The following is a 56,760-nucleotide window of genomic DNA, read 5'->3' on the forward strand; positions in this document are numbered from 1 at the left end:
CCGCCGCCCACGTTTCTCTTTCTTCTCATCTTCAATTGTCAAATAACTGACGACACCAAGCCGTCACAAAATCAATCGCTCCAAACTTCCGCTCGAAGCCCAAACCAGCAAAACAGCCAATCCGCTTGATTTTCTCTAGAACGAAGCCATCCGTCGCCAGCAGCGCCGCCGCCCTCGTTCAGTGACGCGGCTTATACGGCTATCCCTCCCAAACAGTCAACAGCGCAAATCCAAGTTTTTTGACATTTTTGTAACAGGTTGATTTTGCAAAGGGATTTGCAGACTTCGGTCCTACCACGAACTTATGCCTCCAGGGACCGCTGGAGAATGCCGGGAGCGAAGCAGTTTCAGGCATTATCGGGGCGGGCTTTCCGCCTGCCGTTTATATAGGAAGCGCATCCGGGACTTGCCACAGCGGCTTGCGCAATGGCATCCGATCGCTAATTTCGCGCCAATAGTCCTGCGCGCCGCAGCCTTGCGCCGCGCCTGAAACGATCGCTGGAGAGAATGGATATCGCTTCCCTGCCGGTACTGCCGGTTTCCCATGTGCTTGCCGATATCGGGGCGGCGCTCGAAAGCCAGCGGCGTGCAGTGCTGTCTGCCCCGCCGGGCGCGGGCAAGACGACGCTGGTGCCGCTTTTCCTGCTCGCGCAGTCCTGGCGTGGCGACGGCAAGATTATCCTGCTCGAACCGCGCCGGCTTGCAGCCCGCGCTGCGGCGACCCGGATGGCCTCGCTGCTCGGCGAAAGCGTCGGCCAGACCGTCGGCTACCGCATGCGTCTCGACAACCGCGTCTCGGCCGCGACGCGGATCGAGGTGGTGACCGAGGGCGTGTTTGCCCGGATGATTCTCGACGATCCCGAACTCTCGGGCGTCTCGACCGTCATTTTCGACGAATTCCACGAGCGGTCGCTGGATGCCGATTTCGGGCTGGCGCTGTCGATCGACGTGCAGGGCGCATTGCGCGACGATCTGCGGATTCTTGTGATGTCCGCGACGCTCGATGTCGAGAGGGTCGCCACGCTGCTCGATAATCCTCCCATTATCGAAAGCATGGGGCGGAGTTTTCCAATCGATATCCGCTATCAGGACCGGCCGGGCGGCGAACGGATCGAGGACGCGGTGACCAAGGCGATCCTCGATTATCATGCCACCGAGACCGGCTCGATCCTCGCATTCCTGCCGGGGCAGGCGGAAATCCTGCGGACGGCCGAGCGGCTGGAGGGACGGCTTGGCGCCTCGACCCTGATTGCGCCGCTCTATGGCAATCTCAGCCAGAAGGAACAGGACGCCGCGATCAGGCCGGCGGCGGCAGGAACGCGCAAGGTGGTGCTGGCGACTTCGATCGCCGAGACCTCGATTACCATCGACGGTGTGCGGATGGTGATCGACAGCGGGCTGCAGCGGCTGCCCGTCTTCGAGCCATCGACCGGGATCACCCGGCTGGAGACGGTGCGGGTATCGCGTGCCTCGGCCGATCAGCGCGCCGGACGCGCCGGGCGAACCGAGCCCGGCATTGCGCTGCGCCTCTGGCATCAGGGTCAGACGGCCGCCCTCCCCGCCTTCACCCCGCCGCAAATCCTCTCCAGCGACCTTTCCGGACTGGTGCTCGATCTGGCGCATTGGGGTGTGCAGGATCCGAAGACACTTGTCTTCGTCGATCAGCCGCCGGCGGCGACACTTGCCGAGGCACGGTCGCTGCTGATCGATCTCGGGGCGCTCGCCGCCGACGGCAGCCTGACCGAGCGTGGGCGGACCATGCGCGAGATGGCACTGCCGCCGCGGCTGGCGGCGATGGTGGTTTCGGCCGGTGAACACGGCGATGCCAGGGAAGCCGCGATGCTTGCCGTACTGATGACCGAACAGGGGCTGGGCGGCGCCAGCATCGATCTCGAAGAGCGGCTGAGGCGGTTCAAGACGGAGAAGGGCGAACGGGCGGAATCGGCACGACGGCTGGCGCAGCGGCTGGCAGGCGGGCTCGACAAGGTGAAATCGACGGCCTCGCCAACGGCCGGACAGCTGCTGATGCATGCCTTTCCCGATCGCATCGCCCTGCAGCGCGGCGCGCGGGGCCGCTATGTGATGGCAAATGGCCGCGGCGGCGAGCTTGCGGAAACCGAGCGGCTGGCGGGGAGCCAGATGCTTGTGATCGCCGACCTGACGGGGCGGGCGGCGCAGGCTCGCATTCTCGCTGCGGCCGAGATTTCACGCGGCGATGTCGAGGCGGAGCTGCCCGGGGCGATCAAGACGGGCGAGCAGACCTATTTCGATCTGCCAAGTCGGCAGGTGCGGGCGCGCAAGGCGACACGGCTCGGCGCCATCGTCTTCGAGGAGACGCCCCTTCCCCGGCCAAGCGGCGCGGCGACAGCCAAAGCGCTCGCCGACGGCATCCGGCAGCTCGGGCTTGCGACCCTCCCCCTCTCCAAGGAAGCGGCACAGCTTCGCGAGCGGATCGGCTTTCTCTATAGAACGATCGGCGAGCCCTGGCCCGACATGAGCGACGAAGCGCTGCTCGAGCGGCTCGACGACTGGTTCGTGCCGTTCCAGGCGGATGTGCGCGGTATTGCCGATATCAGCGCCGGATCGCTGTCGAACGGGCTGATCAGCCTCGTTCCCCATGCGCTGCAGCGCGACCTAGCAAAACTGGCGCCGACGCATTTCGAGGCGCCGACCGGGCAGCGCCATCCGATCCAATATGACGGTGAAGAGCCGTTGCTGACGATCCGGGTGCAGGAGCTGTTCGGGCTGAAGGATCATCCGGCGATCGGCGGCGGGCGATTGCCGCTGCTGCTCGAACTCACCTCTCCCGCCCACCGGCCGATCCAGACTACGCGCGACCTGCCGGGCTTCTGGGCGGGCTCCTGGAAGGACGTGCGCGCCGAGATGCGCGGACGCTATCCTCGACATCCCTGGCCGGAGCGGCCGGAAGAGGCACTGCCGACGACACGCGCCAAGCCGCGTGGTACATAAGGACATGACGATGGTAGACGACGCCGACAGCAAGACGCAGGAAGACAGACACAGCAGCCGGCGGCTTCGCCTGCAGACGATCGTGAGGCTGCGCTGGCTGGCGGTCGCCGGTCAGGCGGTGACTGTTTTCATCGTTGCCTTCTGGCTGAAATTTCCCCTGCCGCTGATTGCCAGCTGCTCGCTGATTGCAGCACTTGCCTGGGTCAACTTCTACCTGACGATCCGCTACCCGCCGACGCACCGGCTGGAGGCGCCGGCTGCCTTTGCGCTGCTGGGGCTCGATCTGCTGCAGCTATCGGCACTGCTCTTCATTACCGGCGGACTGGCGAACCCGTTTGCGGCGCTGGTCTGCGTGCCGGTCATCATTTCCTTTGCCTCGCAGCCGATCCGCTACAGCACGGCGCTGATCCTGTTTGCGATGGTCTGCATCACCATCCTCGCCTTCTCGCCCTTCCCGCTTCCGTGGTTCGATGGCGTGGAGATCAATGTGCATAATGTCATGCAGTTCGGCGTCTGGTGCTCGATCGCCTCGACCATGGCCTTTGCCGCCTTCTATGCCTATCGCGTATCGATGGAAGCGAGTCAGCTGGCCGACGCACTTGCCGCCACCGAGCTGGTGTTGCAGCGGGAGAAGCATCTGTCGCAGCTGGATGGTCTTGCTGCGGCCGCCGCCCACGAGCTCGGCACGCCGCTCGCGACGATCAGCGTCGTTGCCAAGGAGATGGAGCGCGAACTGAAGGATGACGACCGGTTCCGCGAGGACGTGCAGCTGTTGCGCAGCCAGAGCGAACGGTGCCGCGACATCCTGAAACGGCTGACCAGCATGTCGACCGAGGGTGACGCGCATATGCGCCGCCTGCCGCTGTCGTCGATGATCGAGGAGATCCTCGAGCCCTATCGCGAATCCCAGATCGCGCTGGAGCTGATCGAGAAAAGCCCGCGCAAGGGCGAGCCGGTGACCGAACGCAATGCCGGCATCCTTTATGGCCTCGGAAACCTGATCGAGAACGCCGTCGACTATGCTCGCGAGAAAGTGACCATAACCGTCGAACATGACCATCGTCGTGTCCTGATTGTCATAGAAGACGATGGCAACGGCTATGCGCCGGACATTCTGACACGGATCGGCGAACCCTACGTGACCAAGCGGCAGAAGGAAGATACAGCGGGAGGCCTGGGACTTGGGCTATTCATCGCCAAGACACTGCTGGAGCGCTCCGGCGCGGCACTGGTCTTCGAGAACCGCGAACCGGAAGGCGCGGGCGCCCGTATCCGCGTCGAGTGGCCGCGCATGCTGATTGACGCGCATTCGACAAAGTGACTTTATCGGCCTAATGAAGTTTTGAGCAATCGACCGATATTCAGGGCGGGGAACCGCCGGGATCAGAGACAATGACGGAACAAGACAGCGAAACCCTTGCCATCGGCGAACACGACATCGGCCCGGATGCGAGCCTGCTTATCGTCGATGACGACGGCCCGTTCCTGCGCCGCCTGGCGCGGGCGATGGAGACGCGGGGCTTTCATGTGGAGACGGCGGAATCGGTTGCCGAGGGCGTGGCCAAGTCCAAGGCCCATCCGCCGAAATATGCGGTCGTCGACCTGCGGCTCGGCGATGGAAATGGCCTGGACGTGATCGAGGCGATCCGCCAGCGCCGCGACGATACCCGCATCATCGTTCTGACCGGCTACGGCAATATCGCAACGGCGGTGACGGCCGTTAAGCTTGGTGCCGTCGATTACCTGGCTAAGCCTGCCGACGCCGACGACGTGTTTGCGGCGCTGACGCAGCGGCCGGGCGAAAAGGCCGAACTGCCTGACAATCCAATGTCGGCGGACCGCGTTCGCTGGGAGCATATCCAGCGGGTCTACGAGATGTGCGAGCGCAATGTTTCGGAGACCGCTCGCCGGCTCAACATGCATCGCCGTACCCTGCAGCGCATCCTCGCCAAGCGCGCCCCGAAGTAAGCTCAGACGTCGTCGATGGCGAGCGGCTTGCCGTTCGCCCATTCGGCCATCATCAGCCGCTGGGCGGCAGCGCGCGAGAAATTCAGCATGACCGATTTGCGGGTGGCGGGCGCGAGCTTGTGTTCGGGCGCTTCGCGGATCATGTGCGCGCCGTAACCATCCGAAAGAAACAGGCCGCAGTCCTCAGGGAAGATATCGAGCGGCACATCCTTGTGTGTGGCGAAGAACAGCCGGTCGCAATGGGCGCGATATTCCGGCCACTTGCGATCGACGCGAAAGTCCTCGATCGACGTCTTGATCTCGATGATCCAGATTTCGCCCTTGTCCGATATCGTGATCAGGTCAGCGCGCCGGCCGCTTGCCAAGGGCAACTCGGGAAGCAAGGCATGGCGCATCTCGTGAAGTAAAATCTGAGTCCCGCGGCGCACGAGCATAGCTCTGTCCGATTGCCGGCCATCTATTAACGGATTGTTATTGTAAACACTCAAAATCGTCATGGATAACCGTGGGGAGAGGGTGCTTGTTGTTGCAAAAAAGCCATGCGCTTTTAATTTGCCGCTGCGGGTAACTTTTGTCGCGATGCAGCATCTTGCAAAGCCGAAGTTAATCGAAAATAAACCATAATCAAAGATGGTTCGAAGCATCCTCCCACATTGCCCAAAACTTAAGAGACATCCATGCGCATCCGCAATGCATTCCCTGTATTCGGCCTGATGGCAACACTCGCCCTGGCCGGTTGCTCTACCAGCACCGAAAGCGCTTCCGTCGAAGACAAGGCTGCTGCTGGCCCGACTGTTCAGACGGCACAGATTTTCGATGACGCCTACGGCGTTACCTCGGATGCCGGATACTCGCTCCCCGCAATCCCGATCCAGCGCGTGAAGCCGGAATTCCGCCGCCAGATCGTCAGCTACCAGACGGATGAGCGTCCCGGCACGATCATCGTCAACACGCGCGAGCGCCACCTCTATTACATCCTGCCGGGCGGCAAGGCGATGCGCTACGGCATCGGCGTCGGCAAGGCCGGCTTCGCATGGGCCGGCACCGCATACGTTGCCTGGAAGCAGGAATGGCCGAACTGGCACCCGCCGAAGGAAATGGCCGTCCGCCGTCCTGAAATCGCCAAGTATGTCGAGAACGGCATGGAGCCGGGCCTGACCAATCCGCTCGGTGCCCGCGCCATGTACCTCTTCAACGACAAGGGCCAGGACACGCTGTTCCGCCTGCACGGCACGCCGGAATGGGCTTCGATCGGTACCGCCGCTTCTTCGGGCTGCATCCGCCTGATGAACCAGGACGTCATCGACCTCTACAGCCGCGTCCGTCCGGGCCGTTCGACGTCGAAGGTCATCGTTATCCAGTAAGCTATTTGCCCTATACGGCATGAAAAAGGCCGCCGGAGAGCTCCTCCGGCGGCCTTTTTGTTTTGGGCGGTTAAAGCTGAGGCCGGTTAACCGGCCTTCAGCTCCAGGCGGCGGCGGTGCAGGACCGGCTCGGTATAGCCGTTCGGCTGCTCGCGGCCCTTGAGCACGAGATCGACGGCAGCCTGGAAAGCGATGGACCTGTCGAAATTACCGGCCATTGGTGTGTAGGCGGCATCGCCGGCATTTTGCTGATCGACGACGGCGGCCATGCGCTTCATCGTTTCGATGATCTGCGGCTCGGTGACCACCTTGTGATGCAGCCAGTTTGCCATGTGCTGGGCGGAGATGCGCAGCGTCGCGCGGTCTTCCATCAGGCCGACATTGTTGATGTCGGGAACCTTGGAGCAGCCGACGCCCTGATCGACCCAGCGCACGACGTAGCCAAGGATACCCTGAGCATTGTTGTCGAGCTCGCGCTGGATTTCTTCCGGCGTCCAGTTGGGGCGCGGAGCGACCGGCACCGAGAGGATGTCGGAGAGCTTGGCGCGCGGGCGATCCTTCAGGCCGCGCTGAACGTCGGCGACGTTGATCTTGTGATAATGCGTCGCGTGCAGGGTCGCAGCCGTCGGCGACGGCACCCAGGCGGTGTTGGCGCCGGCCTTCGGATGGGCGATCTTCTGCTCCAGCATCGCCGCCATCAGGTCCGGCATGGCCCACATGCCCTTGCCGATCTGGGCGTGGCCGGAGAGGCCGCATTCGAGACCGATATCGACATTCCAGTTTTCGTAGGCCGAGATCCAGGCCGCCTGTTTCATGTCGCCCTTGCGGATCATCGGGCCGGCTTCCATCGAGGTATGGATTTCGTCACCCGTGCGATCGAGGAAGCCGGTATTGATGAAGACGACGCGCTCTGCCGCAGCGCGGATGCATTCCTTGAGATTGACCGTCGTGCGGCGCTCTTCGTCCATGATGCCCATTTTCATGGTGTTCCTGGGCATGCCGAGCAGCTCTTCGACACGGCCGAATATCTCGACGGCGAAAGCAACTTCTTCCGGTCCGTGCATCTTCGGCTTGACGACATACATCGAACCTTCGCGCGAGTTCTTGCGGCGGCCCTTCGGGCCGACGTCATAGAGCGCAATCAGGCCGGTGATGACCGCATCCATGATGCCTTCAGGCACTTCGTTGCCATCGCGATCGAGAATGGCGGGATTGGTCATGAGGTGGCCGACATTGCGCACCAGCATCAGCGAGCGGCGGTGCAGCTCGAAGGTCGATCCATTCGGCGCGGTGATATCGGTGTCGGGATTGAGCTTGCGGATGAAGGAGGAGCCGCCCTTGGTGACTTCCTCCTGCAGGTCGCCCTTCATCAGGCCCAGCCAGTTCCTGTAGACGACGACCTTGTCTTCGGCGTCGACAGCGGCGACAGAATCCTCGCAGTCCATGATCGTGGTGATCGCCGATTCCAGCCAGACGTCGGAGATATTCGCGGGATCGGCCTTGCCGATCGCTGTTCCAGCATCGATGACGATTTCGATATGGATGCCGTTGTTCTTGAGAAGGACATGCGTCGGGGCGGTTGCGCTGCCACGGTAGCCGGCGAAATGTGCGGCATCCTTCAGCGGCAGGTCCTCACCGTCGACATCGGCGATCGCAAGCTTGGCGCCGTCGATCTTCAAGCTTCCGACATCCTTCCAGGAACCACCGTCGAGAGGAACCGCGCCGTCGAGGAAGTCGCGAACCCAGGCGATGACCTTTTCGCCGCGCTTCGGATTGTAGCCCCTGCCCTTTTCGGCGCCATCGGTTTCCGGAATGGCATCCGTGCCGTAGAGTGCGTCGTAAAGCGAACCCCAGCGCGCATTGGCGGCGTTCAGCGCATAGCGGGCGTTCATGACGGGAACGACGAGCTGCGGGCCGGCGACCGAGGCGATCTCGGCATCGACGTTGGTGGTCGAGACCTTGAAGTCCGATCCCTCCGGCAGCAGGTAGCCGATCTGCTTCAGAAAGGCCTGGTAAGCGTCGAGATCGGCAGGCGCGCCGTTCTCGCGATACCAGCCGTCGATCTCGGCCTGGAGCCTGTCACGCTTGGCAAGCAGCTCGCGGTTCTTCGGTGCCAGATCGTGGACGATCTTCGAGAAGCCGGCGAAGAAGGTTTCGCCATCCACCTGAAGGCCCGGAAGTGCCTCCTTGACCAGGAAGTCGTGAAGGACGGCTTCGATCTGGAGACCCTGCTTTTCAACTCTACTCATGTGATGTTCCTCCGGCGGACGGCATACGTTTCATGCTGCCACTTTGCGCGGCTTTCATTCATAGTCAATTCTGCAATAGTTAGAAAGATTTATGCCTGACCGGAAAGAGTGCGGGGCGTGACCCGCATCGGCAGGCCATTCTGCGGCTGCGTCGTCAGTTTCTGCACCGGCCAGGGATTGGTTTTCTCGGTAATATCGAAGCGGAAGCGCCTCATCAGCACCGCGAGCGCAATAACCGCCTCCTGCAACGCGAAGGTGGCGCCGATGCAGACGCGTGGACCGGCGCCGAACGGCAGGAACTGGAAGCGGCCGATCTTGCCGCGGTTTTCGGGCAGAAAACGCTCGGGCATATAGGCCCGCGGCTTTTCCCAATAGAGTTCGTGGCGATGCAGCGTCCACGGCATGATCAAGACCATCATGCCGGCATGGATATCGACGCGCTCTCCCTTGGCATCGGCCCAGCTGTCATCGGCGATTGCGGCACGGTTGATCGAGGGTGCGGGCGGATAGAGCCGGAGCGCTTCCTCGAAAGCAGCCCTCGTCACCGGCATCAGATCGAGCCATTCGACCGGTTCCGCACCGCCGGCAAGAACGCGGTCGATCTCTTCTTCCATCGCGTCGCGGATATGTGGGCTGTTGGCGATGCAATAGAGCGTCCAGGCGAGCGCGCGGGCCGTCGTCTCATGCCCGGCGCCGATGAAGGTCAGGATATTGTCCTCGATCTCCTCATTCGTCAGGCCATCGGGACCCGCCTGCTGCAGCAAAAGCGTTAGGAAATCTTCTGGGACGGCGGCGCGGTCGGCGCGCATCTGCTCGAGGCGCAGGTCCATGGTCTTGTGGACCATGTTGCGGAACTGATCGAGGATCTTCTGGCCGCCGATGCGGGTCACGCGCGGCACCCAGGACGGCGCGCGCATCAGATCCATCGGATCGACGCGGCCCATGCGATGCAGCAGCGCATTGACGTCATCGGCGAAATTGTCCGACGACGAGGCGATCTCGCCGGAGAAGAGCGTATCGGCAAGAATGGCGAAGGTGAGCTCGGTCATATCAGTCGCGATATCGAAGCTGCCGCCGCCGTCGTATTTTTCGGCATAGAGCTCGGACTGGCGCAGCATCTGCCCGGCAAAACCCTTGGCGTGCCGCGGCGTGAAGACCGGTGCGACCGCCTTGCGCGAGCGCTTCCAGACCTGGCCTTCGGCAGTCAGCAGACCATCGCGCAGGATCGGCCGCAGCACCAGCTGGCGGATATCGGACATCCGGTAGTTCGAAGCATTGTCGACCAGCACATACTTGATGAGGCCGGGATCATTGACGATGATCGTGCTGTCGCGGAAGAAACGTGTCTTGATCCAGGGCAGCGTGTAGGACGGCTCGCCCCACAGCTCCAGCGGATTGCGCAGGATGGTCCGGATGATTTCCAGCCGCGACGGCCGCACGGTGCGCGGCACCGGCGCGGGTGGAACGAAGGGATCAGGACGCATGTCCATGATATTGCAGCCTTTCGTGGAAGATTTACGCCTTCCCGGCAAGGCAGAAGATTAGTTGAGGGCCTTCAACTCGTCCAGCTTGTCGTTGATCAGCCAGCCGTAATAGTTCTCTTCCGGCCAAACTGTCGCACCGCCGTGGTTCTTCGCTGCAAGGGCTGCGGCGCGCTGGCGCGAGTTGCCGACATTGTAGAGGGTCGCGGTCAGGCCCGGATTATCCGAGATATCCATGCCGGCAATCCGCTTGTAGTCGTCGATCGAGGTTCTGACCGATGCAGCGACGAAGGCCAGCGAAATATCCGGCTGCATGATCGCCTTGTAGACGCCGCTCGCATCCTTCTCGCTGAGCTTCGGATAGCCCGAAACGCGGGTGACGAGATCAGACAGCATCAGCGCCGTCAGCGGATTGATCTGGCCAAGACCGAAGGTCTGCCCGGCATAGAAGGGCTGAAAGAATACAGCGCTGAAGCGATTGTCGGGAAATTTCTTGCCGCCGACCGTCTTGCCGCGGAAGTCGGTTTCCCAGACATCCTCTCGGCAGCTCCAGAGCTGGTAGGAATCGCTCTTGCCGTTGCATCCGGCAAATTCCGGCCGGTCGATGAAGGTGTCGACATCCTCGCCGTCATAGGCAAAGCGGAAGCTTTCGCCGGCATAGGATGCGGCCTTGACGTAGTAAGACTGCAGGCGGTCATAGGCGTCGACATTGTAGGTGTGCTCGCCGACCAGCGCGCCGATGATATGGATCGGCTCGATGCCGTAGGCGGCCGCCGTCTTGCGGATCTTGCCCATCAGCTCGTGATCGCTCGACAGGAGTTCGTAGACCTTCTCGTACTTGCGGTCGAAGGTGGTCTTGGTACCCTTGGTACGGCGGACGGAAGCGCCCGGGATCGGCGGCTGCTCGACGTTGCGGTTGCCCGGCGGCACCGTCTGCATGGCATAGGCCGGTGCCGAAGTGAAAGCCGCAACGGCAATGAGAAGGCATGTCAAAAGGCGTCGCACGATCCGCTATCCTGTCGAGTTCATGGTCCCTGGCTGCGAGCGCGTGACTGGACCACAATCTTGTCCGAATAAAGCCCGCGCCAGCAAAGAAAACGGGCCTTTCACTAGAAAGTAAAAGGCCCGCTGTCGAGGGTTTGATCATCAAAATCTCTTGCGCGGAACGCAAAGCATTTCGCGCGTTGAGAAATTTAAAGGATGAAGCGCGAGAGGTCGGTGTTGTTGGCGAGATCGCCGACATGCTCCCGGACGTAATTCGCGTCGATCGTCACCGCACTGCCGCCGCGATCCGGCGCGTTGAACGAGATTTCGTCCAGAACGCGCTCCATCACCGTCTGCAGGCGGCGGGCACCGATATTCTCGACCGTCGAGTTCAGATGAACCGCGACATCGGCGAGCGCATCGATCGCATCGTCGGTGAAGTCGAGGCTCAGTTCTTCGGTCTGCATCAGCGCGCGGTACTGGCGGATGAGGCTGGCCTCGGTTTCCGTCAGGATACGGCGGAAGTCCTCCTTGCTGAGCGGACGAAGCTCGACGCGGATCGGCAGGCGGCCCTGCAATTCCGGCAGAAGATCCGACGGCTTGGCGACGTGGAAGGCGCCCGAGGCGATGAACAGGATATGGTCGGTTTTAACCGGACCATATTTCGTGGAGACCGTCGTTCCTTCGACGAGCGGCAACAGGTCGCGCTGCACGCCTTCGCGCGAGACGCCGGCGCCCATGCCGCCATCGCGGGCTGCGATCTTGTCGATTTCGTCGAGGAAGACGATGCCGTCGTTCTCGACCGAGCGAACAGCCTCGCGCTGGATGACTTCATTGTCGATCAGCTTGTCGGATTCATCGCGGATCAGATCGGTGTAGGAGGCCTTGACGGTCGTGCGGACCTTCTTGGTGCGGCCGCCCATGGCCTTGCCGAACATATCGGAGAGGTTCAGCACGCCGATATTGGCCCCCGGCATGCCGGGAATTTCGAAACCGCCCATGCCCGAACCGGTATCGGCAACCTCAATGTCGATTTCCTTGTCGTCGAGCTCGCCGTTACGCAGCTTCTTGCGGAAGCTGTCGCGGGTGGCGGGCGATGCCGTGGCGCCGACCAGCGCATCGAGCACGCGCTCTTCGGCGCTCATATGCGCCTTGGATTCGACTTCGGCGCGCTTCTTGTCGCGCACCAGGCCGATACCGATCTCGACGAGATCGCGGATGATCTGCTCCACATCACGGCCGACATAACCGACTTCGGTGAATTTGGTGGCTTCGACCTTGATGAAGGGCGCACCGGCGAGCTTGGCGAGACGGCGGGAGATTTCGGTCTTGCCGACCCCGGTCGGGCCGATCATCAGGATGTTCTTCGGCATGACTTCGTCGCGCAGGCTCTCATCGAGCTGCTGGCGGCGCCAGCGATTGCGCAGCGCAATTGCCACCGCGCGCTTGGCGTCGTGCTGGCCGATAATATGACGATCGAGTTCGGATACGATCTCACGGGGAGAAAAGTTGGTCATTGCAAATCCGTTTCCTGGTTTGCGTCCAGCACCATGAAATGGGCGGGACCATAGATGGATGTTCTTGTGTCGAGATAGCGAAAGCCGGCTTTCTCATAGGCGCGGATAGCCGCGTGATTTTCCGGATGCGGATCGATGACGATCCTTTTCGTGCCTCCGGCGAAAAGCTCAGACGCGATCTGGCGAATGATCGCGCTGCCGTGACCCTTGCCGATCAGCGCCGGGATGCCGATGGAAATATCGAGCCCGAGCGTGCCTTTCGGCTGATCCTGATAAGGATGGCCGTCTTCGAGATGCGGATCGTAATGCTGGAGATAGGCGATCGGCCGCCCTTCCAGCTCGACGATCATCGGCCGCGTCTCGATGCTCTCGACCGCCTCTAGGATCTCCTGTGCACTCGCCTGCGGATCCCCGTCCCACCATTTCGCGACATGCGGCTCGGCGAGCCACTGTCCCAGCAGGGAAAGGTCGCTGCCCTCGACGTCTCGAAAATGGTAACGGGTTCCGTCCTCAGGCATCGGCATCAAGTGTTTCGACGATGATATTGTGATTGGTGTAGACGCAGATATCGGCGGCGATATCGAGCGCCTTGCGGGCCACCTCTTCCGCCGACTTGTCGGAATCGAGCAGGGCAAGCGAGGCTGCGAGCGCAAAATTGCCGCCCGAGCCGATCGCCATCGTGCCGTGTTCCGGCTCCAGGACGTCGCCATTGCCGGTGACGGCAAGTGTCACGGTCTTGTCGGCGACGAGCATCATGGCTTCGAGATTGCGCAGGTACTTGTCTGTGCGCCAGTCCTTGGCGAGCTCGACGGCTGCGCGCATCAGCTGACCGGGATACTGTTCCAGCTTCTTCTCCAGGCGCTCGAGCAGCGTGAAGGCATCGGCGGTGGCACCGGCGAAACCGGCGATGACTTCGCCGCCCTTGCCGATGCGGCGAACCTTGCGGGCATTGCCCTTCATGACGGTCTGGCCAAGGCTCACCTGGCCGTCGCCAGCCATGACCACCTTGCCGCCTTTTCGAACTGTAATAATCGTTGTCATAAAACATCCTTGCCCGGGGGCCGGGCCGTTTTGCGCGGGCCGCTCACCGGCCCTGTTGAGCCCTATGTAAGTGGGCTTCCGCCGATTGCAAATGGTGCCGTTTTTCTGCGGCCGCGCTTCTGGATATTTTAGGGAACGCCTGATAAGGAACCGGCGTCATTCCCGATGGAGCAGCCAGATGGCCGAGACCGCAGCAAGCCGCACGGGCGCCGTTTCCCGCAAGACCAACGAGACTTCGGTTTCGGTTTCGGTCAATCTCGACGGCACCGGCAAGTCGAAGATTTCGACGGGCGTCGGCTTCTTCGACCATATGCTCGACCAGCTGTCACGACATTCGCTCATCGATATGGAGATCGAGACCAAGGGCGACCTGCATGTCGACGATCATCATGCCGTCGAAGACACCGGGATCGCGATCGGCCAGGCCATTGCGAAAGCGCTCGGCGATCGCCGCGGCATCACCCGCTACGCCTCGATCGACCTGGCGATGGACGAGACGATGACGAAGGCTGCACTCGATCTTTCCGGCCGTCCCTTCCTCGTGTGGAACGTCTCCTTCAGCGCGCCGAAGATCGGCACATTCGATACCGAGCTGGTCCGCGAATTCTTCCAGGCGCTTGCGCAGAACGCCGGCATCACCTTGCATGTGCTCAACCATTATGGTGCCAACAATCACCATATTGCAGAGACCTGCTTCAAGGCCGTTGCCCGCGCGCTGCGCACGGCGACAGAGATCGATCCGAGACAGGCGGGCCGTGTTCCCTCGACCAAGGGCACGCTCGTCTGAGCCCCTTCAGGGAGCTTGACGACATTGACTTCCAGCTATCTGTTTCTGACTGCCCCTGACGGAGCGGATGCCAGCCACGAAAAGACGCGCGTCATTCGCGACGGCTTCACGTTTCTGGGTTTCTTCTTTCCATGGCTCTGGCTGCTGGTGCATCGCCTTTGGCTGCATGCGATCGTGGCCTTTCTGGCGCAGGCCGTCGGCGGCGTGCTGATGGAGCGCCAGGGTTTGTGGCCCGCGGGCTTTGCGCTTTCTCTTGCCGCCAGCCTGATCGTTGCGCTCGAGGGGCAGAATTTCCGCATTCGCAGCCTTGCTGCCAAGGGCTGGAGCGAAGACGCGGTCATCTCGGCCGATTCCGTCGACGAGGCGGAAGACATCTACTTTTCCGATATCGAGACCATCTCGCAAGAAGATGGCGTGCCGGCACCGGAATGGGAGCGACATCAACGCTCCACCGGCCGCCACGGCAACACCACCTCGCTTGGTCTCTTTGGTTTTGATGGAGGACGCTGATGCGCGTCGCAATTATCGACTACGGTTCCGGCAATCTGCGCTCGGCGACGAAGGCGTTTGAACGCGCTGCTCGCGAGGCAGGCATCGACGCCCATATCGACCTGACAGACAAGGCAGAAGCCGTTGCCTCGGCGGACCGGATCGTCCTGCCCGGCGTCGGCGCCTATGCCGATTGCCGCCGCGGTCTCGATGCCGTGTCCGGCATGGCAGAAGTGCTGATCGAAGCGGTGGAGAAGAAGGCAAAGCCCTTTCTCGGCATCTGCGTCGGCATGCAGCTGATGTCGTCGCGCGGCCTTGAAAAGACCGTGACGCAGGGCTTCGGCTGGATCCCCGGCGACGTCAAGGAAATGACCCCTGACGACGCATCGCTGAAGATCCCGCAGATCGGCTGGAATACACTCGATCTCAGGCATCCGCATCCGCTCTTCGACGGCATCCCGACGGGTGCCGACGGACTGCACGCCTATTTCGTCCATTCCTACCATCTCGATGCCGAAAACGCTTCGGATGTGATCGCGACGACCGACTACGGCGGCCCGATGACCGCCTTCGTCGGCCGCGACAACATGGCCGGCGCGCAGTTCCATCCGGAAAAGAGCCAGAAACTCGGCCTCGCCCTGATCACCAATTTCCTGCGCTGGAAGCCATAAGGCTCGCGCGAAGCAAGGACAGACATCATGATCCTCTTTCCCGCCATCGACCTGAAGGACGGCCAGTGCGTACGCCTGAAGCTCGGCGATATGGACCAGGCAACGGTCTACAATCCGGACCCGGCAGCGCAGGCCAAGGCCTTCGAAGACCAGGGTTTCGAATGGCTGCATGTCGTCGATCTCAACGGCGCCTTTGCCGGTGAAAGCGTCAACGGCGCTGCCGTCGATGCCATCCTCAAGGCGACGAAGAACCCGGTGCAGCTCGGCGGCGGTATCCGCACGCTCGATCATATCGAGAGCTGGCTATCGCGCGGTTTGGCCCGCGTTATTCTCGGCACGGTCGCGGTTCGCGATCCGGCGCTGGTCATCGAGGCCTGCAAGGCCTTTCCTGGCCGCGTTGCGGTCGGCATCGATGCCAAGGGGGGCAAGGTTGCTGTCGAGGGCTGGGCCGAGGCCTCGGAGCTCGGCATCATCGAGCTTGCCAAGAAGTTCGAAGGCGCCGGTGTTGCCGCCATCATCTATACCGATATCGATCGCGACGGCATCCTTGCCGGCATCAACTGGGCCTCGACGCTGGAGCTTGCCGAAGCCGTATCCATCCCGGTGATCGCTTCGGGTGGCCTCGCCTCTATCGCCGATATCGAGCGCATGCTGCAGCTGGATGCGCGCAAGCTGGAAGGCGCGATTTCCGGCCGCGCGCTCTACGATGGCCGTATCGATCCGGCGGAAGCGCTGTCGCTGATCAAGGCTGCCCGCGCCAAGGAGATTGCACAATGACGCTGAAAGCCCGTGTTATCCCCTGCCTCGATGTCAAGGACGGCCGCGTCGTCAAGGGCGTCAACTTCACCAATCTGATCGATGCCGGCGACCCTGTGGAAGCGGCGAAGGCCTATGATGCGGCCGGTGCCGACGAGCTCTGCTTCCTCGACATCACCGCTTCCTCCGACAATCGCGACACGATCTTCGACGTCGTCTCGCGCACTGCCGAACAGTGCTTCATGCCGCTGACCGTTGGCGGCGGTGTGCGCACCATCGCCGATATCCGCAAGCTGCTGCTCTGCGGCGCCGACAAGGTTTCGATCAATTCGGCAGCCGTCAACAATCCTGATTTCGTCGCCGAAGCCGCCGACAAGTTCGGCGACCAGTGCATCGTCGTTTCGATCGATGCCAAGCGACGCCGCACGCAGGCTGTCGGCCAGGATAATCTCAGCGCCTGGGAGATCTACACGCATGGCGGCCGCAACGCGACCGGCATCGATGCGGTCGAATTCGCGCAGAAGATGGTTGCCCGCGGCGCCGGTGAACTGCTGGTGACCTCGATGGACCGCGACGGCACGAAGATCGGCTACGATCTGGAGCTGACGCGGGCGATCGCCGACAGCGTGCGCGTCCCCGTAATCGCCTCCGGCGGCGTCGGCAATCTCGACGATCTCGTTGCCGGGGTGACGGATGGCCATGCGACGGCCGTGCTTGCCGCTTCGATCTTCCACTTCGGCACCTATTCCGTCGGCGAGGCAAAGCGCTATATGTCATCACACGGCATTGCGATGCGGCTCGACTGAGTGAAAGCGATAGAATGAGCGGATTTTCCCTTTCCGATCTGGAAAAGATCGTCGACGAGCGGTCGAAGGCCTCACCGGACGAATCCTGGACGGCGAAGCTGGTTTCGGCAGGTCAGCCGAAGGCAGCGAAGAAGCTTGGCGAGGAGGCGATCGAGGCTGTCATGGCCGCGGTCACCAACGACCGGACCAACCTGACCTACGAATCGGCCGATGTCCTCTATCACCTTTTGGTCGTATTGAAGATTGCAGGCATTCCGTTGCAGGATGTCATGGCCGAACTTGAGCGGCGGACCGCTCAATCCGGTCTCAAGGAAAAGGCCAGCCGGCAGAGTTCATGAGTATCGTGTCGCAAATCATCGGAGCGCCTGAGGCGCTCGATCACTTCCAGGCGAATTCCTATTCGCCCTATCACTTCTTTTCTTCCGAGGAATGGGCGAAGTTCCGCGCCGATACGCCGCTGACGCTGACCGGCGAGGAAGTGACGCGGCTGCGCTCGATGGGCGACCCGATCGACCTCGACGAAGTCCGGCGCATCTACCTTTCGCTGTCGCGCCTGCTGTCCTCGCATGTCGAATCCTCGCAGCTGCTCTTCGAACAGCGCAACCGCTTCCTCAATCTCGAGGGCGTTGCCAAGACCCCCTTCGTGATCGGCATCGCCGGATCGGTCGCCGTCGGCAAATCGACGACGGCCCGTGTCCTGAAAGAGCTGCTGCGCCGATGGCCCTCAAGCCCGAAGGTCGATCTGATCACGACGGACGGCTTCCTGCATCCAAACGCGGTGCTGGAACGCGAAAACCTGATGCAGCGCAAGGGCTTCCCAGAGAGCTACGACACCGGAGCGATCCTGCGTTTTCTGTCGGCAATCAAGGCAGGACAGGCAGACGTCAAGGCGCCCATTTATTCGCATCTCGTCTATGACGTTATCCCGAACGAATACAAGATTATCGACCGGCCGGACATTCTGATCTTCGAAGGCATCAACGTGCTGCAGTCACGCGACCTGCCCGCCGACGGCAAGATCGTGCCGATGGTCTCAGACTTCTTCGACTTCTCGATCTATATCGATGCCGAGGAAAAGCAGATCCATAACTGGTACGTGAACCGCTTCATGCGCCTGCGCGAAACCGCCTTCCGAGACCCGAACTCCTACTTCCACCGCTACGCCTCGATCAGCGAAAAGGAAGCTATCGCGATCGCCGAGGGGCTCTGGGCGAACATCAACCTGAAGAACCTGCGTCGGAACATCCTGCCGACCCGCCCTCGGGCCGACCTGATCCTACGCAAGGGACCGAACCACCTGATCGAACAGGTGGCGCTCAGGAAGCTTTAGCCGAATTCAGGGTGTTACACGCCTTAACGTCAGATTGATCCGGCCGCCGCTTTTCAGGAGCGTCGAGGTGGCGGGATAGATGCGGTCAACGCCGTGGAAACACAGACGGCCTTCGCCGCCGAGGACGATGACGTCACCGCTCGACAGTTTCAGGGATTGGGTGCGGTCGTTGCGCGCGGTGCCGCCGATGCGGAAGAGGCAGCTGTTGCCGAGGGAGATCGAGACGACGGGCGCCTTGAGATCCTGCTCGTCCTTGTCCTGGTGCAGACCCATTTTGGCGTCGTCGGAGTAGAAGTTGATCAAGCAGGCCTGCGGCGGCAGCGGATAGCCGGAGACGGCGGTCCAGATATCGAGAAGCGCCGGCGGGATCGGAGGCCATGGTTCACCGGTAAGCGGATGAACCGGCTGGTAGCGGTAGCCGCGCTCCTTGTCCGTCACCCAGCCGAGCTCTCCGCAATTGCTCATGCGGACGGACATCGGCTTTCCGGTTCCGGGCATGACCGGCGTGAAGAGCGGTGAGGCGGAAACGATCTCGCGGATCGTATCGACCATTGTTTCCTGATGCAGGCGGTCGAGATAGCCCGGAAAATGCCGGATGCCACTGGAGATTTCGAGCATGGATCAGTCTCCGCTCGGGCGGCCGCGCATCTTCTTGACTTCGGAGCGGCCGGATTTTTCCTTGAGTCGGCGTTCGACAGAGCCTTTCGTCGGCCTCGTCTTCTTGCGTGGCGGCGGCGGCGGCTTCGCGGCTTCGAGAACCAGCTCCTTCAGGCGTTCGCGCGCATCCTCGCGATTGCGATCCTGGCTGCGGAAGCGGCTTGCCTCGATCATCAGCACGCCGTCTTTCGACATGCGCCTTCCCGCAAGCTTGACGGCATTCGCCTTGACGCGCTCAGGCAGCGACGGCGAATTCTCGATGTTGAAGAACAGCTGAACTGCGGTCGAGACCTTGTTGACGTTCTGCCCGCCGGGGCCGCCCGCCAGAACGAACTGTTCCGTCAGCTCCCATCCAGCGATGGTGATCCTGTCATTGATGAAGAGCGCGTCGCTGGCCATGCGAGACCTATCTCACATCGGCCGTGATTTTGGAACACGCAAAGAAAAACCCGGCAGTTTCCCGCCGGGTTTCACGTGAATCATCAGCCGTTTAGTTTATTCAGCGGCGAGCTTCAGGCCCGGTGCCGCGTCACGCACGCCGCCATCGACATGTTCTTCGAACTTGGCGAAGTTGGCGATGAACATGCCGACGAGCTTTTCGGCCTGGCGGTCGTAGGCTGCGGCATCGGCCCAGGTCGAGCGCGGATCGAGAATGCCGTTGTCGACGCCGGCGACGGAAACCGGAACAGCAAAGCCGAAGTTTGCGTCGGTACGCAGGTCAGCCTTGGCAAGCTCGCCGGAGAGAGCCGCTGCCAGCAGTGCACGCGTCGCCTTGATCGGCATGCGCTTGCCGGTGCCGTATGCACCGCCGGTCCAGCCGGTGTTGACCAGCCAGCATTCGACGCCGTGACGGCCGATCAGCTCCTTCAGGAGGTTGCCGTATTCCGCCGGATGACGCGGCATGAAGGGTGCACCGAAGCAGGTCGAGAAGGTCGCTTCCGGTTCGGTCACGCCCTTTTCGGTACCGGCGACCTTTGCGGTGTAGCCGGACAGGAAGTGGTACATGGCCTGTTCAGGCGTCAGGCGGGCAATCGGCGGCATGACGCCGAAGGCATCGGCGGTCAGCATGATGATCGTCTTCGGATGCGCGGCAAGGCCGGTTTTCGAAGCGTTCGGAATGAAATCCAGCGGATAGGCGCAGCGGGTGTTCTCCGTCAGCGAGCCATCGTCAAAATCCGGCTCGCGCTGGTCGTTGAGCACGACGTTTTCCAGAACGGTGCCGAAGCGCTGCGTCGTCGCGTAGATTTCCGGCTCGGCTTCGGCCGACAGACGGATGGTCTTGGCGTAGCAGCCGCCTTCGAAATTGAAGATACCGTTTTCGCCCCAGCCATGCTCGTCGTCACCGATCAGCGTGCGGGCTGGATCGGCCGAAAGCGTCGTCTTGCCGGTGCCCGACAGGCCGAAGAAGACCGCGCTGTCGCCATCCGGGCCGGCATTGGCCGAGCAGTGCATCGGCATGACGCCCTTAGCCGGCAGCAGGTAGTTGAGGACGGTGAAGACCGACTTCTTCATTTCGCCGGCATAGGACGTGCCGCCGATCAGCACGAGACCCTTGCTGAAGTCACAGGCGATGACGGTCTCCGTGCGGCAGCCGTGGCGCTCCGGATCGGCCTTGAAGCTCGGCAGGTCGATGATCGTCAGTTTCGGCACGAAGGTTTTCAGCGCTTCGAGCTCCGGACGGATCAGCAGGTTACGGATGAACAGCGAGTGCCAGGCGAATTCGGTGACGACACGCGACGGCAGCGCATGACCGGCATCGGCACCGCCGATCAGGTCCTGCACGAAAAGCTCCCTGCCCTTCGCATGCGCCAGCATATCTGCATGAAGCACGGCGAAATGCTCCGGCGACATCGGCTTGTTGTTGTCCCACCAGATTTGCGTCTCGGTGTTGGCGTCGCGGACGACGAACTTGTCGCGCGGCGAGCGGCCGGTGTGCTGGCCGGTCAATGCGCGCAGCGCGCCCTGGGCGGTGAGTTCGGCTTCTCCACGGCGAATCGCCTCCTCGTAAAGAGAGGCGGCGGTAAAGTTATAGCGAACGCTTGCTGCGCTCTCCAAACCAATCGTCGCCAGCGCTACCGCCGGGTTATGAACTCCGAACGTTTCCATCGCTTTTCCCTTTACTGAGGCATCAAGCCGTTAAAACTGACGCGAACCTAAGATGGGGAATTTTAAAAAGCAATACGGTGTAATTCAAAAAAGGTAACGATATCAAATAATTAATCGATTTAAATTACTCTCGCTATTTTTAAATCGTTTGAACTGATGGGTTTGGTTCAGTTTGTCGCACCACCTTTGATTGCGGCTCGAATAATCCGGCAATCCTCCCCTTTATCTTTGCCACAATTTGTTCCACCTTTATCCTCCATAAGCGCATCCGGCCGGAGAGGCCGCCTGGGGACATCAAAAATTCCGGGAGATGCGCATAGATGACGGAGACGAACACCATGCCGACAATCGCGCTCGTTGACGACGACCGCAACATCCTCACCTCAGTGTCGATCGCACTGGAGGCCGAAGGATATAAGGTCGAGACATACACGGATGGCGCTTCGGCCCTTGATGGTCTTATCGCCCGCCCGCCGCAACTCGCCATCTTCGATATCAAGATGCCGCGTATGGACGGGATGGAGCTGCTGCGCCGCCTGCGACAGAAATCCGACATGCCTGTCATTTTCCTGACCTCCAAGGATGAAGAGATCGACGAGCTCTTCGGCCTGAAGATGGGCGCCGACGACTTCATCACCAAGCCGTTCTCGCAGCGCCTGCTGGTCGAGCGCGTTCGCGCCGTGCTGCGCCGCGCCTCGAGCCGGGAAGCCGCGGCCGCGGCAGGCACCGGTGCCGCTCCGAAGCCCGGCGTCGCGCAGCCAGCCCGCTCGCTGGAGCGTGGACAGCTGGTCATGGACCAGGAGCGCCATACCTGCACCTGGAAGGCCGAGCCAGTGACGCTGACCGTCACCGAATTCCTGATCCTGCATTCGCTTGCGCAGCGCCCGGGCGTGGTCAAGAGCCGTGACGCGCTGATGGACGCGGCCTATGACGAACAGGTCTATGTCGATGACCGCACGATCGATAGCCACATCAAGCGGCTGCGCAAGAAATTCAAGATGGTCGACAACGATTTTGATATGATTGAAACGCTCTACGGAGTGGGTTACCGCTTCCGCGAAGCAGCCTGACGCCTTAAAGCGCGGCGCATGATTGTTGTTGAGGGCTTGCTGGCCGCATTTCCGGCCGCGCCCTCCGAAAGGGCCTGTCATTGGCACAGTTGGTGCAGGAAAGGGATCTGGATGATGCGGATGGCGTAACCGGCCGCCGCGTCAGGGGAAGGCGATGGTCGCATCCCTTCACCATCATCCGCCGGATCTTCGGCAATGCCGTCTTTTCCAGCCTGACACGCCGTATCCTGTTCTTCAATCTGGCGGCACTGCTCGTTCTTGTCGGCGGCATTCTCTACCTCAACCAGTTTCGCGAAGGCTTGATCGACGCTCGTGTCGAGAGCCTGCTGACGCAGGGCGAGATCATTGCCGGCGCCGTCTCGGCATCGGCCTCCGTCGATACCAACTCGATCACCATCGACCCGCAGAAGCTGCTGGAGCTGCAGGCGGGACAGAGCATCACACCGGTTCCGAACGACGAAGATCTGGAATTCCCGATCGATCCGGAAAAGGTAGCGCCGGTTCTGCGCCGGCTGATCTCGCCGACCCGCACGCGCGCCCGCATCTTCGATGCCGACGCCAATCTGCTGCTCGATTCCCGTCATCTCTATTCCCGCGGCCAGGTGCTGCGTTTCGACCTGCCGCCGGTCGAGGAAGAGAAGCAGACCTGGGGCGAATGGTTCACGACACTGTTCAACAAGGCGCTGCAGCCCGGCAATCTGCCGGTCTATAAGGAAGCGCCTGGCGGTGACGGTTCGATCTATCCCGAGGTGATGAATGCGCTGACCGGTGTGCGCGGCGCGGTCGTTCGCACCACCGAGAAGGGCGAGCTGATCGTTTCGGTCGCGGTGCCCGTCCAGCGTTTCCGTGCGGTTCTCGGCGTCCTTCTTCTCTCGACGCAGGCGGGCGATATCGACAATATCGTGCACGCCGAGCGCCTGGCGATCATGCGCGTCTTCGGCGTTGCCACGCTCGTCAACGTTCTTCTTTCGCTCGTTCTGTCTTCGACGATCGCCAATCCGCTGCGCCGCCTTTCGGCAGCCGCGATCCGCGTTCGCCGCGGCGCCAAGGAGCGCGAGGAAATTCCTGACTTCTCGGCCCGCCAGGATGAAATCGGCAACCTGTCGATCGCGCTGCGCGAAATGACCACGGCGCTCTACGACCGTATCGATGCGATCGAGAGTTTCGCCGCCGATGTCAGCCACGAGCTCAAGAACCCGCTGACCTCGCTTCGCAGCGCTGTCGAGACCTTGCCTTTGGCCAAGTCCGATGATTCCAAGAAGCGGCTGATGGATGTCATCCAGCACGACGTTCGCCGCCTCGACCGCCTGATCAGTGACATCTCCGACGCCTCGCGGCTCGATGCCGAATTGGCACGCGTCGATGCCCGCTCGGTCGATCTGGAGAAGTTCCTCACCGATCTCGTGGAGGTCTCCCGGCAGATCCGCAGCAAGAACAAGGACGTGCATATCGAGCTGGTGATCGAGCGCAAGCCAGGCGTGAAGACCCGCTTCGTCGTCAATGGCCATGACCTGCGCATCGGCCAGATCGTCACCAACCTGATCGAAAATGCCCGCTCCTTCGTGCCGCAGGAAGGCGGACGGATCATCGTCCGGCTGGTGCGGACACGCTCGCGCTGCCTCGTCTATATCGAAGACAACGGCCCCGGCATTCAGGCTGAAAATATCGACCGCATCTTCGAGCGCTTCTATACTGATCGCCCGGAGTCCGAAGGTTTCGGCCAGAATTCCGGTCTCGGCCTGTCGATCAGCCGCCAGATTGCCGAAGCGCACGGCGGGTCGCTCAGGGCAGAGAATATCATCGATGCGGAAAGCGCCGAGATCCTCGGCGCGCGGTTCATCCTTGCCCTGCCCGCGGATGCGCATAGCTGATGGCGCCGATCAACGTTCACGCAACGGCGATCCGGATCAACCAAACCGGGCTGATGTTTGCCGGCCCCTCCGGATGGGGCAAGTCTATGCTGGCCTTCACCTGCCTGACGGAAGCCCGGCGTCTCGGATTGCCCGCGATGCTCGTTGCCGACGACCAGGTCTTCGTCGAGCATCGCGACGGCGACATCATCGCCAAGCGCCCGGATTCGATTGCCGGACTGATCGAATTGCGTGGCACCGGCATCGTTTCGCTCGAGTGCATCCCTGAAGCGGTAATGCACTTTGCTATCCTTCCTGCCAGCGTTTCCGGACCCGACCGGCTGCCGGCCGACGACGAGCAGATCGAAGTTGCCGAAGGCTTTGCACTGCCGGTGATCCGGCTTCTTGCGAATACATCCGTACCTCTCGCAATTTTGATGGCAAAGGCGCCTGAAATCGGAATGGAATGCCGCTGAAACCGCCGGAATCGCCCCGTATCGCTGCATTTTTGTCTTGCACTTCGGTTTTTGATCGCCAAGATGTGCCCCCACCGGTGGACGCGATTGTTGCATTGCGATATTGGGGCCGCCGTTGATATGCCATTGGGAGCAGTTAAATCATGATCGGACTTGTGCTTGTCACTCATGGCAAGCTGGCTGAAGAGTTTCGTCATGCTGTCGAGCACGTCGTAGGTCCTCAGAAATTCATCGAGACGGTCTGCATCGGCCCCGAAGACGATATGGATCAGAGGCGGCAGGACATTCTCCAGGCAGTCGCCGGCGCCGATGACGGTCATGGCGTGGTGATCCTCACCGACATGTTCGGCGGGACCCCTTCCAATCTGGCAATTTCCGTGATGAGCAGCGGCCACACCGAAGTGATCGCCGGCATGAACCTGCCGATGCTTATCAAGCTCGCCGGCGTTCGCGGCGAGAACAATATGGAAAAGGCCCTGGCCGAGGCTTCGGAAGCCGGCCGCAAGTATATCAACGTCGCGAGCCGCGTTCTCAGCGGTAAATAACGGGCCTTCATGACCACGACGCAGCTCTCCCGGGAACTCCTCATCATCAACAAGCGCGGCCTGCACGCCCGCGCCTCGGCGAAATTCGTCCAGATGGTCGATACGTTCGATGCGACGATCACCGTGTCGAAAGACGGGATGACGGTGGGCGGGACCTCGATCATGGGGCTGATGATGCTGGCAGCGAGCCCCGGCTCGACGGTGCTGGTGACCGCCAGCGGCAACCAGGCCACCGAAGCGCTCGAGGCGCTGGATCAGCTGATCCAGAACAAATTCGGCGAAGAAATCTAAGAAATCGCCGCCATATAAACATATAAAGACTTCTTTATATCCTTATTGCCTTCCCACAAGAAGCCTGCTAAACGGCAAACATGGCCGTGCAGACCGCACGCGCTCTGCTGCGCCCATTGCGCGCTTTTGATTTATTGACACGCTTTTCAGCCTGGAGACCTCTATGAGCACTGAAAAAGATTATGTCGTCGCCGATATCGCCCTCGCAGATTTCGGCCGTAAGGAAATTACGATCGCCGAAACCGAAATGCCGGGACTGATGTCCAGCCGCGAAGAATTCGGCAAGTCGCAGCCGCTGAAGGGCGCGCGCATCACCGGCTCGCTGCACATGACGATCCAGACGGCTGTTCTCATCGAGACGCTGGTGGCGCTCGGCGCCGAAGTCCGCTGGGCTTCGTGCAACATCTTCTCGACGCAGGACCATGCCGCCGCCGCGATCGCCGCAGCCGGCATCCCGGTCTTCGCGATCAAGGGCGAGTCCCTCGAAGACTACTGGACCTATACCGACAAGATCTTCCAGTGGGCCGACGGCGGCTTCTCCAACATGATCCTAGACGACGGCGGCGATGCGACCATGTACATCCTGCTCGGTGCCCGCGCCGAAGCCGGTGAAGACGTGCTGTCGAACCCGCATTCGGAAGAAGAAGAAATCCTCTTCGCCCAGATCAAGAAGCGCCTCGCCGCTTCTCCGGGCTGGTTCACCAAGCAGCGCGACGCGATCAAGGGCGTCACGGAGGAGACCACGACGGGCGTCAACCGCCTCTACCAGCTGCATGCCAAGGGCCTGCTGCCGTTCCCGGCGATCAACGTCAACGACTCCGTCACCAAGTCGAAGTTCGACAACAAGTACGGCTGCAAGGAATCGCTGGTTGACGGTATCCGCCGCGGTACCGACGTCATGATGGCCGGCAAGGTTGCCGTCGTCTGCGGCTACGGTGACGTCGGCAAGGGTTCTGCCGCTTCGCTCTCCGGCGCCGGCGCCCGCGTCAAGGTTACCGAAGCTGACCCGATCTGCGCCCTGCAGGCCGCCATGGACGGTTATGAAGTGGTTCTGCTCGAAGACGTCGTATCTTCGGCCGACATCTTCATCACCACGACCGGCAACAAGGACGTCATCCGCATCGACCACATGCGTGCGATGAAGGACATGGCGATCGTCGGCAATATCGGCCACTTCGACAACGAAATCGAAGTTGCCGCGCTGCGTAACCTCAAGTGGACCAACGTCAAGCCGCAGGTCGACCTGATCGAGTTCCCGAAGGGCAACCGCATCATCCTGCTGTCGGAAGGCCGCCTCTTGAACCTCGGCAACGCCACCGGCCATCCGTCCTTCGTCATGTCGGCGTCCTTCACCAACCAGACGCTGGCGCAGATCGAACTCTTCACCAAGCCGGAGCAGTATTCCAACCAGGTCTACATCCTGCCGAAGCACCTCGACGAGAAGGTCGCCCGTCTTCACCTCGGCAAGCTCGGCGTCAAGCTGACCCAGCTTTCTGAAGAACAGGCTGCCTATATCGGCGTGAAGCCGCAGGGTCCGTTCAAGGCTGACCACTACAGATACTAATCGTATCTCGACTATCCACAACATCTTGATGGGCGCCGCATTGACATTTGCGGCGCCCTTATTTTTTGCCTCCTACCTTCCCGCTGAATCCCATCCGAAGTATTGTTTTAGAACTCGATTCGTGGCCCGGACTCGTCCGTTTGCCCGAAAATGGGATGTCTTGTCGTGATGCGGCACATTGAGAGACGGAGACAGACCGGGGATGCCGGAAGAAGAAAAAAGCCTGCCGGGACAGGTGGATGACGGCGTTCGGCCGGAAGCCCACCTGAGAGCGGCAGCACAAAACGATACACTTGCGGCGGCCGGGCGGGCCGTGAAGCAAGGAAAGGGATCGCTGATGCGACTGGCGCAGATATGCGCCGGCGGTACCGCGATTTCAGCGCTCGCACGCCCCGTCATGGCTCAGGTCGAGTCGGAAGCGGCGGCATCGGCCCATCTCTTCACCTCGTCTCAGGTCGTCGGCGTTTCCGTCGTCATCGGCGTGATTTCGGCCGCCCTGCTCTCGACACTTTGGTCGGTGCGCCAGCGCGGCAATATCGAGACCGAAAGCCGCGAGATGCGTACGGCTCTGTCCGATGCGCAGCAGCGAATTTCCCAGTACCAGGCGCTGATCGCCGACAAGAACCGCCGCATCGTCATCTGGGACGGCAATGAGCGGCCCGAACTGCTTGGCCAGCTGCCGGCCGAAACCGGCGCGCCGCAGGACAATGAATTCCTGGCATTCGGCCTGTGGCTGAAGCCACGCTCGGCTTCCGAACTCGACCGCGCCATCGACCGGCTGCGCGAGGCGGCGCAGAGCTTCGATATGGTCGTCGAGACCAATCGCGATGAAATCCTCGAAGCGCAGGGCCGGGTTTCCGGCGGCCGCGCCTTCGTGCGCTTCGTTGCGCTCAACAATCTGCGCGCCGAGCTTGCCGAACTGAAGATCGAGCGCGACCGGCTGATGTCGTCGATCTCGGCCTTCCAGAACCTGCTCGACGCGATCGACCTGCCGGCATGGCAGCGCGATACCGATGGCCGCCTGACCTGGGTGAACCAGGCCTATGGCGATGCCGTCGAGGCGACCACGCCGCAGCAAGCGATCAACGAGAGCCGCGAAATCCTGACGACCGTCGCCCGCGAGCGCATCCGCGCCACAGCAACGCCGGAATCGCCGTTCCATGACAAGATTTCCACCGTCGTCCACGGCAACCGGACCTTCTTCGACGTCGTCGACGTCAAGGTGCCAAGCGGCTCTGCCGGTATCGCGGTCGATGTTTCTGATGCGGAAGCCGTCCGCGCCGAGCTCGAGCGGACCCTGAAGAGCCATGCCGAAACGCTCGATCACCTGGCGACGCCCGTTGCGATCTTCGACGGCGACCAGCGGCTGCAGTTCTATAACCAGGCTTTCGTGACCCTCTGGGAACTCGATATCGCCTTCCTCGAGCGCAAGCCTGACAATGCCGAGCTTCTCGAGCGACTGCGGGTGGCGAAGAAGCTGCCGGACCAGCTGAACTGGAAGAGCTGGAAGGATACGGCGCTGGCCGTCTATCGCTCGCTCGACACCAAATCCGACGTCTGGCACCTGCCAAACGGCCAGACGCTGCGCGTCTTCGCGACTGCGCATCCGCAGGGCGGCGCGACCTGGGTATTCGAAAACCTGACCGAACAGGTCGATCTCGAAACCCGCTACAACACCCTGGTGAAGGTTCAGGGCGAGACCATCGACCACCTCTCCGAGGGTGTCGCGGTGTTTGGCGCCGATGGCAGGGTTCGTCTTGCAAATCCGGCCTTCCGTGTGCTCTGGGGCATTACCGAAGCCGAAGCCAAGCCCGGCACGCATATCCGCGCCGTCGGCGAGGCTTGCGTGCAATCCTATGACCGGCCGGATGGCTGGAAAACCTTTGCCGAGCTGATCACCAGCTTCGACGACGAGCGCCGGTCGAGCCAGGGCACGCTAGAGCTCTTCTCCGGCCTCGTTCTCGACTACGCCGTCATTCCGCTGCCGAACGCGCAGACCATGCTGACCTTCGTCAACATGACGGATGCGGTGCGCGCCGAGCGGGCGCTGACGGAAAAGAACGAAGCGCTGCGCAAGGCCGACGAACTGAAGAACGATTTCGTCCAGCACGTTTCCTACGAGCTGCGCTCGCCGCTGACCAACATCATCGGTTTCACCGACCTGCTGCGCACGCCGGGCGTCGGCCCACTGAACGACCGGCAGGCCGAATATATCGATCATATCGCCACCTCGTCGTCGGTGCTGCTGACGCTGGTGAACGACATTCTCGATCTGGCGACCGTCGATGCCGGGATCATGCGGCTGAACTATTCCGAGATCGATCTCAGCGACCTGCTGGACGACGTCTCGATGCAGATCGCCGACCGGCTGCAGGAAAGCGGCGTAACACTCGAGATCACCGCTCCGGCGCAGCTCGGCACGATCGTTGCCGATCCGCAGCGCCTGAAGCAGATCCTGCTGAAGCTCCTGTCGAATGCCGCGAACTTCTCGCCGGAGGGCGCGGCGATCGCGCTCGAATGCCATCGCGAAGGCACGGATTTCGTCTTCTCGGTTGCCGACCGCGGCCCCGGCATCTCGCAGGAGATGATCGCGACGGTCTTCGACCGCTTCGCCACGGGCGCGAAAAGCGGCAAGCGCGGCGGAGCAGGCCTTGGCCTCTCGATCGTCGACAGCTTCGTCAGCCTGCATAACGGCAAGGTCACTATCGACAGCAAGCCGGGCCGCGGCACCACGGTCGTTTGCCGGATTCCATCGGTGAACTTGCCGCGCGCCATCGCAGCCGCCGAATGACCGCCAGCGGCGCGCCAATCTCGCTGTTCCTGGCAAACGAGGCGGCAACGATCCGTCTCGGCGAAGATCTGGCGCTCGCCCTGAAAGCCGGCGACTGCCTGACGCTCTCAGGCGATCTCGGCGCCGGAAAATCGTCGCTGGCGCGAGCGCTGATCCGCGCGATTGCCGATGATCCGGGCCTCGAGGTACCGAGCCCGACCTTCACGTTGGTTCAGTCCTACGACATCAGGATTCCCGTCTCGCATTTCGATCTCTACCGGCTCGCCGACGGATCGGAGCTGGAAGAGCTCGGCTTCGACGAAGCGCTGCAAAGCGGTATCTGTCTCGTCGAATGGCCGGAGATGGCGCAGCACGAGATGCCTGAGGATCGCATCGTCCTGGCGCTCGAGCACGAAGGCCAGGGACGCCGCGTGACGATCACGGCACCGGAAAAGAAAGCAGAGCGGATTGAGCGCGTGCTGGCGATCCGCACGTTTCTTGGTGGTCTCGGCTATGAGACGGCCAGCCGCCGGTTCCTGACCGGCGATGCATCGCTGCGCGCCTATGAAGCCGTCTATCCGGCCACCGGCGGCAGGAAGATCCTGATGGACTGGCCGCCACTCCCCGAAGGCCCCCCGGTGTTGGACGGCAAGCCCTATCCGAAGGTCGCGCATCTCGCCGAGAACGCCTATCCTTTCGTAGCCATCGCCGATGCGCTGCGCGAGCGCGGCTTTGCGACCCCCGAAATCTACGGCGTCGATTATCCGCAAGGTATCCTGCTGATCGAGGATCTCGGCACTGAAGGCGTTCTCGATGCCGCCGGTCTGCCGGTCGCCGAGCGCTACCGCGAAAGCGTTGCCTGCCTGGCGCGGCTGCATGGCATGCAGATCCCGCAGGAGATTCCAGCCGGCAAGGATCACATCCATCACATTCCGGATTTCGACCGGACGGCCATGAAGATGGAAGCGCGCCTGCTGCTCGACTGGCATCTGCCATGGAAGCGCGGCGGCGCGGCCGCCACCGAAGCCGAGCGCGACGAATATCTCTCGATATGGGACGCGCTGATCGATCAGCTGGCGGAGGCAGAAAAGAACCTCCTGCTTCGCGACTTCCACTCGCCCAACATCATCTGGCGGGGTGAAAAGCAAGGCGTGCAGAAGGTCGGGCTCATCGATTTCCAGGACGCGATGATCGGCCCGACATCCTACGATCTCGCCTCGATAGCCCAGGACGCGCGCGTCACCATCGAGCCGCCGCTCTTCCGCGAACTGATGGACGGCTATCTCGACATCCGCCGCAGCCAGGGCGGTTTTGACGAGGCTTCCTTCCTGAAAAGCTGGGCCATCATGTCGGCGCAACGCAACTGCAAGCTCGCTGGATTGTGGGTGCGCCTGCTGCAGCGCGACGGAAAACCGGGCTATCTCAAGCACATGCCGCGCACGCTCGCCTATCTCCGCGTTGCTTTGGAGCACGAGGCGCTTGCCCCCTTGCGCGAATGGTGCGCAAGGGCTGGAATAGTCGCCAGCGAATCATAAGTTCCGGACCAGAATGACGATCAAACAAGCCATGGTACTGGCGGCGGGTCTCGGCACCCGCATGCGCCCGATCACCGACACGATGCCCAAGCCGCTGGTGAAAATCGGTGGCAAGCCGATGATCGATTATGCCTTGGATTCTCTGGCCGAGGCGGGCGTCGAGCGCGCCGTCGTCAACGTGCACTACCTCGCTGACCAAATGCTTGAGCATCTGAGCTCGTACAAGAAGCTTGAGATCCTCATATCGGATGAGCGCGATCAGCTGATGAACAGCGGCGGCGGCGTTGCCAAAGGGCTGAAACTGCTCGATCCCGGCGAGGTTTTCGTGACAAATGCCGACCTCTTCTGGATCGGCGAGCGCCCGGGAACGCCAAGCAACCTGACACGCTTAGCCGGATTCTTCGATGCAGGCATCATGGATATGGCCATGCTCTGCGTTAAAATCGAAGATACGACCGGTCACAACGGCAAGAACGATTTCAACATGACGCGAGATGGACAGCTCGGCCGCTATCATAGCGACGGCCCCGATCCCGTCGTTTACGCAGGCGCAATCGTCATGGATACCAGCTTCCTGAACGACGCCCCGACCGAGCCATTCAATTTCAATGTCTATTTCGACAAAGCGATCGCTCGTAGCCGCCTTTATGGAATGGTGCTGCAGGGTCACTGGCTGACCGTCGGCACGCCCGAAGCCGTCGGCGAGGCGGAGGAAACGATCCGGCGATTCCGGACGTTTGCCTGAGTGATGAGCGAGCGCCACCAGCCGCGAACCCTGACGATCCCTGCCGGTGTGCCCTTTCTGAAGACACTCGCGGAGACGCTCTGCGATGGGCGGTTAACACCGCATTTCCGGCACGATCCGACCGATCCGCTATCGCTGTCGAAAGTGACGATCTACCTGCCGACGCGGCGTGCGGCACGCGTCCTGCGATCGGAATTCGTCGATCTGCTCGGCGGCCGCTCGGCCATTCTCCCGGTCATCCGGCCACTCGGGGAGACCGACGATGACAGCGGCTATTTCGACGAGGCGCTGCCCGCGACGCTCGATCTGGCGCAACCGCTGTCCAACACGGCGCGCCTCCTCGAACTTGCCCGGCTGATCCTTGCCTGGCGCAACAAGCTGCCGGAGATTGTTCGCCACATCCATTCGGACTCTCCGCTGGTGGCCCCGGCGAGCCCGGCCGATGCCATCTGGCTGGCGCGCAATCTGGCAGAGCTGATCGATTCGATCGAGACCGAGGATCGCGACTGGAGCGAGCTTGCCAAGCTCGATGCCGCCGACCATGCGCTCTGGTGGCAGCTGACGGCGGAATTCCTACAGATCGCCAGCGCTTTCTGGCCGGAGCGGCTGGCCGAGCTCGGACGCTCTTCGCCGGCGCGCCACCGCAATGCGATCCTGCGCGCCGAGGCCAACCGGCTCGCAAGCTCGCATCCTGCCGGGCCGATCATTATCGCCGGTTCGACCGGTTCGGTGCCAGCGACGGCCGACCTGATCGCCGCTGTAACCGATCTGCCTGAAGGCGTCATCGTGCTGCCCGGCCTCGATCTTTCCATGCCGGACGAGCATTGGCGGATGGTCGCGCCGGAGCCGATCTCCGGGCGGCCCGTCAATCCGGCGAGCCGCAGCCATTCGCAATATGGCCTTTCTCATCTCCTGAAGCGGCTCAAGCTGACACGCAATGATGTCACGCCGATCGTCGAAGCAGAGCCGGCGCTGCGGCAGCGTGCCGAAGTCCTATCCCGGGCACTCGCACCGGCGGAAGCGACCAGCGGCTGGGGCGAATGGAAGAACGATCTTCCCGGCGATGCCATTGCATCCGGCTTTGCCGATGTGGCGCTGATCGAAGCGGCAAACGAGCGTGAAGAGGCGACGGCGATCGCCATTGCTCTGCGTCTTGCCCTCGAGGAGCCGGGGCGAAACGGCGAAAGCCAGGCGGCGCTGATCACGCCCGACCGCAACCTCGCCCGGCGCGTCATGTCTGAGCTGGCGCGTTTCGGCATCCTCGCCGACGACTCCGCTGGTACGCCGCTATCGGCGATGCTGCAGGGTACGTTCCTGCAGCTCGTTCTCGAGGCGACCTTGCGGCCGGGTGATCCGGCTGCGCTCGTCGCCCTGCTGAAACACCCACTCAGCCATTTCGGCCTCGACAAGGCAGCGCTCACCGGTGCCGTGGAGGCGCTCGAGCTGCTGGCACTGCGCGGCGGTGTGGCGGATGTCGATATCGCCACGCTGAACGCCCTGCTGGAACGGCAGCTCTTCGAACAGCGCGACGACCGGCATGCGCCGCACTGGCGCAAGGCGCTGCCCGCCGATGCCATCGATCAGGCGCGCGATCTCGCCACACGGATCACCGGCGCCACGGAGCCTTTGGTTTCAACCCTGGTCAGACGCAGTGCCGATGGGCGCGGGCTGACTGCCAAGTTCACACTTTCCGAATGGGCGGAACGCACCGGCCGCGCGCTGGAAGCGGTGGCCCGCGATGCCCGCGGCGATCTCTCCAGTCTCTGGAGCGGTGAAGCCGGTGATGCGCTGGCCGGGCTGCTCGCCGAGGTGATGGAAACAGAGGGTCAACTGGAAGCCGACGGTGCGCAATGGATCGATATCATGGCGGCGCTTTCGGCGGGCCAGGCGGCGAAACCCCGGGCGCTCGCCCATCCGCGCGTCTTCATCTTCGGTACGCTCGAAGCCCGCCTCCAGAATGTCGATACGCTGATCCTCGGCGGCCTGAACGAGGGCTCCTGGCCGGGCCAGACGGCCAATAATCCCTTCATCTCGCGGATGATGAAGACGGAGATCGGCCTGGAGCCGCCGGAGCGGCGCATCGGCCAGCTCGCCCATGACTTTGAGATGGCGAACGGCACCCGGAAGCTGATCTATTCGCGTGCGCTGCGCCAGGGCTCAACGCCGACGGTCGCCTCCCGCTGGCTGCAGCGGCTGCTGGCGCTTGGTGGCTCGGACTTCGAAGCAAGCTTGAGAGGGCGCGGCGAAAAATACGTGCATTGGGTCAATCTGCTCGACGAAGGCAAGCCGCAGGCGCCGGCGCAACGTCCCTCCCCGGTTCCGCCGACCGAGCTACAGCCGAAATCCTATTCCTTCAGCGAAGTCGGCCGTCTGCGCCGTGATCCCTATGCGATCTATGCCCGGCGCATACTGCGTCTCGATCCTGTCGATCCCTTCAATCGCGATCCGGGCGCGGCCGAGCGCGGGACGCTCTATCACGCGATCATCGACCGCTTCGTCCGTGAAGGGCATATTGCCGGGACGCTGGAGGGTGAATCGGCAATGGAGCGCATCCTGACCGAGCTTTTCGACACGGAGGAGCTGCCGGCCCATATCGATGCCGTCTGGCGCCCACGCTTCCGCGAGGTCGCCCGTGCCTTTCTTGATTGGGAAGCCGAGCGCCGCCCGGCGATCCGACGGACCTTTACCGAAGTTCGTGGCAGCGTCGAGCTCGATACCGTCAATATCCGGCTAACGGGGGTGGCAGACCGCATCGACATGACCGGACCGAAGGCTGCCGATATCATCGACTACAAAACCGGCTACAACCCCTCTCCTGCCCAGGCACGCACCTTGCTCGATCCGCAGCTGGCGCTTGAAGCGGCAGCCTTGAGCGCAGGTGCCTTCCGGGATGCCGGAAGTCTCGTACCGCAGGATCTCCTTTACGTGCGGCTGCGGCCCGGCAGCCGGTTCCGTGCCGATACCGTCAACAACGAGAATTCGACGCGCAGCGACAAGGCGAAGTCGGCGCTCGACCTCGCAGAAGAATCGATCGACCAACTGATCAAGTTCGTGTCGCTGCTGCAATCCGGTGAGCGCGGCTTTACCTCGCGGCTCATTCCCGCCCAGCAGTTCGATTTCGGCGGGGACTACGACCATCTAGCCCGCGTTTCCGAATGGTCGACAGCAGAAGACGAGGAGGCCAGCGGTGATGAATGACGTGACGGCCCTCCCCGAGAGCGACGATCCCGGCACCTGGATCAGCTGGACGACGATCCAGCAGGCGATCGCTTCCGATCCCCAGCGTTCCGCCTGGGTGTCAGCCAATGCCGGATCCGGCAAGACCCATGTTCTGACGCAGCGCGTCATCCGCCTGCTGCTTGCGGGCGCCCGGCCCTCGGCCATCCTCTGCCTCACCTATACCAAGGCGGCAGCCTCCGAAATGTCGAACCGCGTCTTCGCACGACTGGCCGACTGGGCTGTCTTGCCGGATGACGAACTCAGCAAGCGGATCGGCCAGATCGAAGGCGAAATGCCTGACAGGGTGAAGCTTGCCGAAGCGCGGCGGCTTTTCGCCAAGGCGCTGGAAACGCCGGGTGGATTGAAGATCCAGACGATCCACGCTTTCTGCGAAGCGCTGCTGCACCAGTTTCCGCTGGAAGCCAATGTCGCCGGACATTTCTCGGTGCTCGACGACCGGGCAGCGGCAACGCTGCTCGCGGATGCCCGGCGCTCGCTGCTGACGGCGACGGCACCCGAAGAAGATGCGGCACTTGCGGAAGCCTTCGCCTATGTCCTCAATCTCGGCGACGAGAGCGGACTGGAAGCGCTGCTTGAGGAGATCGTCGCCAACCGCAATGCCATCCGCCGCTTCACCGCCGTTGCCGAAGCACAGGGCGGCATCGCCATGGCCCTGCGCAAAAGCCTAAAGCTTTCGCCGACGGAGACCGAGACCGACATCGCCAGCCAATATTGGCCGCTGCCTGAACTCTCAGGCCTGACGCTCGACCTCTATATGTCGCTTGCGGCGCAGAAGGGCGGCGCCAAGGCACAGGAAGTCGCCTACGGGCTTCGCCAGGCGTCGAACGAACGCAATGCGGCCAAGCGCGCCGAGCTGCTGGAGAAGATCTTCCTGACGGTGAAAGGTGAACCGAAATCGGATTCGCAGTTCACCGTGAAGGCGATGCTCGCCGATGCGCCGGAACTGACGGCTGCGATCGCCGCGGCGCGCGACCATGTCGTTGCCTGCCGCGACCGGCTGAAGATCATGCGGATGTTTACCGCGACGCATGCCGCGCTTGTTCTCGCCGAACGGCTGAACCGCGACTACGAAGACCTGAAGAAGCAGCGCAGCCATCTCGACTTCGAGGATCTGATCACCCGTACAGCCGATCTCCTGACGAAGAGCGGCGTCGGCCCCTGGATCCATTACAAGCTCGATCAGGGCATCGATCACATCCTCGTCGACGAGGCGCAGGATACCAGCCCGATCCAATGGAGCGTCATCCAGTCGCTGGCGGAAGACTTCTTCTCCGGCGAAAGCGCCCGACCGGTGGTGCGCACGCTGTTTGCCGTCGGCGACGAGAAGCAGTCGATCTATTCGTTCCAGGGCGCGCGGCCGGAGCGCTTCTCCGAAGAGAGCAAGCGAACGCAGCGCAAGGTGCAGGCGAGCGGCCAGCAGTTCACGCCGGTTCGCCTGCCGCTGTCCTTCCGGTCGACATCGGATGTGCTGGCCGCGGTCGACCACGTCTTCCTGCCGCCGGAGAATGCCAGGGGGCTGAGCGCCGAGGGCGAGCCGGTCATTCACCGCTCAAGCCGCATCGGCCATCCCGGCGCCGTCGATCTCTGGGAGATGGTCGCGCCCGAAGCGGTGATCAAGGACGAAGACTGGACGGCACCCTTCGATTCGACGCCGGAAAGCGCGCCGCCGGCGATCCTGGCCCGGCGCATGGCGCATACGATTGAGAAGCTCGTGGGACGCGAGACGATCGTCGAGAAGGGCAAGGAGCGGCTGATCGAGGCCGGCGACATTCTGGTTCTGGTGCGCAAGCGCGACAGCTTCGTCAATGCACTGACCCGGGCGCTGAAACGCCGAAACAATATTCCGGTGGCCGGTGCCGACCGTCTGCGCCTGACGAGCCATATCGCCGTGCAGGATCTGCTGGCGCTCGGCCGCTTCCTGCTTCTGCCGCAGGATGATCTCTCGCTGGCGGCGGTACTGAAAAGTCCGCTCTTCGATCTCTCCGAGGATCAGGTCTTTGCGTTGGCTGCGCTACGCGGCGAGCATCAGAGCGTCTGGAGCCATCTGCAGAGCTTCGCTGCCGACGGGCACGAGGCCTATGCCGGCGCGGAAAAGCGGCTGAAGCTGTTTCTCGACCAGTCGCGATCGCTTTCGGTTCACGATTTTTACGCCCGGGTGCTTGGCGTGCATGGCGGACGCCGGCAGTTCCTTGCCCGGCTCGGCACCGAGGTCAGCGACATCCTGGACGAGTTCCTGACCTTTGCGCTCGATCACGAAAGCTCCGGCTTGCCCGGTCTGCAATCCTTCATCTCGACGCTGGAGCTCGAGGCGCCGGAGGTCAAACGCGAACAGGACAAGGGCCGCAACGAAGTGCGGATCATGACCGTGCACGCCTCGAAGGGCCTGGAAGCACCGATCGTCTTCCTCGTCGATAGCGGCGGTAAGGCCTTCACGCACACGCATATGCCGAAGCTCAGGCTGCTGGAAACCAGCAATAGCGAGCCGATGCCGGTCTGGGTGCCGGTCAGCGATCTTGCCAATTCACGGACGCAGGCCGATGCCGCGCGCATTCAGACGCTGGCGGAAGAGGAATATCGCCGGCTGCTCTATGTGGCGATGACGCGTGCGGCCGACCGGCTGGTCGTCTGCGGCTATCGCGGCGTGCGCGCCAACGCAGAAACCTGGCACGCGATGATCTCCGCCGCCATGAGCGACAGCCATCCGCATGTGACGGCGGTGGATTTTGACGGGCCGGATGGTAGCTGGCCCGGCGTGACGTGGCGCGTACCGCAGGTCGAGCGCAGCTTCGATCGGGCCGAGCAGCGCGAAGAGCGGCAGGACAAGCATGAACTGCCGGCAGCGATGCTTCGGCCGCTGCCACCGCAAAGACAGCTGCCGCGGCCGCTCAGCCCATCAGGCGCCGGAACGATCATTGATGAGGAGGCGGACGATCTGCTGGTCGCTTCGCCGCTTTTCAGCGAGCCACCGCGATCCGACCGGTCGCTGGAGAAAGGCCGCCTGATCCACCGCATGCTGCAGATGCTCCCGGATATTCCGGCAGCGGAACGCGCCTCTGCGGCCGAACGCTATGTTGGCAGGACAGCGCGGCATTGGCCTCAGAGAGAACGGGAACGGCTCGTCGATTCGGTTCTGAAACTATTGGCGGAGCAAAGCCTGCAGCCGGTCTTTTCGGCGCATGCACAGCCGGAAGTCTCGATCATGGGGACACTAACGCTTGAGGACAAGCAGTATGCAGTTTCCGGTCGGATCGACCGGTTGGCGGTGCTCGACGACCGCGTGGTGATCCTCGACTACAAGACGAACCGGGTGCCGCCGCAGACGGAAGAGGCCGTTCCCTATGCGCACAAGGCACAGCTCGCGATCTATCGCGAGATCCTGGCGCCGCTTTATCCCGGCAAGGCGATCGAATGCGTGCTGGTCTATACGGAGAACGCAGCCGTTCACCGGCTGAGCGAGCGCACCCTCGAATTGGCGCTTGCGGGACTCAAGACAAAGTGAAATACCGGTCATTGAAATTGTGACGCCGCACCATCACATGTGGGTCAACAGCAAATTCCCCGCAAAGGAGCAGCCTATGGCTACCGTGAAAGTCGATATCAATAACTTCCAGTCGGAAGTTCTGGAATCCGCAGAGCCCGTCGTTGTCGATTTCTGGGCCGAGTGGTGCGGCCCGTGCAAGATGATCGCTCCGAGCCTCGAAGAAATTTCGACCGAGCTCGCCGGCAAGGTCAAGGTTGCCAAGCTCAACATCGACGAAAACCCGGAACTGGCTGCCCAGTTCGGCGTTCGCTCGATCCCGACGCTCGCAATCTTCAAGGCTGGCGAAGTGGCTGACATCAAGGTCGGCGCCGCTCCGAAGACGGCCCTGTCGAACTGGATTTCCAGCGCCGCTTGATGCGCGTTGATATCTCAATAAAAAAGCCCGGTTTCGACCGGGCTTTTTTCATTTCGGCGGTGTGCCATTGTCCGAGAGCACGTCGCCTACGAGGTAGAGCGACCCGCCGACCAGGATGCGCGGCGGCGGCTTAGCCGGATCGAGGATTTCCTTGATCGCATCGAGCGCTTCGCTGACCGTTGACATCGGCTCGGCAACCAGACCGGCATCATAGGCCGCGTTGGCGAGAATGACAGGGTCGATCATCGCATCGCTGCCGCGGATCGGAACGCAGAAGACCTTTTCCGCCAGACCCGCAAATGCCTTGAAATAGCCGACGGGATCCTTGGTGTTGATCATGCCGGTGATCAGATAAAGCGGCCGCGGCTGCTTCTCTTCGAAATTCGCCATGGCCTCAGCAATCACTTCGCCGGCACCGGGATTATGCCCGCCATCGACCCAGATTTCGGCGCCAGCGGGCGCATTCGCCATCAGCCGGCCATCGGTGAGCCGCTGCAGACGGCCGGCCCACTCGACGCTTCCCAGTGCCTTTTCCATCATCGCTTCCGTGACGACGAAGCCCGCAGCCTTGACGGCGCGGATGGCGGCGGCGGCATTGGCATATTGATGGCGGCCGGGAAGCCTCGGCAGCGGCAGATCGGCAAGGCCGAACTCATCCTGATAGACCAGGCGGCCATATTCTTCATGAGCCATGAAGTCCTGGCCGTAGACGGCGGTCGGGCAATGCAGCCGCTCGGCAGTCGACATCAGCACTTCGAGGGCGGCATCATAGGGCTGCTGGCCGATCACGACCGGATGCTTCGGCTTCATGATGCCTGCCTTTTCGGCGGCGATCAGCTCGACGCGGTCGCCGAGATAGGGCTGGTGATCGAGCGAGATCGGCATGATAACCGAGACAGCCGGATCGGAGATGACATTGGTCGCATCGAAGCGGCCGCCGAGGCCGACTTCGATCACCGCGGCATCGGCCGGATGCTCTGAAAAGAGCAGGAAGGTGACAGCGGTCAGGATTTCGAAGACGGTGATCTTCTGGCCGGCATTGGCTTCGGCGACGCGGCGCACGGCATCGGCAAAGACGGCGTCTTCGACGAGCTCGCCGCGGCCACCCTTGACGCCCATGCGGTAGCGCTCGTGCCAGTTGACCAGATGCGGAGAGGTGTGGACGTGGACGCTATAGCCGCCCGCTTCAAGCAGCGCGCGGCAGAAGGCCGTCACCGATCCCTTGCCGTTGGTCCCGGCAACATGGATAACCCGCGGGAGCTTGTCCTGCGGGTTTCCGAGAATTTCGAGCAGGCGGGTGATCCGCTCCAGCGAAAGATCGAAGCCCTTGGGATGCAATTCCAAGAGCTTGTCGATTTCCTGTGCTGCCTCGCTCACGACGGTCTGACCCCTGGGTATCATTCGGCCCTCCGCTGAGGCAGGTTCTGGATCGATCAGGCGCTCGCTGCTAGGGCGACCGCGCTGCCATTCGTTGCAACGGTGTTTGCCGGCTTCTTCGTCAGGATCTTCAGGACGCGCGCCAGCGTATCCGGGATATCGTGGCGCTTCACGACCATGTCGACCATGCCGTGTTCCAGCAGGTATTCCGAGGTCTGGAAGCCTTCCGGCAGCTTTTCGCGGATCGTCTGTTCGATGACGCGCTTGCCTGCAAAGCAGATTTCAGCGCCCGGCTCTGCCAGATGCATATCGCCGAGCATGGCGTAGGACGCCGTGACGCCGCCCGTTGTCGGGTTGGTGAGGACGACGATATAAGGCTGGCCAGCTTCCTTCAGCATGTCGACGGCAACGGTCGTTCGCGGCAACTGCATCAGCGAGAGAATGCCTTCCTGCATGCGGGCGCCGCCCGAAGCCGGGAACATGACGAGCGGGCACTTTTCGGCGATAGCGCGCTCGAATGCCTTGACGATCGCCTCACCGGCAGCAATGCCGAGCGAGCCGCCCATAAAGTTGAACTCGTGAACGACGGCGACGAGCTTCAGACCGCGAACCTTGCCGACGCCGGCGACGATCGTGTCTTCCTGCTCGGTCTTCAGGCGGCTGTCGCGCAGACGGTCGGTGTATTTCTTGGAATCGCGGAACTTCAGCGGGTCCTGAGCCACCTTCGGCTGGACCAGCGCTTCATATTCAGCATTGTCGAACAGGTCGGCCAGGCGTGCCTTTGCCGGCATCTTCATGTGATAGCCGGAAGCAGGGATGACCCACTTGTTGTCTTCCAGATCCTTGTGGAAGACCATCTCGCCCGTTTCCGGGCACTTGATCCAGAGATTTTCCGGAACTTCACGGCGGCCCAGCATGGAATTGATCCGCGGGCGGACGTAATTGGTGATCCAGTTCAAATCAAAAACTCCTGATTGACTACAGCCAATGTGGGGACACTATTCGGCAGCAACAAGGCGCGCCGAACGCGTTCCGGATGAAAGACCGCGGACGAGCGTGGCAACGGCCTGAACCGTATCAGCTGTCGCTTTTCCGTCCTTGGTCAAGCTTGTGGCCACCTGATTGACGATGGCGGTGCCGACGACGACGCCATCAGCCGAGCCGCCGATGACCTTCGCATGGTCGGCCGTCTTGACGCCGAAGCCGACGCAGACAGGCAGATCGGTGTGCTGTTTGATGCGCTTCACGGCACCCGAGACCAGCGACGGATCGGGCAGAGCCGAGCCGGTGATGCCGTTCATCGAGACATAATAGACGAAGCCCGAAGTGTTCTTCAGAACGGCCGGCAGGCGCTTCTCATCCGTCGTCGGCGTTGCCAGGCGGATGAAGTTGATGCCCTTGCGGATCGCCGGAATGCAGAGCTCGTCGTCCATTTCCGGCGGCAGGTCGACGACGATCAGGCCGTCGATGCCGGCAGCGAGAGCATCATCGAGAAACTTTTCGACGCCGTAAATGTAGATAGGGTTATAGTAACCCATCATGACGATCGGCGTTGCATCGTCGGACTTGCGGAAGTCGGCGGCGAGCTGCAGCGTCTTCTTGAGCGTCTGGCCACCCTTCAGCGCGCGCTGGCCTGCAAGCTGGATCGCCGGGCCATCGGCCATCGGATCCGAGAAGGGCATGCCGAGCTCGATGATATCCGAACCGGCTTCCGGCAGCGCCTTCATGATGCCGAGCGAGGTTTCGTAATCCGGATCGCCGCCCATGAAATAGGTGACGAGCGCCGGGCGGCCCTCGGCCTTCAGGTCGGCAAAGCGTTTGTCCATACGAGCAGTCATGACTTAAGCACCCATTCCGAGAATCTTGCCGACAGTGAAGATGTCCTTGTCGCCGCGGCCGGAGAGGTTCATCAGGATGATCTCGTCCTTGCCCATCTTCGGCGCGCGCTTGATGACTTCAGCCAGCGCATGCGACGGCTCGAGCGCCGGAATGATGCCTTCGAGGCGCGTCAGCGTCTGGAAAGCTTCGAGCGCTTCGTGGTCCATGATCGGCACGTATTCGACGCGGCCGATATCGTTCAGGTAGGAATGCTCCGGGCCGATGCCGGGATAGTCGAGGCCCGCCGAAATCGAATGGCCTTCCTTGATCTGGCCATCGCCGTCCTGCAGCAGATAGGTGCGGTTCCCGTGCAGAACGCCGGGCGAACCGGCGGTGATCGAAGCGCAATGCTCATCGCCCTGCAGGCCCTTACCGCCGGCTTCGACGCCGACGATCTTGACGCTTTGGTCATCGAGGAACGGATGGAAGATGCCGATCGCATTCGAACCACCGCCGACGGCCGCGACGACGAGATCCGGCAGACGCCCTTCGGCCTCCAGCATCTGCTGCTTGGCTTCGGTGCCGATGACGGCCTGGAAATCGCGAACCATTTCCGGATAGGGATGCGGACCGGCAGCGGTACCGATCAGGTAATAGGTGTCTTCGACATTGGTGACCCAGTCGCGCAGCGCCTCGTTCATGGCATCTTTCAGCGTGCCGTGGCCAGCCGTTACCGGCTTCACTTCGGCGCCGAGGAGCTTCATGCGAAACACGTTCGGCGCCTGACGCTCGACGTCGGTCGCACCCATGTAAACGACGCAGGGAAGGCCAAAGCGGGCGGCAACGGTTGCCGAGGCAACGCCGTGCTGTCCGGCACCGGTTTCGGCGATGATGCGGGTCTTGCCCATGCGCTTGGCCAGCAGGATCTGGCCGATGCAGTTGTTGATCTTGTGCGAGCCGGTGTGGTTCAGCTCTTCGCGCTTGAAATAGATCTTCGCGCCGCCGAGTTCAGCCGTCAGGCGTTCGGCGAAGTAGAGCGGGCTCGGGCGGCCGATATAGTGCGTGCCGAGATGCTTCAGTTCCGCCTGAAATTCCGGATCGTTCTTCGCCTTGTCCCACTCGGCCTGCAGGTCGAGGATCAGGGGCATCAGCGTCTCGGCGACGAAGCGGCCGCCATAGATGCCGAAACGGCCGTCTTCATCGGGGCCGGAACGGAAAGAGTTCGGTTTAGGCGTATCGTTCACTCTCAACTCCCTGAAACGGTTTCGGGCTCACACGCCTTCTCGACCGCATCGAAAAATCTGTCGATCATCGCGACGTCCTTGGTACCCGGGGCACTCTCGACACCGGAGGAAACGTCGATACCCGGCGCCTTGGTTATCGCCATGGCTTCGGCAATGTTATCCTTGTTCAGCCCTCCGGAAAGCATGTAATCCACGCTGTCGTCAAGCCAGCCGAGCAGGCTCCAGTCGAAGGAAACGCCGTTACCGCCGGGCAATTCAGAGCCCTTCGGCGGCTTGGCATCGAACAGGAACCGGTCGGCAATGCCGATATAGGCCTCGACGCGCTGCAGATCTTCGGAGGTACGGACCGAGAAGGCCTTCATGACCGGAAGACCGTAAACGGCCTTTATGGTCAAAACGCGTTCCGGGCTTTCATCGCCGTGCAGCTGAATCATATCCGGGCGCAAAAGCGCAACGATTTCATCGAGATCGTCGTTGGTGGGGTTCACCGTGACGGCAACGATCTTGGCCTTGCCACGGGCTGCCTCGGCAAGCCTTCCGGCGACGTCCGGCTCGATATAGCGCGGGCTCTTTTCGAAGAAGATGAAGCCGATATGGGTCGCGCCGCGCGCCAACGCGCGGTCAATCGCCTCAGCAGTCTTGAGGCCGCAGATTTTGATGTCCGGTTTCATGGCAGCGGAGTGACACGAAAAGGCTGCTGAGTCGAGCCAATTTGCGACGAAGGCTTAATTTCCCGCGGTTTCCGCTCACTCGAAATCGATGGCGTGAAGCAGGCTGCCATGGCGCTTCAACCAGCCCTTGGCCTCGTCCATATCCGGGCAGAGCTTTTCGCACAGCGCCCAGAAGCGCGGCCCGTGGTTCATCTCCTTGAGATGGGCTACTTCATGGGCGGCGAGATAATCGATGACAGATGGCGGCGCCATGACGATGCGCCAGGAAAAGCTCAGGTTGCCTTCAGAAGAGCAGGATCCCCAGCGGCTGCGGGTATCCTTCATCGAGATCGACTTGATCGGCGCCTTGATCGAGCGGGCGTGGAAATGCGCCAGTCTCTCCAGATCGGCGCGGGCTTCCTTTTTCAGGAAGGTGGCGATCCGCCGGCCGAGATGCTCCGGCATGCCGCTGACCTTGAGGACATGGTAGCCATCGATGATCGCGGTTTCCGTCAGGCCACGCAGGCTGCCGGTATGCTGGATCCGGTGGCGAATGCCGCGGAAAAGGATCTCGCCGCCGTCGCGAAGGCCGGTCTCCGGCGAAAACTTTGCAAGTTTGGTTAGAAGCCAGCCCTGATGCCGGTCCAGGAAAGCGTTGACTTCGCGCTGCGCCAGGCCGCGGGGAACGGTCATCTTCAGCGCCCGGCCGCCGGGCTCGATGCGCAGGGTGATGCGCGTGGCGCGATCATGCTGCTTGATCGTCAGCGGCATCAGCCGGCCCGCCACGTCAAGCGTCCGCGTTTCAGGCGGCGCAGGCTTTCGGGCGGCAGGCCGCCGCGGCTTTGAAAGAAGCGGAAACATAGGGCTTTTCTATACGATTCGCGGCAAATCCGGGCAAAGAAAAACCGGCATCGGGGATGCCGGTTCGATCCTCATTTCCGGGCACCGGTTACGGCGTCTGGAACTCGGCGACCGGGCCGTTGTCGTCGCGCTTGGCGTTCCTGCGATCGCGCATGAAGCGGTCGAACTCTTCCTGGTCCTTGGCGCGGCGAAGTTCGCGCATGTAGTTGTCGAACTCCTCGCGCATTTCGTCGAGCTTGCGGCGCTCTTCCTCGATGCGGTCGAGTTCGGCCTTCCGCCAATCGTCAAAAGCGACGTTGCCGGTGGTGAAATGCGGGCGGTAACGGTCACGCGAGCGGCGGCAGCCTGCAAAGAAGCTATCGGCCGTGCTGTTAGCATCGCGCTTGAAGCCGCGAAGGCGTTCGCCGAAGATGATATAGGCAAGCATGGCCAGGCCCAGGGGCCAGAAGACCACGAAGCCGAGCACCATCAAGGCAATGGTAGCCGGAGTCCAATCCGGGCGGAGCAATGCTGACTGGTTCATCGTGCGGTATCCTCGCTTTCTGCACCCGGCAGAATACCGAATGCTGAAAATCGATGTGGTTACCGCTACCCGCGCCTTCAAGGCGATTTCCGGCAAAATCGGACAAAGCCTTGAGCGGGCTTGATTAATTCAGCATCCGCTAACTCAGGCGGATTTACCGCCCTTGATGACGCGCTTGACCGAAGGCTTCGACGAGCGGGAGTGCTCGTTGACGAAGCTGACGATGCGGGGCGCGATCTCGCGGCGGAAACGTGAGCCGTTGAAGACACCGTAATGGCCGACATCGGGCTGCAGGTAGTGCATGCGCATGTTGTCGGGGATGTTGGTGCAGATCGTCTGGGCGGCCTTGGTTTGGCCGACGCCGGAGATGTCGTCATTCTCGCCTTCGACAGTGAGTAGCGCGACATTGCGGATTGCCGAGGGATCGACGAGCTTGCCGCGATGGACGAGTTCGCCCTTCGGCAGCGCGTGCTTGATGAACACCCGATCGACGGTCTGCAGGTAGAATTCCGCCGTCAGGTCCATGACCGCCAGATATTCGTCGTAGAAGTCGCGATGCTTCTCCGGCTCACCGTCGTTCTTCACGAGGTGCATGAAGAATTCCTTGTGCGCAATCACATGGCGGTCGAGATTCATCGACATGAAGCCCGACAGCTGCAGGAAGCCCGGATAAACGGGACGCATGAAGCCCGGCTGCGGCCAGGGAACATTCATGATGACGTTATCGGCAAACCATTCCAACGGCTTGTCTTTTGCGAGCTTGTTGACGGCCGTCGGGTTGATGCGGGTATCGATCGGGCCGCCCATCAGAGTCATCGACGCGGGCGACAGCAGATCGTTCGCCTCTTCCATTACCGCAGCGGCCGCAAGGACCGGCACGGAGGGCTGACAGACGGCGATGACATGCGTGTCCGGACCGAGGAAATGCAGCATCTCGATGACGTAGTCGACGTAATCGTCGAAATCGAAAGTGCCCTCGGTCATCGGCACCATGCGGGCGTCGATCCAATCGGTGATGTAGATATCGGCGCTCGGCAGCAACGCTTCGACCGTGCCGCGCAGCAGCGTTGCATAGTGGCCGGACATCGGTGCGACGATCAGGATGCGCGGATCGCGATGGGCGGCAGGAAGATTGCGGGAGAAATGCAGGAGATTGCAGAAGGCGCGCGACCAGACGATCTCTTCGCGAACCTTCACCTTCTTGCCGCCGATCACGGTCTCGGGCAGGCCGAACTCCGGCTTGCCGTAGCGGCGGGTGGTGCGCTCGAACATTTCGAGGCTGGCGGCAATCGTTCGGCCGAAGGGGGTCTGGGACCAAGGATTGAGCGGATTGGCATAGGCAAGCCGCATCACATCGGCGGCGGCCCGGAAGGGCGCCATTGCGGCATGGTTCAGTTCATAGAGCTGGTAAAACATCGGATGCGCCACCTTTCTTTACCGGAAAAGACGGCGCCATTGGAGGCAGGCACACACTTCTTTCCATCGTCTCTGCTGGCACTTCAACGCAGATTAACAGGCTTTTGTTGCATAGCAACATAGGTATCCGCACTGCAAAAGAAAATGCCGGGGCATCACATCCCCGGCATCATGATGCTCTTCAATCGTTAAGAGACCGCTGTTCAACGATCGGCGACGAATGTCTGCTTCTGGGTGCCGAGGCCCTCGATGCCGAGTTCGACGACGTCGCCGGCTTTCAGATAGCGCGGCGGCTTCTGGCCCATTCCGACACCAGGGGGCGTGCCGGTCGAGATCACGTCGCCCGGATGCAGCGACATGAACTGGCTGAGATAGGAAACCAGGAAGGCGACGCCATAGACCATGGTCTTCGAGGAGCCGTCCTGCATCTTCTGGCCATTGACGGTCAACCACATGCCGAGGTTCTGCGGATCGGGAATTTCATCCTTGGTGACGAGCCAGGGGCCGATCGGGCCGAAGGTGTCGCAGGACTTGCCCTTCGTCCACTGGCCGGAGCGCTCGGTCTGGAAAGCACGCTCGGAGACGTCGTCGCAGACGCAGTAACCGGCAACATAATCAAGGGCTTCGGCTTCCGACACATATTTTGCGGTCTTGCCGATGACGACGGCGAGCTCGACTTCCCAGTCGGTCTTTTCAGAACCGCGCGGGATGATGACGTTGTCGTTCGGGCCGACGATCGCCGAGGTGGCTTTCATGAAGATGATCGGCTCCGGAGGAACCGTTGCGCCGGTTTCGGCAGCGTGGTCCGAATAGTTCAGGCCGATGCAGATGAACTTGCCGGTGCCGGCAACGCAGGGGCCGATGCGGCCCGGCGCGAGCTCCGGCAGGCTCTTGGGGTCGAGTGCCGCGATCTTCTTCAGGCCATCCGGCGAAATCGTAGCGCCGCCAATATCCGCGACATGCGCCGAGAGGTCGCGGATCTTGCCATCGGCATCGAGAATTGCAGGCTTTTCGCTGCCGGCTTCGCCAACACGCATCAGTTTCATGGGGTGTCCTCCTCATCGAAAAGCAGTGGGAAGGCACCTATGACCCAGTTGGCCCGCACTGTCATTACGGGTTTTCAGTGAAGCGGTACGGCGCGCTCAAAAAATCTCCGCGAGATCTGGGCCAACAGGGACGATCCGCGTCGGATTGAGCTTCTCGATCGAGTAATAGCCGCGCTTGATATGGTCGATGTTCACGGTGGCCGCGACGCCCGGCCAATCCAGCATGCGGCGGCAGAACGCCTTCAAAGCGGAATAATCCGAGACACGGCGCAGATTGCATTTGAAGAGGCCGTGATAGGCGGCATCGAAGCGGGCCAGCGTGACGAACAGACGGATATCGGCTTCGGTCGGGTGATCGGCGAAAAGGAATGATCGTCCTTCGAGCTGCGGGGCGACCCAATCGAGGCAATTGAAGACGTCGGCGAAGGCTTCCTCATAGGCGATCTGCGTCGTCGCGAAGCCGGCGCGATAGACGCCGTTGTTGAGATTTGGGTAAATCCGCTCATTGAACGCATCGATTTCCGCGCGTTTGGCAGCCGGGTAAAGATCGAGGTCATTCTTGGCGAGATTGCCGAAACCGCTATTGAGCATGCGCAGGATATCGGCGGATTCGTTGTTGACGATTGTCTGCTTCTGCTTGTCCCAAAGGACGGGAACGGTCGCGCGGCCGGTGAAATCAGGTGCAACTTTCGTATAGATTTCATGCATATAGGTCGCGCCGTTGACGGTGTCGGCGGTCGCGCCCGGATAGTCACCGAATTGCCAGCCCTGTCGCGATAGCGCCGGTTCGACGACGGAGACGGTGATCACATCCTCAAGCCTTTTGAGAGCCCGGCCCATCAGCGTGCGCGATGCCCAGGGGCAGATATAGGCGACGTAAAGATGATAGCGCCCGGCCTCGGCCTTGAAGCCCGCCTCGCCGGTCGGCCCGGCCGAGCCATCCGGCGTGATCCAATTGCGGAAACTCGAGGTCTGGCGGACAAAGCCGCCCTTCGCATCGGTCGCCTGCACCGGCTGCCAATCTTCGGTCCATTTTCCATTCACCAGCACGGCCATGCCTCCTGATCGTCACGTTGCCGCTTACCTACCGCTTATTCGCGCGCGTGGGAGGCCCAGAATTTTGAAACAGACTGTGCACGCTTCGCTCGGTCTCGCGCTTGCCAAAGGGTGGAGGCCGGAAATATGACGGTAGGCGACAATGGACAGGAGCCCCCACCCATGACCAAAAGCAACAGCCGCGAATCCCAATTTCCGATCGATGCCATGTTTCTCGACCGCTGGTCGCCGCGCGCCTTCACCGGCGAAGTCATTAGCGAAGAGCAGCTTCTGACCATCCTCGACGCCGCCCATTGGGCGCCCTCCTCCGCCAACCAGCAGCCCTGGCGCTTCATCTACGCGCTGAAGGGCTCCGAGCATTTCGAGACGCTGCTTGGTTTGCTGGTCGAGGCCAATCAGGAATGGGCGAAGAATGCTTCAGCGTTGCTCTTCGTCGTTTCCCGCGGCTTCAGCGGCGAGTTCTCCGAAGGCAAGAAGAGCTACACGCATTCCTTCGATGCCGGTACGGCCTGGGGCTATTTCGCCATGCAGGCGCGGCTTTCTGGCTTCTATGCCCACGGCATGGGCGGCATCAAGCATGACGAGATCATGAAGACTTTCGAGATCCCGGAAGGCTACCGCGTCGAAGCGGGCATTGCATTCGGTCGTCTCGCAGACAAGAGCGTGCTTTCCGAACGCAACCAGGCGCGGGAATTTCCGAGCCAGCGCAAGCCGCTCTCGGAAGTCGCCTTCAACGGCAAGTTCATCGCCGACTAAATCATTGGCGTAGAAACAAAAAAGGCTGCGCAGCTGTCGTTGCGCGGCCTTTTCCTTGTTCAAATTCGATCAAATATCGAGGTTTGCGACGCTCAGCGCGTTGTCCTGGATGAACTCGCGGCGCGGCTCGACCTCATCGCCCATCAGACGGGCGAACAGGCCATCGGCATCGGTCGCATCGGCGACCTTGACCTGCAGCAGCGAGCGGACGTTCGGATCGAGCGTCGTTTCCCAGAGCTGTTCGGCATTCATTTCGCCAAGACCCTTATAGCGCTGCATCGTCAGGCCCTTGCGGCCGCTGGCGAAGATTGCGTCCAGAAGAGCGCGCGGGCCGGCAATCTCGGTGTCGCCATCACGGCGCGAGAGCTTCGGCGGAACGTCGTAGATTTCCTTGAGGCGCGACGAGATCTGATCGATATGACGCGCGTCCTGCGAGCCGATCAAAGCCATATCGAGGATAACGACTTCCTTGACGCCGCGGACCATGCGCTCGAGGCGGAGACCGCCTTCGCTCGTCAGGCCGCCTTCCCAGCCGCGTTCGGTTTCTTCGGCGATGATATCGAGACGCTCGGCAACGTCGGACGCCAGCTGCTCGGCGCGGGCGCGATCGCTGACGGCCTCGGCATTCAGCGCACCGGCAATCGCCGCCTGTTCGACGACGGCGCGGTTATAGCGGGAGTGCAGACCGTCGATCAGCGTGCGAAGGCGTAGCGCGTCCGAGATGACTTCGCGCATATCCTGGCCGACGCGAACTTCACCGCTGGCAAGCCTCAGGGCCGCATCTTCGAGGCCCTGGCCAATCAGGTATTCTTCGAGAGCGCCTTCGTTCTTGACGTACTGCACCGACTTGCCGCGTGCCACCTTATAGAGCGGCGGCTGGGCGATGTAGAGATGACCGCGCTCGATCAGCTCCGGCATCTGGCGGAAGAAGAAGGTCAGCAGCAGCGTACGAATATGGGCGCCGTCGACGTCAGCGTCCGTCATGATGATGATCTTGTGGTAGCGCAGCTTTTCGGCGTTGAACTCGTCCTTGCCGATGCCGGTGCCGAGCGCGGTGATCAGCGTGCCGATTTCCGCAGAAGACAGCATCTTGTCGAAGCGGGCACGCTCGACGTTCAGGATCTTGCCTCGCAGCGGCAGGATCGCCTGGTTTTCACGCGAACGGCCCTGCTTTGCCGAACCGCCTGCCGAGTCACCCTCGACGAGGAAGACTTCGGACTTGGACGGATCGCGCTCGGAGCAATCGGCCAGCTTGCCGGGCAGCGAAGCGATATCAAGAGCGCCCTTGCGGCGGGTCAGTTCACGCGCCTTGCGGGCAGCTTCGCGAGCGGCAGCGGCTTCGACGACCTTGCCGACGAGAACCTTGGATTCAGCCGGATGCTCTTCGAGCCAGATGCTGAGCGCCTCGTTCGAGAGGTTTTCGACAACGGGACGGACTTCCGACGAAACCAGCTTGTCCTTCGTCTGCGACGAGAACTTCGGATCCGGCACCTTTACCGAGAGAACGGCGGTCAGGCCTTCGCGGCAGTCGTCGCCGGTCAGCGCAACCTTTTCCTTCTTCAGAATGCCGGAGCTATCGGCATAGCCGGTGACCTGGCGGGTGAGCGCCGCGCGGAAGCCGGCAAGATGGGTGCCGCCATCGCGCTGCGGGATGTTGTTGGTGAAGCAGAGGACATTCTCGTGGTAGCTGTCGTTCCACCACATCGCCACTTCGACCGTGATGCCATCCTTCTCGTTGCGGAAGAAGATCGGCTTTTCGATCAGCGGCTTCTTGGCGCGGTCGAGATAGTGCACGAAAGCTTCCAGACCGCCGTCATAGAGCAGCTCTTCCTGCTTGACGTCGGAATGGCGCTTGTCGGTGAGAATGATGCGCACACCCGAATTGAGGAAGGCCAGCTCGCGCAGGCGATGTTCTAGCGTCGGATAATCGTATTCGGTCTTGGTGAAGGTCTCGGGGCTTGCAAGGAAGGTCACCTCGGTGCCCGTCTCGTCGCCCGCCTCACCGGTCACGGCAAGCGGCGCGTCGGCCACGCCATGGGTGAAGCTCATCTCGTGGACCTTGCCCTTCTGGCGGATCTTGAGCTTCAGCTGGACCGAGAGCGCATTGACAACGGAAACGCCGACGCCGTGCAGACCGCCGGAGACCTTGTAGGAATTCTGGTCGAACTTACCGCCGGCATGGAGCTGGGTCATGATGACTTCGGCAGCCGAAACGCCTTCGTCATGCATGCCGGTCGGGATGCCGCGGCCGTTGTCGGTGACCGTGACCGATCCGTCGGGATTGAGCGTGACGGTCACGAGGTCGGCATGACCGGCCAGCGCTTCGTCGATCGCGTTGTCGACGACTTCGTAGACCATGTGATGCAGGCCGGAGCCGTCGTCGGTATCGCCGATATACATGCCGGGGCGCTTGCGGACGGCATCGAGGCCCTTCAGGACCTTGATCGAGTCTGCGCCATACTCGGCGGTAACGCCGTTTTCCGTCGCGGGTGTATCGGTCATACTGTCTTTGAATTTCCCTGTTGTAACAGCTGCAATGACCCTTGCGAATCACTGGTGTTTTTCATTCCGGAATATAGGGTTTTTGCACGCCATTCCCAATGCCGGAGCCCTGAAATCAGGCATAAAGCAGGGGATTATGACGCTTTTCCGTCCGCTTTTTTGCCTTTTTCAAGCAGGGCTGTGAGCTCTGCCAAAACAGTCGCGTCAAGGCTGCGGATTTGACCTGCCAGGCGGTTGGCAAAAGCCGTGTATTCGGGCGGCAAACCCGCGGTATCGATGACCACGCGCGGGTCCGACGAGCGGGCAAGCAGGAAGAGTTCCTCGGCCTCATCCCAGATGATGTTGAAATATCCGGCGATCCGCTGCAGCAGATCGAAGGTCGGCAGCCCGCGCTTTCCATGTTCAAGCGCCGAGAGATAGGCCGGCGAAACATTGAGCGCCGTCGCCATCTGCTTCTGCGAGACACCCTTGCGCACCCGCAATTTGCGCACCGCTTCTCCGAACGGCGTGGTCATGAGCGCTCTCCGCGCCGGGCGAGACGAATATAGAGCGCGCCCTCGCCGCCGTGATGCTGCGCAGCGGTCTCATAGGAGGAGATCAGATAGCGGAATTCCGGCTTCGAGAACCAGAACGGCACCGCCCTCTTCAGGGCGCCCTCGCTGCCGAGCGAGCTGCCCTTGCCGGTGATGACGAGCACATGGCGCATGCCGCGCTCGTGGGCGCGGATCAGGAAGTCGAGAAGGATGACATGCGCCTCGCTCTGGACGAGGCCGTGGAGATCGATGCGCGCCTCGAGCGCAAGGCGTCCCTTGGCGATCTTGCGCTTGACCGGGCGCTCCAGCGGATGATGGACGCCGGAGGTTTTCTTTGCGGCCGGTGTCGGCGGCGCCTGTTCGGCAACCGGCGCGGCTTTGCGCTGCTGCTCGGCCTTTTCAATCTCAGCTTCGGCAGCGGCTAGGAAAGCGTCGAGCTCCGTCAGTTCCTCCGCCTTGCCCGACATCGGCCGGGTGCTCTTGGCGACCCTGCCCCAGAGAATACGTTCGTCGGTGCTGAGCTTGCGATCCTTGGCCATCAGAGAAATCTCTCCGCGGCGTCGTTGGGGATCAGGATGACGAAGTCCGCATCGTTGCGCACCGTTCCAGCCTGTTCGCCGGCTTCATCGCCCGAGCCGGTGAAGATGTCGCCGCGGGCCGGGCCGACGATTGCCGAGCCGGTGTCGAGCGCCAGCATCAGCCGAGCGAAGGGCTTTCCGTCATCGAGATGGGTGAGGCTTTCCGAGCGGATGAAGAAGGGAAAGCCGAACGTATGGATCAGCCGGTCGACGGCCAATGAGCGGCCGGCAAGCAGCGGCACCTTTGCAGCGGCGATCGGTCCGGCTTCGATCCCCTCCACCTCGGCTTCCCGGAAGAAAATGTAGGAGCGATTATGCCAGAGGACTTCATCCACCTGCTCCGGATGGGCATTGAGCCAGGCGCGGATCGACTGCATGGAAATCCGGCTGCGATCGATTTCGCCGCGCTCAATCAAAAGCTTGCCGACAGCGGAGAATGGATGGCCGGCCTTGGCGGCATAGGTGATGCGGCCGATAGTGCCATCGGGATAGCGCAGGCGCGCGGCACCCTGGACGTGGACGAAGAAGACATCGACCTTGGATTTGGCCCAGGCGATCTCAAGGCCGCGTCCATCGAGAAAACCTTCATCGATCATCTGCCGGTCGGGATAGGCGCTGATCCTGCCATCCGCCAGGCGGCCAAACGCATAATAGGGATCGATATCGGCGGGACGATTGCTGTCGTCGAGATCAATCAGATCCTCCGGGCGGCGATAGAAGGGAAAGCGGTAGACTTCATCCGGCACCGCTGAAACCGCGATCTCAGGCTCATAGAAGGCGGTGACGAAACCGGGTTTGCCATCGCTCTTGCGGATCAGAAATGGCTGGCAGTTTTCTTCGAAGAAACGGTGCGCCGAAGCGGCGTCCGAGATATCGGTGGTTCGTGCCTTATCGAGAAGCGCGGAGAGATCCGCCGCCGTCAGCCCGAGCGATCCCGTGCGGTATGGCTTCACCGCGATATGTTTGCGGCAGGCGTCCATGACTTCAAAAAGGCTGGAAGGATCATCATCCTTCCAGCCCTTCAATTCATCGAAGCTGATGGGGTGCAGCGTAAAATCTGCCTGACCGTCACTCATGTTCCGATTCGGTTGCCACAAGTTTCCAGTTCGGATCGCGCGAACGCGTGTCGCGGGCGAAGGTCCAGAGGTCGTTGACCTCGGCAACGTTCTCGGCATCGCCTTCGATCAGCTTGTCGTCCTTGTCGTAGGTCGCCGAAATCAGCTGGCTGATGATGCGGATCGTGATCTGCGCCTCGCTGCCCTTCACTTCGGCATGGGTGATTTCCGCCTTGTCGATGCCGACGAAGGTGGATCTCACCTTTTCGCCCTTGGCCTCGCGATCGGCGATCGCTGCATCGAAGCCATCATAGACTTCGCGCGAAAGCAGGTTCTTCAGCGATTTCCGGTCCCCATCGGCATAGGCCATGACGATCATCTCGTAGGCCATCTTTGCGCCGTTCAGGAATTCCTTCGGCGTGAAAGAAGGATCCGCCTTGTTAAGCTCGCGAAGCGATTCGTTGAGCGCAGTTCCAGCCGGAGCGAAGGCATCGATCGCAGCAAAGCGATCTTCCTCCTCGCCATTGCTGTCGCGGCGCGGCAGCGTCACCACCTTGCCGGCATCTGCCGGTTCGGGGCCGGCCGCATCGCGCGGCGTATAGAGATCACGTGGCGGCTTCTCGTTTCCGGTGCGGCGGCCAAGGACGCTGCGCAGCTGGAAAAAGATCAGAACTGCCGCTACCAGGAAAAATAACGTGATGAAGTCGTTTGAACTCATATTGTCCCGCGATTGCCGTTAACATCCCAAATTTGTACTCCCATATAGTCCGCATAGACAGATGATTCAAATAGGAGCCCGTCAGGTTGCGGGTGGAGAGACGATGCGATTGACAATGCTTCCCGGTTTCATGCTGCTTTTGCCGCTGGCAGAGATCGCAGGCTTCGTGATCGTCGGCCGCGCGATCGGCGTTCTGGCGACGCTGGGACTGGTGGTTCTCGGCGTCGTCATCGGCATGGCGATCCTGCGCCGGCAGGGCTTGGGCATCCTGCAGAAGATGTCGGCAGAGGGACAGTCCGGCGTGGTTCCCGGCCGCGAACTGCTGAAACCGGCAATGTTTGTGATCGCCGGCCTGCTGTTCATGATTCCCGGTTTCATCTCGGATATCCTGGCGATCCTGATCTGCATTCCCGCCGTTCGCGATCTTGCATGGAAATATGTGAGCCGCAGGTTCGTGGTCGTCGGCGGCCGCAACGGCTTTACCGCATCCGCGGGTCCTGACTTCCGCAATCGCAATCCATCCGCTGGCGGCAAGGTCGTCGACCTCGACGAAGACGATTTCAAGCGCGAGCCGAACCAGAACTCGCCGTGGTCCGGCAAGCGGCTCGGCGACTGAAAGCGACCTTCGCCCAGGGTTGTAAGCGTTTCCTCGAAATGGTAGATGGCGGCACGATCAAAATGCCCTTTCGAGGAAAACCCAATGGCTGATGAAAACAACGGCGCCGGCGCAGTAAGCCCGAGCCTCACCATTCTCGCTCAGTACACGAAGGATCTTTCCTTCGAAAACCCGGGCGCGCCGCGTTCGCTGCAGGCCCGCGAGACCGCGCCGGCGATCAATATCAGCGTCAACGTCAATGCCAACCCGCTCTCCGACACCGACTTCGACGTCGTTCTCTCGCTGAACGCCGAAGCCAAGGATGGCGACAAGACGGTATTCCACACCGAGCTCGTCTATGGCGGCGTTTTCCGCATCGCCGGCTTCCCGCAGGAACACATGCTGCCGGTTCTCTTCATCGAGTGCCCGCGCATGCTCTTCCCGTTCGCCCGCCAGATCATCGCTGACGTGACGCGCAATGGCGGCTTCCCGCCGCTGATGATCGACCCGATCGATTTCGCGCAGATGTTTGCTCAGCGCGTTGCCGAAGAGCAGACCCGCGCCAAGGTTCAGACGAACTGATCACATTTTGCTGATTGAATGAAAATGCCCGGTCAAAAGCCGGGCATTTTTAGTTTGGCCGATCGTATTTCGACCAGATGCCCTTGGTGCCAAGCTTGGCAATCAGCGCATCATGCGCTTCGGCTTCCGCAGTGTTGAGGCGCGGCGCCAGCGGGCGCGGCCTTTCGAGAACGGCCAGGATTACGTCATCTGCTTCGTCTGCATCATTTGCCGAACCGGCCGATGCGGCGACGCCGAGACCGAGCGCCGTCTGGCGCCCACCGATCATCTCGATATAGACCTCGGCCAGCAG

Annotated in this window: 52 protein-coding genes (1 of these 52 only partly in view); 26 read left to right on the forward strand and 26 right to left on the reverse strand. The window is 61.7% G+C overall.

The window, feature by feature from the left end:
• Positions 1 to 507 precede the first annotated feature (507 nt).
• The 3 genes from hrpB (at position 508) to ACQZ5H_RS19670 (ending at position 4,938) form a co-directional block, all read left to right on the forward strand.
• The gene (gene hrpB / locus ACQZ5H_RS19660; protein ID WP_449098804.1) at positions 508 to 2,970 is read left to right on the forward strand and encodes an ATP-dependent helicase HrpB; all 2,463 of its coding nucleotides are present in this window, start codon (positions 508 to 510) and stop codon (positions 2,968 to 2,970) included.
• Between the two features lie 10 nt (positions 2,971 to 2,980).
• Complete coding sequence (locus ACQZ5H_RS19665; RefSeq protein ID WP_025555308.1) at positions 2,981 to 4,291, forward strand: ActS/PrrB/RegB family redox-sensitive histidine kinase; 1,311 nt, start codon at positions 2,981 to 2,983, stop codon at positions 4,289 to 4,291.
• A gap of 71 nt (positions 4,292 to 4,362) precedes the next feature.
• On the forward strand, positions 4,363 to 4,938 hold the full coding sequence (locus ACQZ5H_RS19670; protein WP_025555307.1) for an ActR/PrrA/RegA family redox response regulator transcription factor: 576 nt from the start codon (positions 4,363 to 4,365) through the stop codon (positions 4,936 to 4,938).
• Positions 4,939 to 4,940: 2 nt separating this feature from the next.
• Here ACQZ5H_RS19670 and ACQZ5H_RS19675 read toward each other — a convergent pair whose 3' ends face one another.
• Positions 4,941 to 5,435 (reverse strand): MmcB family DNA repair protein, encoded by a 495-nt coding sequence (locus ACQZ5H_RS19675; RefSeq protein WP_449098971.1) that lies wholly within the window; start codon positions 5,433 to 5,435, stop codon positions 4,941 to 4,943.
• A gap of 180 nt (positions 5,436 to 5,615) precedes the next feature.
• Between ACQZ5H_RS19675 and ACQZ5H_RS19680 the strand changes: the two genes are divergently transcribed.
• On the forward strand, positions 5,616 to 6,302 hold the full coding sequence (locus ACQZ5H_RS19680; RefSeq protein WP_025555305.1) for a L,D-transpeptidase: 687 nt from the start codon (positions 5,616 to 5,618) through the stop codon (positions 6,300 to 6,302).
• An 86-nt stretch (positions 6,303 to 6,388) separates the two neighbouring features.
• On the opposite strand, the gene ACQZ5H_RS19685 is transcribed toward ACQZ5H_RS19680, so the two are convergent.
• From ACQZ5H_RS19685 to hslV, 6 genes are all read right to left on the reverse strand, one after another.
• Positions 6,389 to 8,551 (reverse strand): malate synthase G, encoded by a 2,163-nt coding sequence (locus ACQZ5H_RS19685; protein ID WP_449098805.1) that lies wholly within the window; start codon positions 8,549 to 8,551, stop codon positions 6,389 to 6,391.
• Between the two features lie 89 nt (positions 8,552 to 8,640).
• A complete protein-coding gene (locus ACQZ5H_RS19690) occupies positions 8,641 to 10,041 on the reverse strand; it encodes a cytochrome P450 (protein ID WP_449098806.1) in 1,401 nt (466 codons plus the stop codon).
• Between the two features lie 51 nt (positions 10,042 to 10,092).
• Entirely contained in the window at positions 10,093 to 11,037 is a 945-nt protein-coding gene (locus ACQZ5H_RS19695) for a DUF1402 family protein (protein ID WP_025555302.1), read from the reverse strand.
• Between the two features lie 188 nt (positions 11,038 to 11,225).
• Positions 11,226 to 12,533, reverse strand: a complete 1,308-nt coding sequence (gene hslU, locus ACQZ5H_RS19700) for an ATP-dependent protease ATPase subunit HslU (RefSeq protein ID WP_413710611.1) — start codon at positions 12,531 to 12,533, stop codon at positions 11,226 to 11,228.
• Entirely contained in the window at positions 12,530 to 13,057 is a 528-nt protein-coding gene (locus tag ACQZ5H_RS19705; protein ID WP_449098807.1) for a GNAT family N-acetyltransferase, read from the reverse strand. The genes hslU and ACQZ5H_RS19705 overlap by 4 nt, the downstream gene beginning before the upstream one ends.
• A complete protein-coding gene (gene hslV / locus ACQZ5H_RS19710) occupies positions 13,044 to 13,574 on the reverse strand; it encodes an ATP-dependent protease subunit HslV (RefSeq protein WP_025555299.1) in 531 nt (176 codons plus the stop codon). Before hslV ends, ACQZ5H_RS19705 begins: the two co-directional genes overlap by 14 nt.
• A 178-nt stretch (positions 13,575 to 13,752) precedes the next feature.
• On the opposite strand from hslV, the gene hisB reads away from it, so the two are divergent.
• The 7 genes from hisB to coaA are packed head-to-tail and all read left to right on the forward strand — an operon-like array spanning position 13,753 to position 18,413.
• Positions 13,753 to 14,361, forward strand: coding sequence for an imidazoleglycerol-phosphate dehydratase HisB (gene hisB / locus ACQZ5H_RS19715; RefSeq protein ID WP_025555298.1), 609 nt, complete (start codon positions 13,753 to 13,755; stop codon positions 14,359 to 14,361).
• Between the two features lie 24 nt (positions 14,362 to 14,385).
• Positions 14,386 to 14,871, forward strand: coding sequence for a DUF2628 domain-containing protein (locus tag ACQZ5H_RS19720; RefSeq protein ID WP_449098808.1), 486 nt, complete (start codon positions 14,386 to 14,388; stop codon positions 14,869 to 14,871).
• The gene (gene hisH, locus ACQZ5H_RS19725) at positions 14,871 to 15,521 is read left to right on the forward strand and encodes an imidazole glycerol phosphate synthase subunit HisH (protein WP_449098809.1); all 651 of its coding nucleotides are present in this window, start codon (positions 14,871 to 14,873) and stop codon (positions 15,519 to 15,521) included. Before ACQZ5H_RS19720 ends, hisH begins: the two co-directional genes overlap by 1 nt.
• Before the next feature lie 27 nt (positions 15,522 to 15,548).
• Entirely contained in the window at positions 15,549 to 16,298 is a 750-nt protein-coding gene (gene hisA, locus ACQZ5H_RS19730; RefSeq protein ID WP_449098810.1) for a 1-(5-phosphoribosyl)-5-[(5-phosphoribosylamino)methylideneamino]imidazole-4-carboxamide isomerase, read from the forward strand.
• Positions 16,295 to 17,083: an imidazole glycerol phosphate synthase subunit HisF gene (hisF, locus tag ACQZ5H_RS19735; RefSeq protein WP_449098811.1), complete on the forward strand. Its 789-nt coding sequence runs from the start codon at positions 16,295 to 16,297 to the stop codon at positions 17,081 to 17,083. The genes hisA and hisF overlap by 4 nt, the downstream gene beginning before the upstream one ends.
• Before the next feature lie 14 nt (positions 17,084 to 17,097).
• Entirely contained in the window at positions 17,098 to 17,421 is a 324-nt protein-coding gene (locus tag ACQZ5H_RS19740) for a phosphoribosyl-ATP diphosphatase (RefSeq protein WP_025555293.1), read from the forward strand.
• Entirely contained in the window at positions 17,418 to 18,413 is a 996-nt protein-coding gene (gene coaA, locus ACQZ5H_RS19745) for a type I pantothenate kinase (RefSeq protein WP_449098812.1), read from the forward strand. Before ACQZ5H_RS19740 ends, coaA begins: the two co-directional genes overlap by 4 nt.
• A gap of 6 nt (positions 18,414 to 18,419) precedes the next feature.
• Here the strand turns inward: coaA and ACQZ5H_RS19750 are convergent, their stop codons facing one another.
• From ACQZ5H_RS19750 to ACQZ5H_RS19760, 3 genes are all read right to left on the reverse strand, one after another.
• Positions 18,420 to 19,031 carry an alpha-ketoglutarate-dependent dioxygenase AlkB family protein gene (locus tag ACQZ5H_RS19750; protein ID WP_449098813.1) on the reverse strand — a complete coding sequence of 204 codons (612 nt, stop codon included), beginning with the start codon at positions 19,029 to 19,031 and terminating at the stop codon, positions 18,420 to 18,422.
• A 3-nt stretch (positions 19,032 to 19,034) separates the two neighbouring features.
• Positions 19,035 to 19,469 (reverse strand): alternative ribosome rescue aminoacyl-tRNA hydrolase ArfB, encoded by a 435-nt coding sequence (arfB, locus tag ACQZ5H_RS19755; protein ID WP_203429884.1) that lies wholly within the window; start codon positions 19,467 to 19,469, stop codon positions 19,035 to 19,037.
• 96 nt (positions 19,470 to 19,565) lie between these two features.
• On the reverse strand, positions 19,566 to 21,176 hold the full coding sequence (locus ACQZ5H_RS19760; protein ID WP_449098814.1) for a phosphoenolpyruvate carboxykinase: 1,611 nt from the start codon (positions 21,174 to 21,176) through the stop codon (positions 19,566 to 19,568).
• Positions 21,177 to 21,514: 338 nt separating this feature from the next.
• Here ACQZ5H_RS19760 and ACQZ5H_RS19765 point away from each other — a divergent pair, with 338 nt between their 5' ends.
• From ACQZ5H_RS19765 to trxA, 12 genes are all read left to right on the forward strand, one after another.
• Positions 21,515 to 22,246: a response regulator transcription factor gene (locus ACQZ5H_RS19765; RefSeq protein WP_203430041.1), complete on the forward strand. Its 732-nt coding sequence runs from the start codon at positions 21,515 to 21,517 to the stop codon at positions 22,244 to 22,246.
• 80 nt (positions 22,247 to 22,326) lie between these two features.
• Positions 22,327 to 24,117 carry a sensor histidine kinase gene (locus tag ACQZ5H_RS19770; RefSeq protein WP_025555286.1) on the forward strand — a complete coding sequence of 597 codons (1,791 nt, stop codon included), beginning with the start codon at positions 22,327 to 22,329 and terminating at the stop codon, positions 24,115 to 24,117.
• Complete coding sequence (locus ACQZ5H_RS19775) at positions 24,117 to 24,572, forward strand: HPr kinase/phosphorylase (protein ID WP_449098815.1); 456 nt, start codon at positions 24,117 to 24,119, stop codon at positions 24,570 to 24,572. Before ACQZ5H_RS19770 ends, ACQZ5H_RS19775 begins: the two co-directional genes overlap by 1 nt.
• 143 nt (positions 24,573 to 24,715) lie before the next feature.
• Complete coding sequence (locus ACQZ5H_RS19780) at positions 24,716 to 25,117, forward strand: PTS sugar transporter subunit IIA (RefSeq protein ID WP_025584219.1); 402 nt, start codon at positions 24,716 to 24,718, stop codon at positions 25,115 to 25,117.
• A gap of 9 nt (positions 25,118 to 25,126) precedes the next feature.
• Positions 25,127 to 25,408 (forward strand): HPr family phosphocarrier protein, encoded by a 282-nt coding sequence (locus ACQZ5H_RS19785; protein WP_025555283.1) that lies wholly within the window; start codon positions 25,127 to 25,129, stop codon positions 25,406 to 25,408.
• A 163-nt stretch (positions 25,409 to 25,571) separates the two neighbouring features.
• Entirely contained in the window at positions 25,572 to 26,972 is a 1,401-nt protein-coding gene (gene ahcY, locus ACQZ5H_RS19790; protein WP_025555282.1) for an adenosylhomocysteinase, read from the forward strand.
• A gap of 202 nt (positions 26,973 to 27,174) precedes the next feature.
• The gene (locus ACQZ5H_RS19795; protein WP_449098816.1) at positions 27,175 to 29,763 is read left to right on the forward strand and encodes an ATP-binding protein; all 2,589 of its coding nucleotides are present in this window, start codon (positions 27,175 to 27,177) and stop codon (positions 29,761 to 29,763) included.
• Positions 29,760 to 31,277 carry a tRNA (adenosine(37)-N6)-threonylcarbamoyltransferase complex ATPase subunit type 1 TsaE gene (gene tsaE, locus ACQZ5H_RS19800; RefSeq protein ID WP_449098817.1) on the forward strand — a complete coding sequence of 506 codons (1,518 nt, stop codon included), beginning with the start codon at positions 29,760 to 29,762 and terminating at the stop codon, positions 31,275 to 31,277. Before ACQZ5H_RS19795 ends, tsaE begins: the two co-directional genes overlap by 4 nt.
• A gap of 13 nt (positions 31,278 to 31,290) precedes the next feature.
• A complete protein-coding gene (locus ACQZ5H_RS19805; RefSeq protein ID WP_449098818.1) occupies positions 31,291 to 32,022 on the forward strand; it encodes a nucleotidyltransferase family protein in 732 nt (243 codons plus the stop codon).
• A 3-nt stretch (positions 32,023 to 32,025) separates the two neighbouring features.
• Positions 32,026 to 35,220: a double-strand break repair protein AddB gene (gene addB, locus ACQZ5H_RS19810; RefSeq protein WP_449098819.1), complete on the forward strand. Its 3,195-nt coding sequence runs from the start codon at positions 32,026 to 32,028 to the stop codon at positions 35,218 to 35,220.
• Complete coding sequence (gene addA / locus ACQZ5H_RS19815) at positions 35,213 to 38,761, forward strand: double-strand break repair helicase AddA (RefSeq protein ID WP_449098820.1); 3,549 nt, start codon at positions 35,213 to 35,215, stop codon at positions 38,759 to 38,761. The genes addB and addA overlap by 8 nt, the downstream gene beginning before the upstream one ends.
• 37 nt (positions 38,762 to 38,798) lie before the next feature.
• Positions 38,799 to 39,158, forward strand: a complete 360-nt coding sequence (gene trxA / locus ACQZ5H_RS19820; RefSeq protein ID WP_162708728.1) for a thioredoxin — start codon at positions 38,799 to 38,801, stop codon at positions 39,156 to 39,158.
• Positions 39,159 to 39,206: 48 nt separating this feature from the next.
• On the opposite strand, the gene ACQZ5H_RS19825 is transcribed toward trxA, so the two are convergent.
• The 10 genes from ACQZ5H_RS19825 to ACQZ5H_RS19870 form a co-directional block, all read right to left on the reverse strand.
• Complete coding sequence (locus tag ACQZ5H_RS19825) at positions 39,207 to 40,559, reverse strand: bifunctional folylpolyglutamate synthase/dihydrofolate synthase (RefSeq protein WP_449098821.1); 1,353 nt, start codon at positions 40,557 to 40,559, stop codon at positions 39,207 to 39,209.
• 32 nt (positions 40,560 to 40,591) lie between these two features.
• Positions 40,592 to 41,494, reverse strand: coding sequence for an acetyl-CoA carboxylase, carboxyltransferase subunit beta (gene accD / locus ACQZ5H_RS19830; protein WP_449098822.1), 903 nt, complete (start codon positions 41,492 to 41,494; stop codon positions 40,592 to 40,594).
• Between the two features lie 39 nt (positions 41,495 to 41,533).
• On the reverse strand, positions 41,534 to 42,373 hold the full coding sequence (gene trpA, locus ACQZ5H_RS19835) for a tryptophan synthase subunit alpha (RefSeq protein WP_130282937.1): 840 nt from the start codon (positions 42,371 to 42,373) through the stop codon (positions 41,534 to 41,536).
• A gap of 3 nt (positions 42,374 to 42,376) precedes the next feature.
• A complete protein-coding gene (gene trpB, locus ACQZ5H_RS19840; RefSeq protein WP_112718014.1) occupies positions 42,377 to 43,597 on the reverse strand; it encodes a tryptophan synthase subunit beta in 1,221 nt (406 codons plus the stop codon).
• A 2-nt stretch (positions 43,598 to 43,599) separates the two neighbouring features.
• Positions 43,600 to 44,268: a phosphoribosylanthranilate isomerase gene (locus ACQZ5H_RS19845; protein ID WP_449098823.1), complete on the reverse strand. Its 669-nt coding sequence runs from the start codon at positions 44,266 to 44,268 to the stop codon at positions 43,600 to 43,602.
• A 75-nt stretch (positions 44,269 to 44,343) separates the two neighbouring features.
• Positions 44,344 to 45,108 (reverse strand): M48 family metallopeptidase, encoded by a 765-nt coding sequence (locus ACQZ5H_RS19850; protein WP_449098824.1) that lies wholly within the window; start codon positions 45,106 to 45,108, stop codon positions 44,344 to 44,346.
• Positions 45,109 to 45,196: 88 nt separating this feature from the next.
• Positions 45,197 to 45,631 carry a DUF2852 domain-containing protein gene (locus ACQZ5H_RS19855; protein ID WP_449098825.1) on the reverse strand — a complete coding sequence of 145 codons (435 nt, stop codon included), beginning with the start codon at positions 45,629 to 45,631 and terminating at the stop codon, positions 45,197 to 45,199.
• 144 nt (positions 45,632 to 45,775) lie between these two features.
• Positions 45,776 to 47,047, reverse strand: a complete 1,272-nt coding sequence (locus ACQZ5H_RS19860) for a polyhydroxyalkanoate depolymerase (RefSeq protein WP_449098826.1) — start codon at positions 47,045 to 47,047, stop codon at positions 45,776 to 45,778.
• 203 nt (positions 47,048 to 47,250) lie between these two features.
• Positions 47,251 to 48,093, reverse strand: coding sequence for a fumarylacetoacetate hydrolase family protein (locus ACQZ5H_RS19865; RefSeq protein WP_449098827.1), 843 nt, complete (start codon positions 48,091 to 48,093; stop codon positions 47,251 to 47,253).
• 96 nt (positions 48,094 to 48,189) lie between these two features.
• Positions 48,190 to 49,143, reverse strand: coding sequence for a glutathione S-transferase family protein (locus ACQZ5H_RS19870; protein WP_449098828.1), 954 nt, complete (start codon positions 49,141 to 49,143; stop codon positions 48,190 to 48,192).
• Between the two features lie 168 nt (positions 49,144 to 49,311).
• Between ACQZ5H_RS19870 and ACQZ5H_RS19875 the strand changes: the two genes are divergently transcribed.
• A complete protein-coding gene (locus tag ACQZ5H_RS19875) occupies positions 49,312 to 49,905 on the forward strand; it encodes a nitroreductase family protein (protein WP_449098829.1) in 594 nt (197 codons plus the stop codon).
• A gap of 69 nt (positions 49,906 to 49,974) precedes the next feature.
• Here ACQZ5H_RS19875 and gyrB read toward each other — a convergent pair whose 3' ends face one another.
• From gyrB to ACQZ5H_RS19900, 5 genes are all read right to left on the reverse strand, one after another.
• The gene (gene gyrB / locus ACQZ5H_RS19880; RefSeq protein WP_449098830.1) at positions 49,975 to 52,407 is read right to left on the reverse strand and encodes a DNA topoisomerase (ATP-hydrolyzing) subunit B; all 2,433 of its coding nucleotides are present in this window, start codon (positions 52,405 to 52,407) and stop codon (positions 49,975 to 49,977) included.
• Between the two features lie 134 nt (positions 52,408 to 52,541).
• Positions 52,542 to 52,922, reverse strand: a complete 381-nt coding sequence (locus tag ACQZ5H_RS19885) for a helix-turn-helix domain-containing protein (protein WP_449098831.1) — start codon at positions 52,920 to 52,922, stop codon at positions 52,542 to 52,544.
• On the reverse strand, positions 52,919 to 53,479 hold the full coding sequence (locus tag ACQZ5H_RS19890; protein ID WP_413710589.1) for a Smr/MutS family protein: 561 nt from the start codon (positions 53,477 to 53,479) through the stop codon (positions 52,919 to 52,921). Before ACQZ5H_RS19890 ends, ACQZ5H_RS19885 begins: the two co-directional genes overlap by 4 nt.
• Positions 53,479 to 54,594 carry a murein transglycosylase A gene (mltA, locus tag ACQZ5H_RS19895; protein ID WP_449098832.1) on the reverse strand — a complete coding sequence of 372 codons (1,116 nt, stop codon included), beginning with the start codon at positions 54,592 to 54,594 and terminating at the stop codon, positions 53,479 to 53,481. The genes ACQZ5H_RS19890 and mltA overlap by 1 nt, the downstream gene beginning before the upstream one ends.
• Complete coding sequence (locus tag ACQZ5H_RS19900; protein ID WP_449098833.1) at positions 54,587 to 55,291, reverse strand: Tim44/TimA family putative adaptor protein; 705 nt, start codon at positions 55,289 to 55,291, stop codon at positions 54,587 to 54,589. The genes mltA and ACQZ5H_RS19900 overlap by 8 nt, the downstream gene beginning before the upstream one ends.
• A 103-nt stretch (positions 55,292 to 55,394) precedes the next feature.
• On the opposite strand from ACQZ5H_RS19900, the gene ACQZ5H_RS19905 reads away from it, so the two are divergent.
• Together ACQZ5H_RS19905 and secB are read left to right on the forward strand one after the other, a co-directional pair.
• Positions 55,395 to 55,907, forward strand: a complete 513-nt coding sequence (locus ACQZ5H_RS19905) for an FxsA family protein (RefSeq protein WP_112718037.1) — start codon at positions 55,395 to 55,397, stop codon at positions 55,905 to 55,907.
• 84 nt (positions 55,908 to 55,991) lie between these two features.
• The gene (gene secB / locus ACQZ5H_RS19910; protein WP_112718039.1) at positions 55,992 to 56,468 is read left to right on the forward strand and encodes a protein-export chaperone SecB; all 477 of its coding nucleotides are present in this window, start codon (positions 55,992 to 55,994) and stop codon (positions 56,466 to 56,468) included.
• 49 nt (positions 56,469 to 56,517) lie between these two features.
• On the opposite strand, the gene dnaQ is transcribed toward secB, so the two are convergent.
• Positions 56,518 to 56,760, reverse strand: partial view of a DNA polymerase III subunit epsilon gene (dnaQ, locus tag ACQZ5H_RS19915; protein ID WP_112718041.1) — the 3' end only. 471 nt of this gene lie beyond the right edge of the window; only the last 243 of its 714 coding nucleotides appear in the window; its start codon lies off the right edge, out of view — the gene reads right to left on this strand; it ends in the stop codon at positions 56,518 to 56,520.

This window comes from Rhizobium sp. 21-4511-3d (genome assembly GCF_053522545.1).

What these genes read in the sequence shown, in the direction of transcription:
- hrpB (WP_449098804.1), top strand. Translation starts at nt 508, where the DNA reads ATGGATATCGCTTCCCTGCCGGTACTGCCGGTTTCCCATGTGCTTGCC.
- ACQZ5H_RS19665 (WP_025555308.1), top strand. Translation starts at nt 2,981, where the DNA reads ATGGTAGACGACGCCGACAGCAAGACGCAGGAAGACAGACACAGCAGC.
- ACQZ5H_RS19670 (WP_025555307.1), top strand. Translation starts at nt 4,363, where the DNA reads ATGACGGAACAAGACAGCGAAACCCTTGCCATCGGCGAACACGACATC.
- ACQZ5H_RS19675 (WP_449098971.1), bottom strand. Translation starts at nt 5,435, where the DNA reads ATGACGATTTTGAGTGTTTACAATAACAATCCGTTAATAGATGGCCGG.
- ACQZ5H_RS19680 (WP_025555305.1), top strand. Translation starts at nt 5,616, where the DNA reads ATGCGCATCCGCAATGCATTCCCTGTATTCGGCCTGATGGCAACACTC.
- ACQZ5H_RS19685 (WP_449098805.1), bottom strand. Translation starts at nt 8,551, where the DNA reads ATGAGTAGAGTTGAAAAGCAGGGTCTCCAGATCGAAGCCGTCCTTCAC.
- ACQZ5H_RS19690 (WP_449098806.1), bottom strand. Translation starts at nt 10,041, where the DNA reads ATGGACATGCGTCCTGATCCCTTCGTTCCACCCGCGCCGGTGCCGCGC.
- hslU (WP_413710611.1), bottom strand. Translation starts at nt 12,533, where the DNA reads ATGACCAACTTTTCTCCCCGTGAGATCGTATCCGAACTCGATCGTCAT.
- ACQZ5H_RS19705 (WP_449098807.1), bottom strand. Translation starts at nt 13,057, where the DNA reads ATGCCGATGCCTGAGGACGGAACCCGTTACCATTTTCGAGACGTCGAG.
- hslV (WP_025555299.1), bottom strand. Translation starts at nt 13,574, where the DNA reads ATGACAACGATTATTACAGTTCGAAAAGGCGGCAAGGTGGTCATGGCT.
- hisB (WP_025555298.1), top strand. Translation starts at nt 13,753, where the DNA reads ATGGCCGAGACCGCAGCAAGCCGCACGGGCGCCGTTTCCCGCAAGACC.
- hisH (WP_449098809.1), top strand. Translation starts at nt 14,871, where the DNA reads ATGCGCGTCGCAATTATCGACTACGGTTCCGGCAATCTGCGCTCGGCG.
- hisA (WP_449098810.1), top strand. Translation starts at nt 15,549, where the DNA reads ATGATCCTCTTTCCCGCCATCGACCTGAAGGACGGCCAGTGCGTACGC.
- hisF (WP_449098811.1), top strand. Translation starts at nt 16,295, where the DNA reads ATGACGCTGAAAGCCCGTGTTATCCCCTGCCTCGATGTCAAGGACGGC.
- ACQZ5H_RS19740 (WP_025555293.1), top strand. Translation starts at nt 17,098, where the DNA reads ATGAGCGGATTTTCCCTTTCCGATCTGGAAAAGATCGTCGACGAGCGG.
- coaA (WP_449098812.1), top strand. Translation starts at nt 17,418, where the DNA reads ATGAGTATCGTGTCGCAAATCATCGGAGCGCCTGAGGCGCTCGATCAC.
- ACQZ5H_RS19750 (WP_449098813.1), bottom strand. Translation starts at nt 19,031, where the DNA reads ATGCTCGAAATCTCCAGTGGCATCCGGCATTTTCCGGGCTATCTCGAC.
- arfB (WP_203429884.1), bottom strand. Translation starts at nt 19,469, where the DNA reads ATGGCCAGCGACGCGCTCTTCATCAATGACAGGATCACCATCGCTGGA.
- ACQZ5H_RS19760 (WP_449098814.1), bottom strand. Translation starts at nt 21,176, where the DNA reads ATGGAAACGTTCGGAGTTCATAACCCGGCGGTAGCGCTGGCGACGATT.
- ACQZ5H_RS19765 (WP_203430041.1), top strand. Translation starts at nt 21,515, where the DNA reads ATGCCGACAATCGCGCTCGTTGACGACGACCGCAACATCCTCACCTCA.
- ACQZ5H_RS19775 (WP_449098815.1), top strand. Translation starts at nt 24,117, where the DNA reads ATGGCGCCGATCAACGTTCACGCAACGGCGATCCGGATCAACCAAACC.
- ACQZ5H_RS19780 (WP_025584219.1), top strand. Translation starts at nt 24,716, where the DNA reads ATGATCGGACTTGTGCTTGTCACTCATGGCAAGCTGGCTGAAGAGTTT.
- ACQZ5H_RS19785 (WP_025555283.1), top strand. Translation starts at nt 25,127, where the DNA reads ATGACCACGACGCAGCTCTCCCGGGAACTCCTCATCATCAACAAGCGC.
- ahcY (WP_025555282.1), top strand. Translation starts at nt 25,572, where the DNA reads ATGAGCACTGAAAAAGATTATGTCGTCGCCGATATCGCCCTCGCAGAT.
- ACQZ5H_RS19795 (WP_449098816.1), top strand. Translation starts at nt 27,175, where the DNA reads ATGCCGGAAGAAGAAAAAAGCCTGCCGGGACAGGTGGATGACGGCGTT.
- tsaE (WP_449098817.1), top strand. Translation starts at nt 29,760, where the DNA reads ATGACCGCCAGCGGCGCGCCAATCTCGCTGTTCCTGGCAAACGAGGCG.
- ACQZ5H_RS19805 (WP_449098818.1), top strand. Translation starts at nt 31,291, where the DNA reads ATGACGATCAAACAAGCCATGGTACTGGCGGCGGGTCTCGGCACCCGC.
- addB (WP_449098819.1), top strand. Translation starts at nt 32,026, where the DNA reads ATGAGCGAGCGCCACCAGCCGCGAACCCTGACGATCCCTGCCGGTGTG.
- addA (WP_449098820.1), top strand. Translation starts at nt 35,213, where the DNA reads ATGAATGACGTGACGGCCCTCCCCGAGAGCGACGATCCCGGCACCTGG.
- trxA (WP_162708728.1), top strand. Translation starts at nt 38,799, where the DNA reads ATGTGGGTCAACAGCAAATTCCCCGCAAAGGAGCAGCCTATGGCTACC.
- ACQZ5H_RS19825 (WP_449098821.1), bottom strand. Translation starts at nt 40,559, where the DNA reads ATGATACCCAGGGGTCAGACCGTCGTGAGCGAGGCAGCACAGGAAATC.
- trpA (WP_130282937.1), bottom strand. Translation starts at nt 42,373, where the DNA reads ATGACTGCTCGTATGGACAAACGCTTTGCCGACCTGAAGGCCGAGGGC.
- ACQZ5H_RS19845 (WP_449098823.1), bottom strand. Translation starts at nt 44,268, where the DNA reads ATGAAACCGGACATCAAAATCTGCGGCCTCAAGACTGCTGAGGCGATT.
- ACQZ5H_RS19850 (WP_449098824.1), bottom strand. Translation starts at nt 45,108, where the DNA reads ATGTTTCCGCTTCTTTCAAAGCCGCGGCGGCCTGCCGCCCGAAAGCCT.
- ACQZ5H_RS19855 (WP_449098825.1), bottom strand. Translation starts at nt 45,631, where the DNA reads ATGAACCAGTCAGCATTGCTCCGCCCGGATTGGACTCCGGCTACCATT.
- ACQZ5H_RS19860 (WP_449098826.1), bottom strand. Translation starts at nt 47,047, where the DNA reads ATGTTTTACCAGCTCTATGAACTGAACCATGCCGCAATGGCGCCCTTC.
- ACQZ5H_RS19865 (WP_449098827.1), bottom strand. Translation starts at nt 48,093, where the DNA reads ATGAAACTGATGCGTGTTGGCGAAGCCGGCAGCGAAAAGCCTGCAATT.
- ACQZ5H_RS19875 (WP_449098829.1), top strand. Translation starts at nt 49,312, where the DNA reads ATGACCAAAAGCAACAGCCGCGAATCCCAATTTCCGATCGATGCCATG.
- gyrB (WP_449098830.1), bottom strand. Translation starts at nt 52,407, where the DNA reads ATGACCGATACACCCGCGACGGAAAACGGCGTTACCGCCGAGTATGGC.
- ACQZ5H_RS19885 (WP_449098831.1), bottom strand. Translation starts at nt 52,922, where the DNA reads ATGACCACGCCGTTCGGAGAAGCGGTGCGCAAATTGCGGGTGCGCAAG.
- ACQZ5H_RS19890 (WP_413710589.1), bottom strand. Translation starts at nt 53,479, where the DNA reads ATGGCCAAGGATCGCAAGCTCAGCACCGACGAACGTATTCTCTGGGGC.
- mltA (WP_449098832.1), bottom strand. Translation starts at nt 54,594, where the DNA reads ATGAGTGACGGTCAGGCAGATTTTACGCTGCACCCCATCAGCTTCGAT.
- ACQZ5H_RS19900 (WP_449098833.1), bottom strand. Translation starts at nt 55,291, where the DNA reads ATGAGTTCAAACGACTTCATCACGTTATTTTTCCTGGTAGCGGCAGTT.
- ACQZ5H_RS19905 (WP_112718037.1), top strand. Translation starts at nt 55,395, where the DNA reads ATGCGATTGACAATGCTTCCCGGTTTCATGCTGCTTTTGCCGCTGGCA.
- secB (WP_112718039.1), top strand. Translation starts at nt 55,992, where the DNA reads ATGGCTGATGAAAACAACGGCGCCGGCGCAGTAAGCCCGAGCCTCACC.